Source organism: Nitrospirillum bahiense (genome assembly GCF_007828025.1).
Classification (GTDB): Bacteria; Pseudomonadota; Alphaproteobacteria; order Azospirillales; family Azospirillaceae; genus Nitrospirillum; species Nitrospirillum amazonense.
Map to the genome: position 1 here is coordinate 333,708 of NZ_VITO01000004.1, position 43,838 is coordinate 377,545.

The window sequence follows — 43,838 nt, forward strand, 5'->3', positions numbered from 1 at the left end:
AGTTCCGCTGTTTCCTGTCGGTGCCGGTGCATTTCGAGACGCTGGCCGGCATAGCCCGGCGGCGTGAATATCTGGCGGCCTTGCAGGCCATTCCGAAGGAACTGGTGGCGTTCCTGGCCTTCCATGTCGTGGGCTTCCCCCAAGGGGTGCCGGTCAGCCGGGCGACGGAGATGGTGGCGTTCCTGAAACAGTTCAGCCGGGTGGTCATCGCCGTGGTGGAGAGCGGCTGCCAGGATCTGCCGGCCCTGGCGGCGGCCGGCATCTACATCGTCACCATGCTGCTGCCGCCCGGCGCCTCGCCCAAGCGCTGGGGGCCGGAGCTGTCACGCTTCTCCCACGAGGCGTTGCGCCTGCGCGTGCACGCGGGCGTGGAGGGCGTGGACACCAGCCTGATGGCCTCTTACGCCGATGGCGCCGGCTTCCACTACATGGCCGGTGACTTCATCGGCCCGTGGTCGGAGGTGCCGGAGAACGCGCTGCGCTTCACCCACGCCGACCTGCGCGCCCGCATCGTCGCCGACTGATTGCGATCGTCGCGTGCTACACGGTTCAGGTGATGCCACCTGAACCGACCACGCTAGTCGTCCAGCCCTTTGCCGGCCAGGATCAGGGGCGCACATTTCTCGAGGCGCGCCAACCGGGTCTTGGCCTGCTTGGCGGAAGAAAGGTGCAGCAGATAGCCCCGCTGCCGGCCGGGCGTCAGCGCCTCGAACGCCGCCTTCAGCGCTGGATCGCTGTCCAGCCGGCTTTGGAGTTCCTCGGGCACGGCGAATTCCCTGGTCGGCTTGAAGTCCACCTTCAGGCCCGCCTTTTCCACGGCGATGGCTTCCAGGATGTAGGCCTTCAGCGTCGGCGCCAGCTGGGCGATCTCACCACTGTTGGTGAAGCGGATCTGGCGGCCGGCCTGCACGTTCTCCGTCTGCTGGATCAGGATGCCATTAGGATCTTTCATGAGCGCACCCTTGAAGAACAGCAGGGCGCAGTACTCCTTGAAGCCGTGGATCAGGACGATGTTGGCGCCGTCCGAGGTATAGCAGGGGTGGCCCCACTTGAAGTCCTCCACCAGCGGGCAATCCAGCGCGATGGCCCGCAGCTTGGCGATTTCCTCGCGCCATTTGCCGGCCTTCTCCACATAGGCGTCGACCTTGGGATGGGTCATGCGGTCCTCCCGACCGATTTTTTGATTGTCTTTATTGTACGGATCAGAGCGTCTGTGATTGGCTTTGGCCCTGGCCGTCCTGCATTTGCGCCTGCCGCACGGCGGGCGGTTCATCCCCCATCTCTTCAACGTCCACGCTGACATACAGGGCGTGGGTGTCACCGCCCAGGATGACGCCGCGCAGGGGGCAGACGTCGTCATAGTCGCGGCCATAGGCCAGGGTGATGTGGTTGCGGTCGATCAGCGTGTCGTTGGTGGGGTCCATATCGACCCAGCCGGCGTCGGGCCCGCACCATACTTGCACCCAGGCGTGGCTGGCGTCGGCCCCTTGCAGGCGCGGCTGGCCGGGGGGCGGCAAGGTGCGCAGATAGCCGCTGACGTAGCGGGCGGGCAGGCCCAGGGCGCGCAAGGCGCCGATCATGACATGGGCGAAGTCCTGGCAGACGCCGCGCTTGAGCGCCAGCGCCTCCAGCACGGGCGTAGTCACGCTGGTGGCGGCGGCATCGAAGGCGAAGCCGTCGTGGATGCGGCGTGCCAGATCGCGGGCGCCGGCGCCGACGGGCCTGCCGGCCGGGAAGCTGCCGGTGGCGAAGGCGGCCAGAGCCGGGCTGGGCTGGGGCAGGCGGGGGGACGCCTCGATGAACTCCGCCACCGCCAGCTGCCGGGGCGCCTCGGCCGCGATCGCCTCCCAAGCCGGTGTCGCCTCCAAGTCCGGGGCGGGCCGCGGCGACAGGATGACGTCCAGCTCCACCGTCATGGACAGGTCCAGGTGGGGCGTGTCGATGGCGACATAGCTGGTGGGGTTGCCCAGCCAATCCAGGCGGTCCGCCACCACGGCGGGCTCGGGCTCCACGGTCAGCGCCACCACCCGCGCCCGCTGGCCCGCTACGTCGCGCGGTCCCAGATGGGCGATCAGCTGGGAGGAGACGACCTGCACCGTGTAGCTGTAACGCGTGGTGTGGCGGCAGCGGTAGCGGACGGGCGCTGGGCGGGGCTGGTCAGGCGGCACGGGCGCGGACATGGCTGAAATAGGCTTGTGACAGCAGATTGGACATGTCGGGCAGCGCCCAGCCCAGCTGGAACAGAGTGGCGCTCAACAGCCCCATGTCCCGGGTCAGCGCCAGGTCCTGCACGCGATAGCTGGCTTGCGCCACCAGGTCCGCCAGGCGCATCAGCGGATCCGCGCCACCGGCGGCGCCGAAGGCGGGCAGGGAGGGCAGGCGGGAAACCTGGCGGCGTATGGTCTCCAGCTGGAACAGCAGGGAATGCGGATGTTCCGGATCGGTCAGCAGCAGGCTCAGCGCCGCCTCGCGCTGCACCCCCACCGGGAAACGCTCCCGGTAGGCAGGGCCCGCCTCCGCCAGTTCCAGCAGCACCTCCTGCGTGGCGGCGTCCGGCCGCTCATGGGCGATGCCGCTGGCTTGCAGCCGCTCCACCGCGTCGATGGCGCGCTCCAGCCGGCGGCCCAGCACCAGGAAGCGCCAGCCGGCGCCACGGGGCATGCTGTCCAGCTCCAGCCCCGTCTGCGCCGCCAGCACCTGGCTGAAGTCGCCCAGCAGCACGGCCAGCGCCGCGCGATCCGCCTTGGCCAGGCGTGTGCCAAGCACGTCCAGGCGGCCCAGGATCTGGCGGCTGTCCAGGGGCAGGCGATCGCGCACGCTGCCCATGGCGCGGCGCAGCCGGCCGGTCGTGGCCACCAGACTGCCCGGGTTGGCGGGATCGACCGCGATTTCCAGCGCCTGGCGCATGCCGCGCACGGCGTCGCTGTCGGGCAGCTGCGCGATTTCCTGCGGGATCAGGGTGGCGCGGCCCATCAGGCGCAACAGCGGCGACAATTCCTCCCGCGCGGCCGGCCGGCTGTCGTCGGACAGGCGCAGGGTGGCACCGCGCAGCAGGCGCACGGCCGATGCCGCGCGCTCGGCGTACCGGCCCACCCAGAACAGGTGGTCGGCCGCGCGGCTGGGAAGGTTGCCGGGCACGGGGCTGGGCTCGCGCGCGCCGTCGGGCGCGCTGATCAGGCGGCGGATCGTGCCCGGTGGTTCCGCCCCGACGATCCAGAGATCCTTGGAGCCGGCACCCTCCTGCAGCGACACGGCGGCATGGCGCGCATCGGCGCTGATGCGCACCAGGCCGCCCGGCATGACTGTCCAGCCGCCGTCGCCGCTGGCGCAGAGGAAGGCGCGCACGACCAGGGGGCGCGGTTCCACCCGGCCGTCCCGCCACAGCGGCGCGGTGGAGGGGGCGACCGGCAGCTGGCCCGCCCAGTCCTGCGGCCGGGCGCGGATGCGCGCGGCCAGATCCCCGCGCGCGGCCTCATCCAGGTCGGGCCCATTGACGACGTGGCCGGGCAGGCTGGAGAAGGCCGGCCGCATCACCATGCGGTCCAGCTGCGCCAGCAGCGCCTCGCGCTGTTCCGGGTCCCCGCCCCAATAGGTCGGCACGTTGGGCAGCAGCAGATCCTCGCCCAGCAGGCGCCGGCTCAGCGCCGGCATATGGGACAGCAACGCCATGCTTTCCGCCATGCCGGACCCCAGGGCGTTGACCACAGCGACGGACCCGGTGCGCACCGCCTGCAGCAGGCCGGGGACGCCCAGCGCGCTGTCCACGCGCAATTCCAGTGGGTCGCAGAAGGCGTCGTCCACGCGGTGCAGGATGACGTCCACCCGTTCCAAACCCGCCAGGGTCTTCAGGTAGACGGCCTGGTCGCGCACCACCATGTCCGCCCCTTCCGCCAGGGTCATGCGCAGATGGCGGGCGAGGTAGGCGTGCTCGAAATAGGCCTCGTTGAAGGGGCCGGGGGTCAGCAGCACGGCGCGGGGATGGCCATCCACCCCGGAGTGCTGGGGGGCGGCGCGGGCGACGGCCGCGCGCAGGGCCTCGAAGAAGGGCGACAGCCGCTCCACATTGCAGGCACGGAAGGGGTCGGCCAGGGTCTGGCTCAGCACCGCCCGGTTCTCCAGGGCATAGCCCACGCCGGTGGGCGCTTCCGTCCGGCAGGTCAGCACCCGCCACTGGCCGTCGCCGTCGCGCACCAGGTCGGCGGCGAACAGTACCAGGCGCCGGCCGCCCGGCACGTCCATGCCCTGGCAGGCGCGCAGATAGCCGGGATCGGCATAGAGCAGGCTGGGTGGAATGACGCCATCGGACAGCAGGGTCTGGGGACCATAAAAGTCCTCCAGCGCCTTTTCGGCCAGGGTGGCCCGCTGCACCAGCCCGGCGCTGATCGCCTGCCATTCCGGGGCCGAGAGCAGCAGGGGCACGGGATCCAGCGGCCAAGGCCGTTCCGTCCCCTGCGGATCACGGTAGGAGTTGAAGGTGACCCCGTTCAGGAACAGCCTTTGGCGCGCCGCCGCCCACCGCGCCGTCATCTGCTCCGGGGTGAACGGGCCATGGGCGGCGAAGAACTGCTGCCAGTGCGCGCGCAACTGCCCCGTGCCGGTCACCATCTCGTCAAAGATGGGACCGGTTCCATAACCGAGGTCGCCGGCGTCGCTGAACAGCGAAGGCTGCTCGGGCGGCTGTTGGGAAACGGGCTCCGCCAAATCCTGCTCAGCCAAGTCTCAGGTCTAGGGTCATGGGATAGTCTGGGTTCCGTGTTTCCGGCGGGATGGCCATGGGCCCCGGCGTATGCCCGAAGGGATGGAAGCGCGCCAGCCGGCGCCCCTCCGCTTCATTGGCATTGACCGGGAAGGTGGTGAAGTTGCGCCCTCCTGGATGGGCGACGTGATAGGTGCAGCCGCCGACGGACCGTTCCGTCCACAGATCCAAAATATCGAAGACCAGGGGCGTATGCACGGGGATAGTCGGGTGCAGGCATCCGGGCGGCTGCCAGGCGCGATAGCGGACGGCTGCCACGTACTCTCCCTCCGTGCCCGTGGGGTGCAGGGGCAGGCGGCGGCCGTTGCAGGTGACGGCGTAGCGGTCGCCCACCATGCCCGTCATGCGGACCTGAATGCGTTCCAGGCTGCTGTCGACATAGCGCACGGTGCCGCCGCCGCCCGGCTCCTCGCCCAGCACGTTCCAGGGTTCCAACGCCGTGCGCAGCTCCAGGGCCAGGCTGCGCTGGCTGACGCTGCCGATCTTTGGGAAGCGGAAGTTCAGGTGCGGGGCGAACCAAGACTCCTCGAAGGCGTAGCCGGCCTCGCGCAGCTCCGCCACCACGTCCTGGATGTCCTGGGTCACGAACTGCGGCAGCAGGAAACGGTCGTGCAGCTTGGTGCCCCAGCGCACCAGGCCGGCGCGATAGGGCTCCCGCCAGAACCAGGCGATCAGGGTGCGCAACAGCAACTGCTGCACCAGGCTCATTTGCGCGTGGGGCGGCATCTCGAAGCTGCGCAGTTCCACCAGGCCCAACCGGCCGGTGGAACTGTCGGGGCTGTACAGCTTGTCGATGCAGAATTCGGAGCGGTGGGTATTGCCCTGCACGTCCACCAGCAGGTGGCGCAGCGCCCGGTCCACCAGCCAGGGCGGCGGGTTGGGGCCGGCGCGGTCCAGCTCCTTGAAGGCGATCTCCAGCTCATACAGGCTTTCGTGCCGCGCCTCGTCCACCCGGGGGTGCTGGCTGGTGGGGCCGATGAACATGGTGCTGAACAGGTAGGACAGGCTGGGGTGGTTCTGGAAATAGGCCAGCAGGGAGCGCAGCACGTCCGGCCGGCGCAGGAAGGGGCTGTCCGCCGCCGTCGGGCCGCCCACCACCACATGGTTGCCGCCGCCGGTGCCGACGTGGCGGCCGTCCAGCGCGAACTTCTCCGTGCCCAGGCGGGTCTGGCGTGCGTCCTCGTACAGGGTGGTGGTGGTGTAGACCAGGTCCTGCCAGTTGGATGAGGGGTGGATGTTCACCTCGATGACGCCCGGGTCCGGCGTCACGGCCATGCTGTTCAGGCGCGGATCGCGGGGCGGGGGATAGCCCTCCAGGACGACGGCCAGGTCCAGGTCGACGCAGGTGGCCTCGATCTGGGTGACCAGCTCGATCCAGTCCTCCAGATAGCTGGTGGGCGGCAGGAAGATGTAGAGGCGGCCGTCGCGCGGCTGAATGCACAAGGCCGTGCGCACCAGCCACCAGGCGCTGGCGCCTTTTTCCGGCACCTGGTCGCGCACGTCGGCCATGGCGTGCTGGCGCAACGGTTCCGTCTGGCCCTTGCGCAAGACCATCTGCCGTTCCAGGTCCTCACGCGACGGCAGGTCCGGCCGGCTGTCGAAGGGATCCTGCTCGTAGGAATAGACGCGGTCGATGGTGTCGACCCAGGGCAGGGAGCCCAGGGGCAGGCGGTAGCCGATGGGGCTGTCGCCCGGGGCCAGCAGCAGCCTGTCGCTGCGCGTGGGCCAGGCGCTGGACAGCCAGACGGGGCCGCTGGCCTCATGCCGGCGGCTGATGGGCAGGGCGTAGCCGACGGCGGTGCCCAGGCCGGTGTCGAACACCTTGGCCAGGCGCGCCCGCTCCTCCGCGTTCTCCAGCTTGCTGTCGAACGGGTCGACGTTCACCGGCAGCTCGCGTTCCTTGCGGATGTAGTGCCAGGGATCCTCGAAGGCGCCCCGCGCGTAGTCGGGATTGATGCCCAGCCGTTCCGCCAGGCGGCGGATGAACCGCTCGGACTCGGCCAGGCCATAGCCGTAGTGGCGGCGCTCATCGGCCAGGTATTCGGCATGGGTCCACAGGGCGTCGCCGTCACGCCGCCAGAACAGCTGCAGCGCCCAGCGCGGCAGACTTTCCCCGGGATACCACTTGCCTTGGCCGAAATGCAGCAGGCCGCCCTGGGCGTAGCGGGCCTGCAGGCGGCGGATGAGGTCGCCGGACAGCAGGCGCTTGGTGGGGCCCAGCGCCGCCGTGTTCCACTCCGCCCCCTCCATATCGTCGATGGAGATGAAGGTGGGCTCGCCGCCCATGGTCAGGCGGATGTCGCCGTCCACGATCTCGCGGTCCACCTGCTGGCCCAGACGGTCGATGGCGCCCCACTGGTCGGGGGTGTAGGGCTTGGTGGTGCGCGGCTGCTCACGGATGCGGGTGACCGACATCGCGTGTTCGAACGTCACCTCGCACATGTCCAGGCCGCCGGTGACCGGGGCGGCGGAGAAGGGGTCGGGCGTGCAGGCCAGCGGGATGTGGCCCTCACCCGCGAACAGGCCGGAGGTGGGGTCAAGGCCAATCCAGCCGGCGCCGGGCAGGTAGACCTCCGTCCAGGCGTGCAGGTCCGTGAAGTCGGCCGTGGGGCCGTCCGGCCCCTCCAGCGGCTTCTGGTCGGCCACCAGCTGTACCAGGTAGCCGGAGGCGAAGCGGGCGGCCAGGCCCAGGTTGCGCAGGATCTGCACCAGCAGCCAGGCGGTGTCGCGGCAGGAGCCCGTGCCCAGCTGCAGCGTTTCCTCCGGCGTCTGCACGCCGGGTTCCAGGCGGATGACATAGCCGATGCGCTGCTGCAGCTTCAGGTTTACATCGGCCAGGAAGGCGACGGTGCCCGTGGGCGTGAGGTCGATATCGGCCAGCAGCGCCTTGACCAGGGGCCCGGGCTCGTCGGCTTCCAGGAAGGGCTTGAGGTCCTTGGCCAGCCACGGCTCATAGGTGAAGGGGAATTTCTCCGCCGCCGGCTCCAGGAAGAAGTCGAAGGGGTTGATGACCGCCATGTCGGCCACCAGGTCCACCTCCAACGTGAATTCCTCCGTCTTTTCGGGGAAGACCAGGCGTGCCAGCCAGTTGGACTGGGGGTCCTGCTGCCAGTTCAGGAAGTGCTGCTTGGGCGTGACCTTCAGCGAATACGACAGGATGGGTGTGCGGCAATGCGGCGCCGGCCGCAAGCGCACCAGCTGCGCCCCCAGATTGATAAGCCGGTCGTAGCGGTAGCTGGTCTTGTGATTGATGGCGACGTGGATGCTCATGACTTCCCCTGTTCGCGGAAGCGATGGCGACCCATAGCCCCCGGTGCCCTGACCCGGTCACGGTACCATCAATGCCAGCAGGCGTTAAAGTGCATTGCAGCATGTTTTTTGGGCAGCGCAAAAAATAGGCAATGCGCCGCCCAATCGCGCCGATTAGGTCCGGCCGCCGATATCAAACGCAACGGTCGTGCGTGTTTGCTCGCTGTGGAAGGGGATGGTGCCGTGCCACATGTAGCTGGGGAACAGCACCAGCAGGCCGGGGCGCGGCTGGATGACCCGTTCCCACGGCAGGGTGGCGCCGGTCCCCTGGGCGAAGGCGCCGAAGGTGATCCAGCCCTGCTTGCCCTCGGCATCCTTCACCACGTCGGGCATGTCCACATAGTAGCAGCCGCTGATCCAGCCCTCGGGATGGATGTGGTTGGTGTGATAGCCCTGGTCGCGCAGGCGGGCGGACCATGATCCTGCCCAGACCAGGGACTGGCCCTTGCGCCGCAGGAAGGGATGGTCGGGATCGTCCGGCAAGGCCGCGATATAGCGGTGGGTGGCGGCCAGGATGCTGTCGCGCAGCGCCTGGATGGCGGGGGCCACGCCCACGCGCGTGAACAAATTCTCCCGCGTCTGCGTGCCGTTGCGCAGCGTCTGCTCGATGGGTTCGTGCGTGGCCACGTGCTGGGCGTCCAGCGCCGTCATCAGGTCGGCGTGGAAGGCCGCCAAATCGGCGTAGCCTGCCGGCGGCGCCAGGTCGGTGGATTGGATGAAGCGGTCGTAATCGTATAGGCCGCGCGGGTCCGGCTGGCTCAGCAGTCGGTAGGCGGTGGCCTGGAAGGCGGCGGCGAACTGGCTGTCCCGCACCACGGCGTCCAGGCGTTGGGCGGCTTCCAGCGCCTCGGCCGGCCGGTTCAGGCGCAGGGCGGACTCGGCCACCCGATGTAGCAGCAGCTGGTCGTCCGGCGCGGCGGCCAGGCCCTGGCGGGCGGCCTCCAGCGCCTCCTCCACCCGCTGCTGGGCCAGCAGCAGGGTGGTGCGCAGGCGGGGAAGGGCGGGGGCGTCGGGCTCCAGGGCGGCGACGGCGGCGATGTTGACCTCCGCCTCCTCATGCCGGCCGAACAGGATGTAGGCCTCCGCCGCCATCTTCAGCAGTTCAGGGTCGTTGGGCTTGCGTTCCTTGGCCCATTCGTAGGAATTCAGCAACTGGGTGTGCTGGCCTGTTTCCCACAGCGCCTGGTTCAGGGCGCTTTGCGCGGCGTAGTTGGCGGGATCCAGCACCACCACCTTCTTGAAGCAGACGATGGCGTCGTCCATCTGGCCCAGGGCCAGGAAGGTGTTGCCCAGGTTCAGCCAGATCTGCCAGCGGTCCGGAGCCCGCTCGGCCGCGCGCTTCAGGTAGGGCGCGGCTTCCTCGAACCGCTGCTGGCGGCGCAGCGCCGTGCCCAGGCTGTTGTTCAGGTAGAAGTCGTTGGGCAACCGGGTCAGGCCGGCGCGCAGCACCTCTTCCGCGTGCTGCGGCTCACCCAGCTGCAGGTAGGCCTCGGCCATGCCCACGCGCGCCGGCACGAAGTCGGGCTGCAGTTGCAAGGCGCGGCGGTAGAGCGGCAGGGCCGTTTCCAGCAGCGTGCGGGCATTGCCCGCTTCCGTCTCGGCAAGCGCGGCCAGGCATTCGGCGCGGTTGGTGTAGGCCTCGACATAGTCGGCCTTGTACAGGATGGCCTTTTCATAGAAGGGCAGCGCCTCGGCCGGGCGGCCGGTGTCCTTCAGCAGGTTGCCCAGGTTGTAGTTCACATGCGGCTGGCGGCTGTTCACGACCAGCGAGCGGCGCAGCAGCTGTTCCGCCTGGTCCAGCTTGCCGTTGCGCTTGGCGATCAGGCCCATGAGCTGCAGCGCGTCCGGCTCCGAGGCATCCACCGCCAGCACCTGCAGCAGGATCTGTTCCGCTTCATGCAGCTGGCCCCGCGTCTGGAAGGTCAAGGCCTGCTGGATGAGCGCCTGGATGCGCTGTCGCTGGGGCGCCGAAACGGACGGGGTGACGGGGATGGAGAAGGGGGACTGGCCGTTGGTCATGAGGCGTGCGCCGATGCGTCGTGAACGGGAGCGAGAAACGGCGGGCCCCTGGGGTAGGGACCCGCCGCGTGTCGAGATTATACGATAAGCCGCTCCGGGAGTCGGCGATTAGAAATCGGCGGTGATGCCCCCCGCCGATCAGAAATCGGCGGTGATGCCTAGAAAGAACGTCCGCCCCAGCGTGTCGTAGATGCCGGGGTAGGTGTTGCCGTTGCCATAGGTGCCCAGCACGCTGACATAGTCGTCGTTGGCGGACTGGATGGGCGGGTCCTTGTCGAACAGGTTGTTGACGCCGAACCGCAGCGTGTAGTGGTCCATCAGGTTGATGGTCCCGGCAAGGTCGAAGTAATTGTAGGCGGCGATCTTGCCGTCGATGTTGTTGTAGATGCCGGAACCGGCGTTCAGGCTGGGATCGGTGCTGTTGTTGTCCAGGCTGGTGCCGCCGATGTAGCGCCAGTTGACCGACAGGTCGGCGTTCCACGGCGTGTTCCAGGTGACGCGGACCTGATGGCGCCAATGGGGCGTGGGCTGGCCGCAGGTACTGCCGTAGAGGCCGGCGCAGTCATACTTGGCCTCGTGCAACAGCGGCTGGTAGCGGTTGAACTGCGTCCAGGAACCGATGAACTTCAGGGTCACGCCACCCAGGTCCTTGATCCCCAGATCCTCCAGGTCCTGGCGGTAGGTGCCGGAGATGTCGATGCCCGCCTGCTGGCGGTAGCCGGCGTTGATGTCGGTGGTGATGAAGTAACCGTCACTGGAGTTCAGGCTGCCCGCGGCGCCGCGGTGGATCAGGTCGCAATAATAGGAATTACCGGTGTTCAGGCATTGCGACATGATCTGCGAGGTCGGCACCGTGCCGATCAGGTCCTGGATCTTGATGTTGTAGTAATCGACCGTGGCCGCGAAGTTGGGCATGAAGGTCGGCGTGAAGACGAAGCCGGCGGTGTAGGTGTCCGCCGTTTCCGGCTTCAGCGCCTTGTTGCCGCCGCTCAGCGTGTTGCAGCCGTCGACGGAGGTGCATTCGGAGATGTTGCCGTACTGCGCGGCCGTGACGCCGGTGCGGCCGCACTGGGCCAGCGAGGCCGACGGGCTGGAGCCGGAGCAGGGGTCCAGCGCGCCGCCGATGCCCGAGGTGCTGGTCTGGAACAGCTCGATGATGTTGGGCGCGCGGACGGCGTGGTTGTAGCCGCCGCGGAAGGCCACGTCGCTGATGGGGGCGTAGTTCAAGCTGGCCTTGTAGGTGTTGGCCTTGCCCGCCAGGTTGTAGTCCGACCAGCGGTAGCCGGCGTCGATGGACAGGTCCTTGATGAAGGGCTGGTCCGACACCAGCGGCAGGCGCAGTTCGCCGAAGATGTCCTTCACCTCGGTGGCGCCCACGGCCGGCTGGGTGGTGCCGGCGCCGGAGCCCGACAGGTCGCCGGACAGCACGTTCTCGCTGTACTTCAGGTCGATGGCGTCGCGCCGCCACTCGCTGCCCAAGGCGACGGCCACGGCATCCTTGGCGAAGGGGCTTTTCAAGCCCCAGGCGCCGAAGTCGCCGGAGACGGTGCCGCTGACGATGTCCTGGGTGGTGCTGCCTTCCTTGAAGCTGGTGGTGTAGACGTAGTTGTAGGCGGCGCTGCTGATCTTCCCCAACTGGAAGATGTTGATGGGCACGCAGGCCGTATCCGTGCCGCTGATGACGGATTCGCAGGTGGCGACGCCGTTGACGTTCTTCGCCAGCAGCGCGTTCTGCAGCTTGGCGATGGAAACGTCGTTCTGGTAGGTCTCGTTGTAGATCACCGCCGAATGCTGGGCGTAAACGTCGTAGGACCAGCCGCCGCCCAGATCGCCCCTGGTGCCGATGACGTAGCGGTAGTCGGTGTGCCGCAGGTCATCGTAGCGGGGCGCGTTGTTGTCGGTGAAGCGGTAGGCGACATAGCCTTTCCAGGTGGTGCTGGCGCTGCCGGCGTTGGCCCCGCACAGGGTCGTCGCTTCGGATGCCGACATCAGCGGGTTGTCGCAGTTGATGGAATAGGTGGTGCCGCTGAAGAAGCCCGACGGCGCGATCTGCGCCTTGGTGTGGTCGGACATGAACATGAAGTCGGTGTAGACGTCGAACGCCGGGCTGATCTCATAGTGCGCGAAGGCGCCGCCCGTATACCGCTCATCCTGGCGCTGGATGTAGTTGTAGGGGCCGTAGTTGAAGGCAAGCGCGCTGTTGTATTTCACGAAGGACGCGGAGCCGTCCGGGTTCAGCGAATAGCCGGTGCCCGAGCCGTTGGTGCGCAGGCGGGCATAGGCGCTGTTGGACGAGCCCGAGCAATAGCGCTGGTTGTCCTGGGTCGCGAGGGCGCTCTCGTCGCTGCTGGTGGTGGCCATGGTGCACGCCGACCAGTCGCGGGTCGCCTGCGTCACCGGTTCGGTCCAGCGGTAGGTCGCGTAGGCGGTGACGTTGCCCTTGTTGTTGGGTGAGTTGACACCCATCACGAAGGAGCTGTCGCGGACGAAGCCGTCGAAGCGGTCCCCGGGGATGCTCACCGGATAGGCGCTTTTCTTGAGGACGCCTTGCGCGTCACCATTCTCGTTGCTGTGCTGCGCGGCGGAGAACTGGTAGTCGATCTTCACCCCTTCGAAGTCGCGCTTCATCTTGAAATTCACGACACCGGCCACAGCGTCCGAGCCGTAGACGGCCGAGGCGCCGCCGGTGACCACGTCCACGCTTTCCACCAGCGCGCCGGGGATGAAATTGACGTCCGCGTACGGGTAGGTCGGGTCGCCCAGCGGCATGCGGCGTCCGTCGATTAACACCAGGGTGCGTGCTTCGCCCAGGTTGCGCAGGTTGATGGTGGCGGTGCCGGTGGCGCCGTTGGACTGGGCGTTGGTCTGGGCCGCCGTGATGCCGGGCAGGTTGTTCAGCATCGTTTCGACGTTGGTCGTGCCCTGCAGCTTCATCTCGATGCTGTCGACCGTCGTCAGCGGACTGTCGCTGGTCAGGTTGGCGGCCTGTTTGATGCGTGAGCCCGTGACGACGATTTCCTGCATGTCGGTGCTGGCGTTGGCCGACTGTTGCGCCGCAGCATCCGTCGCCGCCGCCAAGGCGCCGACAAGCATGGTCGAGGACAGCAGCAATGCGCGCCGCCCGAATTTTGGCATGCCCATGGATTTCCCCGCTGTTCTGGAGATTGTTGATATTGCTGGCCCCAACCAGACAAATCTCTTCTGAAACGTGTCCCCTTGTGATCGGGGCCAACGGGGAAAGGCTATTTTGGATAATTTATGCCCGTCAATGCTGCGTCGCAAAATTGACGGCTTTAGCAACCGGTTTCACGCCGGAGTGTAACTGCTGTGTAACAGTCGTGCGCATCTCTGAAACGATTCGGAAACATAATTACCGGCAGTTCTGCTTAGATCGAACGGAATAGACAAAAGCAGTACCGACTCGCGCCACTTTTCGAATGGTCTAGGCCCTTGCGGGTAATCTTCGAAAAAGAGGGCGGGGCCGCCCGCGAGGGCTGCGGGGCGACTCAGGGAGCCCCGCAGGCGGCTGTGGGACGGGCGGTCAGCGGGCCAGGCGCTGCGACAGGATGATGGAGGAGTTGGTGCGCTCCACCCCCTCCACCGCGCCGATGTCGTCGATCACCCTATTCATCTCGGCGATGGATTCGGTGGAGACGACGGCGATCATGTCGAAGGGGCCGCTGACGGCATAGAGCTGGCGCACCTGGGGCATGGCCTTCAGCCGCGTTTCCACCTGTCGCGCCGCCTTGGGCAGCAGGGTGATGGCGACATGGCCCTGGATGCGCCGCGCCAGGTAATCCTCATCCAGGCGGATGGTGAAGGCGGTGATGACGCCGCGCGACACCAGCCGCTCCAGCCGGGCCTGCACCGTGGTGCGGGACACGCCCAGGCGCTTGGCCAGCGTCACGGTGGGCAGGCGGCTGTCCGCCTCCAGCAGGCGCAGCAGGGCGATGTCCAGGTCGTCAGGTTGAAAATTGTCTGTCTGACTGATCATTCTGCCCACCATTTTCCGTCAGATTGGTCGCATTGATTGTTCATTCCGTCAAGGGTTTGCCCGACAGTCGTTCCAACAGGGAACTTTTGACCGGGAGAGCACACATGCGTCGCATCGTCGTCGTCGGGGCAGGCAAGATCGGGTCCATCATCGCGGAGAACCTGGCGGGGTCGGGTGATTTCCTGGTGACGGTGCTGGACCGGTCGGCCAAGGCGCTGGACGGCGTCTCCAAACGCCTGCCCATCGAGCGGCGCGAGGTCGACATCAGCGATGTGGCCGCCCTGACCGAGGCGCTGACCGGCGCCTACGCCGTGCTGAGCGCCGCGCCCTATCACCTGACCATCAAGGTGGCGGAGGCCGCGGCCATCGCCCGCTGCCATTACCTGGACCTGACGGAGGATGTGGCCACCACCCGCCGGGTGAAGGAACTGGCGGCCAACGCCCCCAACGCCTTCATCCCCCAGTGCGGCTTGGCGCCGGGCTTCATCTCCATCGTCGCCGGCAGCCTGGCCAAGAAGTTCGACACGCTGGAGGCCGTGCGCCTGCGCGTCGGCGCCCTGCCGCGCTACGCCAGCAATTCCCTGGGCTATAACCTGACCTGGAGCACCGACGGCGTCATCAACGAGTATTGCGAGCCCTGCGAGGCTATCGTCGAGGGCGCGCTGCGCGAGGTGCCGGCCCTGGAGGAGCGGGAGGAGTTCTGGCTGGATGGCGTGCCGTATGAGGCGTTCAACACCTCCGGCGGCCTGGGCAGCCTGGCGGAGGTGCTGAAGGGCCGGGTGCGCACCCTGAACTACAAGACCATCCGCTATCCCGGCCACTGCCAGCTGATGAAGACCCTGCTGAACGATCTGCGCCTGCGCGACCGGCGCGACCTGTTCAAGACGGTGCTGGAGGGGGCCTTGCCCGCCACCATGCAGGACGTGGTGGTCATCTTCGTCACCGTCAGCGGCATGCTGGACGGCCAGCTGACCCAGGAAAGCTATTCCAGCCGCGTCTTCGGCGACTATGCCCATGGCCGGCAGCGCACCGCCATCCAGACCACCACCGCCGCCGGCATCTGCGCCGTGCTGGATATGCTGGCCGATGGCCGCCTGCCGTCGCACGGCTTCATCCGCCAGGAAGACATCGCCCTGGATGATTTCCTGGCCAATCGCTTCGGCCGCGCCTATCAGGGGGCGAACCCGGTGGACCAGGTGGTGGCGCGCGTCGCCTGATCCATTGTCGCCCCCCGTCCTGTTTCCTGGGCTGCGACGGCAGCCGCCGGAGTTTTTCGGGGAGCGGAGCGGACTGAAAAACGAGGATAAGCCAAGGTCGCGGATGCGGCCGCCCGGCGCCTGAGGGAACGGAAGATGAATCAGACCAAAGATGATGTCCTGGCGGTGCTGGACCGCCTGGGCGTGGACCGGGCCGTGCTGGCGGGTGGCGATATCGTGGCCCGCAGCCCCATCGATGGCGGCGAAGCGGGGCGGGTGACGGCCCTGTCGGCCGCCGATATCGACGCGCTGGTGCGCAAGGCGCATGCGGCGCACCTGGCTTGGCGCGTGGTGCCGGCCCCCCGCCGGGGTGAACTGGTCCGCCTGCTGGGCGAGGAGCTGCGCGCGGTGCGCACCGACCTGGGCCTGCTGGTGACGCTGGAAGCCGGCAAGATCCTGTCGGAAGGCCTGGGCGAAGTGCAGGAGATGATCGACATCTGCGACTTCGCGGTTGGCCTGTCCCGCCAGCTCTACGGCCTGACCATCGCCACGGAGCGGCCGGGCCACCGTCTGATGGAAACCTGGCACCCGCTGGGCGTCTGCGGCGTCATCAGCGCCTTCAACTTCCCGGTGGCGGTCTGGTCGTGGAACGCCGCCCTGGCCCTGGTCTGCGGCAACAGCGTCATCTGGAAGCCCTCGGAAAAGACGCCCCTGACCGCCATCGCCGTGCAGGCGGCCTTCGACCGCGCCGCCGCCAAGTTCGGTTCCGCTCCGGACGGCTTGTCCATCCTGGCCCAGGGGCATGCCGACGTGGGCCAGGCGCTGGTGGACCATCCGCTGGTGCCGCTGGTCTCCGCCACCGGCTCCACCCGCATGGGCCGCGCCGTGGCGCCCCGCCTGGCGGCGCGCTTCGCCCGCGCCATCCTGGAACTGGGCGGCAACAACGCCGCCATCGTGGCGCCGTCGGCCGACCTGGAACTGGCGGTGCGCGGCATCGCCTTCGCCGCCATGGGCACGGCTGGCCAGCGCTGCACCACCCTGCGCCGCCTGATCGTGCACGAGGCCGTGGCCGACCGCCTGCTGGACCGGCTGGCCGCCGCCTATCGCAGCGTCAAGGTGGGCGACCCGCGCGAGGCCGGCACCCTGGTGGGCCCGCTGATCGACAAGGCCTCGTACGACGGCATGGTCCAGGCGCTGGCCGCCGCCAAGGCCGCCGGCGGCACCGTCATCGGCGGCGACCGGGTGGATGTGGGCTCGGGCGACGCCTATTACGTGCGCCCGGCGCTGGTGGTCATGCCGGACCAGGCCGGCCCCATGCTGGAAGAAACCTTCGCCCCCATCCTTTATGTCGTGCGCTACCGTGATCTGGACCAGGCCATTGCCCTGCAGAACGGCGTGCCGCAGGGGCTGGCCTCCAGCATCTTCACCACCGACATGCGCGAGGCCGAAACCTTCATGAGCCCGGCCGGGTCCGACTGCGGCATCGCCAACGTCAACCTGGGCCCGTCGGGGGCCGAGATCGGCGGCGCCTTCGGCGGCGAGAAGGAGACGGGCGGCGGGCGCGAGGCCGGGTCGGATAGCTGGAAGGCCTATATGCGGCGGGCCACCAACACCATCAATTACTCAAGATCACTGCCGCTGGCCCAGGGCGTGCAGTTCGACATCGGTTGAGGAGGGACCGTCCCATGAAGACGCCCACCGTCCAGAAGATCACCCAGGGGCTGGTCGGTTCGGAGGAGGCCGGCCGGCTGATGGAGATGCTGGCCCTGCATCCCGATTTCCTGACGGACCATGGCGACGCGGTGCCGCGCGCCGCGGTGGCCCAGGCCCTGAACATGCTGCTGTTCCGGGGCCTGCTGCGCGAGGTGCCGGAGGGCGCCCGCTATGTGCGGGAGCAGGGCGGGCGCATGGTGTTCGACCATGGCGCCCTGCGCACGGTGAACGCTCCCGGGCTGGGGGCGCTGCCGCCCGGGCACGCCGCTTTCGCCCGCGTGCTGGAGCCGTTGGGTTATCATGTCGGCGGGACCTACCCGTTGGAACGGCTGCGCATGATGGGCTACGCCTACACCCATCGCGATTATCCCGACGACATCGCCCAGTTCTTCGTCAGTGAAATCTTTCCCGACCGCTTCTCGCCCGAAGTGCAGGCGGCGGCGCAGCAGGTGTTCCAGGTGAAGGTGGATCCGTTGGCCGCCGAGGCCCAGGGCCTGCTGGACCGTCTGGCCGCCGGCGGCACGCTGAGCCTGGACGAGGCGACGGGCCTGGTGGGCGAGCTGGTGCGCCTGTTCGACCGCCACCACCCGGTGCCCACCCTGGCGCAGTATGAGACGCTGCTGGCGGAATCGGCGGAACTCGCCTGGATCGCCACCGAAGGCAACCGCTTCAACCACGCCACCGACCGGGTGCCAGATGTGGAGGCGCTGGCGGAGGAGCTGAAGGCCCGAGGCTATGAGATGAAGCCCAAGGTGGAGGTGTCGCGCAACGGCACGGTACGCCAGACGGCGCTGCGGGCGGCGATGGTGGAACGGCCGTTCATCGACGCCCGAGGCGCCACGGTCAGCCGCGTGGTACCGGGGTCGTTTTATGAGTTCATTTCGCGCGACCTTATCGACACCGAAGCGGGCCGCCGGCTGGACCTGCGATTCGACAGCGGCAATGCCCAGGGCATCTTCAAGATGACGGCGGCGGCCTCTGGCTGCTGACCATTTGTGACGGTCCGCGCGCCCGGTCCCATCCTTATGAACAGGGTAGGGCCGGGGGGACGCGACATAGGGCGGTCGAGCCCATCGCCGGGTGGAGCGAGAGGTTGACCGGATACCGGCTTCTCCCCACAATCCCTGCGTCTGATCGTTGTCGCCCCGGGGGCTGGGGCACCCGGGCCCGGGCGGTATCGCGTCCTAAACGGAAAAAAGCATATCCATGACCAATAAAGAGGACCCCGCGCCCGCCACCACATCCGCCGGCGGTTCGCGCACCCCCCTCATCGTGATCGGCCTGCTGCTGCTGCTGGGGCTGCTGACCGTGGGCGGCATCATGCTGTATCAGCATCACAAGGCGAGCGTCGCCAAGTCCACCACGGCCGAGGCGCAGAAGGCGGCGGGACCGCCCTGGGCCAAGAATTGCGCCAAGGACGCCAATGGCGGCGACGTCTGCTATGTCGAGCAGTTCGCCATCGCCAACCCGGGCAACGCCATCGTGCTGCACGTCCAGATCGGCTACATGTCGGCCGACGGCAAGCCGGTTCTGGTCATCACCGTGCCGCTGGGCACGCCGGTGCAGCCGGGCCTGCAACTGACGCTGGACGGCGCCAAGCCCATCCCCCTGCCGCTGACCCTGTGCCAGCAGGGCGGTTGCATCGCCTCCGCGAACCTGGACCAGGATGTGCTGAAGCAGTTCACCACCGGCAAGGTGCTGATGGTGCGTTATGCCAAGCCGGACAAGACGCCCATGGACGTGCCGGTGCAGCTGGGCGGCCTCGCGCCCGCGCTGCAGAGCCTGGGGCCGCCGCCGGCCCCGAAGCCGGCCGACGCGGCCAAGCCGGCCGACAAGCCGGCGGAACAGCCGAAGAAGTAAGCCGGTTTCCGGTCAAAGAAAAAGGGCGGCGTCTCCCAGGGGCGCCGCCCTTTGTCGTTTTGGACGCCCCCTGCGTCAGGTACCCCGGGCCTTGGACTTGGCGTCCAGCGCCGTGGCGGTGCGCGGGGTCATGTCATCCAGGTTCCAGTCGGCCGGGTTGAAGGGCCGGGTGCTGGGCTTCTCGTTGGGATAGCCGTGGATGTCGTCCTGGCTGTTGATGATCTCACCCCGGCCCTCGGCCACGTCGGCCAGCAGGCGCACGTCGTCATAGTCGCGGTCCCAGGGGCGGGCGCCGGCGTTGTGCAGCACGGATTTCTGCACCTCTGCCGCCGGCAGGGGCGTCAGGCCTTCCGGCCACAGCGGCGGCTTGTCCATCTCGATCACCTTGGCGGGCGAGGTGGTGTAGCGGCCCATCAGGGGCAGGGGCTCGCCCGCCCGGTCCACGGCGATGTTGTCCTTGCCGTAGTACTCCAGGTCGCCATAGCCGCCGATCTCCAGGAACGCCAGCGGCGTGGGGGTGGAGGGGCCGGCCCGCAGCACGTTGCCCACCGCCGCCATCTGGCCCACCTGGTAGGGGTGGTCGCCCCACTCTTCGGCCTGCAGGTTGTAGTGCACCGCCCGCTGGCCGGGATCGTAGATCAGGTTGTTGACGATGACGCCGTGGACACCGCCCTTGAACAGGGGGCTGCGCTCCACATTGTGGGCGTACAGGTTGCCGACGATCAGGATGTCGGTGATGTTGTCGTGGATGAGCGAGCCCTTGGAGTGTTCGATCTTCAGGTGGGTGGCGCGGGCCAGCCCTTCGGCGATGATGTTGTTGGAATAGGTGATGCGGTGCGAAGTGTGCTCGCGCCATTCCTCCGGTGTGTTGCCGTTGAAGCGGGGGCCGGAGGCGGACAGGTTCTCGTCCGTGGCCCAGGTCAGGCTGCAATGGTCGACGATGACGTTGTAGGCGGCCTTCATCGTGCTGAAGGCATCCTCTTCCCAGCCACTTTTCTTGGGCGCACCGGCGTCGCCCACGCGGATGCGGATGTGCTGCATCACCACGTCGTGGGCGCTGACGTCCATGCCGCCGCGGATCAGGGTGATGCCGGGGGAGGGGGCGGTCTGCCCGGCGATGGTGACGAAGGGCTCATCCAGCTTGAGGGTTTTCTGGTTCAGGTCGATGACGCCGCCGACCTCGAACACGATGATGCGCGGGCCCTTGGTCTCGATCGCTTCGCGGAAGGAACCGGGACCCTCATTGTTCAGGTTGGTCACCTTGATGATCTTGCCGCCGCGCCCGCCGGGCGTGTGCGCCGCCCAGCCCACGGCGCCGGGGAAGGCCAGCTGGTCCGCCTTCTCGGCGGCGCCGGCGTTGCTGACAGCCACGCCACCGGCGGCCAGCAGCGTGGCCATGGCGGTGGTGGCCAGAATACGTCTGATCAACGGTCTATCCTCCCAGATGTTTGTTATGGCGATGGCGGGCCGCGACACGTCAAGCGTGCTGGACCCCGCTCTCGGCGTCAATAAATGACACCGGTTTCCTAATGGGGCAAGGGTGCAATTCCAAGGGTGCGGCGGAATGACGCCCGGGAAGCCGGCGGTGCGGAGGCCGGCGACGGGCGGGGGCCACAAATCCCTTTTGCGGCGGCGCGCGGGACGCGGCATGTTAGGAAGCCTGAGCGGGCACTTCAAAAAGAAGCCCTGGAAAAGAAGAACGAGAAGAAGACGAGCATGACCCAGGATGCCGCGCCGCGTAAGGGGCGCCCCCGGCGGGGACGCGCCGCCGCCATCCAGACCGTGGCCGTGGAGGCCGTGACCTGGACCCTGGACCGGCCGCCCACCATCAACGACGTGGCCCGTCTGGCGCACGTGTCCAAGAAGACGGTGTCGCGCGTCATCAACCAGTCTCCCTTCGTGAATGAAGAGACGCGCACCATCATCAACGGCATCATCGAGCAGATCGGCTACGTGCCCAGCCCCCAGGCGCGTGGGCTGGCTTTTCAGCGGTCCTTCCTGCTGGGCCTGGTCTACGACAACCCCAACGCCCAGTTCATCGTGAACATCCAGGAAGGCGTGCTGGCCGCCTGCCGTCTGGCGGGGTTCGAGTTGGTGGTGCATCCCTGCGACCAGAAAAGCCCGCATTTCCTGAACGACGCCAAGCAGTTCGTGCAGCGCCAGAACCTGGACGGCGTCATCGTCGTGCCGCCCGCGTCGGAAAACCCGCAGCTGGTCGAGGTGCTGCGCGACCTGGGCTGCCGCTATGTCCGCCTGTCCGCCGTGTCGCTGGACGAGGCCGCCAACATGGTGGTCTACAACGACCGGCAAGGGGCGGCGGAGGTGGCGGAGCATCTGGCCGCCCTGGGCCATCGCGATATCGGTTTCATCGCCGGCCCGTCGCGTCACCGCTCCGCCCACGAACGCCGGGAGAGCTTCGTCGGCGCGCTGAAAAGCCACGGCATCACCCTGCGTCCCGAGATGGTGGAGGAGGGGGCCTACACCTTTGAGTCGGGCGAGGTCTGCGCCACCCGCCTGCTGACGCGGGAGCCACGGCCCACCGCCATTTTCGCCAGCAACGACGAGATGGCGGCCGGTGTCTACAAGACGGCGCAGCGCCTGGGCATCAGCATTCCCCGGGACCTGACCATCGTAGGCTTCGACGACAGCCCCATCGCCACCCGGCTGTGGCCGTCACTGACCACCGTGCGCCTGCCGGCCAAGGATCTGGGGCGGCTGGCGGCGGAAAAGCTGATCATCCGCATCTCCAGCGATGAGGAGGAAGGGCACACCGCCACCGGCGTTGTCAGCCGCATGGTGGTGCGCGAGTCCTCCGTGCCGCCCCGGGGCTGATCCCAACCTTGCGCCTGTTTTGGCGCCGGATGAGTGATGCGAAATTGACACCGGTTACCAAGACCGTTACCAAATGGGGTGGGAGGAGAGCGGCCCACCGGACATCCGGGCGCCGTTCCTGCAACAACGTTTGCCGCATCTTGGCGGATAGTGAAGGAAGGCCCGGATGGCCCAGAACCTGACTCTGCACGACGATCGCCTGTTTCCCGCCGATCCGGCGGTTCGCGCCATCGCCCGACGCCTGTACGCCCTGGTGAAGGGGCTGCCCATCATCAGCCCGCATGGCCACACCGATCCGTCGTGGTTCGCCGGCAACGAGGCGTTTCCCAACGCCACCGCCCTGCTGCTGCAGCCCGACCACTACCTCTACCGCATGCTCTACAGCCAGGGCGTGACCTTGGAGCAGCTGGGCATTTCGGCCGCCGGCCAGCCGGCCCCCGATGTGGACCCGCGCGAGGCATGGCGCCTGCTGGCCAGGAATTTCCACCTGTTCCGCGGCACGCCGTCCTCCACCTGGCTGAACCATGTCTTCACCCAGGTCTTCGGGTTGGATGTGAAGCTCAGCGCCGAAACAGCCGACCTGTACTTCGACACCATCACCGCCAAGCTGGCGACGGAGGAATTCCGCCCCCGCGCCCTGTTCGAGCGCTTCAATATCGAGGTCATCGCCACCACGGAAAGCCCGGTGGACACGCTGGCCCATCATGAGGCCATCCGCGACAGCGGCTGGAAGGGCAAGGTCATCACCGCCTATCGCCCGGACGCGGTCATCGATCCGGAGCATGAGAACTTCCGCCCGGCCATGGAGCAATTCGCCGCCATCACGGGCGAGGACGTGTACAGCTGGCGGGGTTATTTGAACGCTCACGCCAAGCGCCGCATCGACTTCAAGGCCGTGGGCGCCACCAGCAGCGACCATGGCCACGTCACCGCCGCCACCGCCGACCTGTCGCCGGCCGAGGCCGAGGCCCTGTTCGCCCGCGTGGTCAAGGGTACCTTCACGGCGGCGGATGCCGAGCTGTTCCGGGCGCAGATGCTGACCGAGATGGCGGGCATGAGCCTGGAGGACGGGCTGGTCATGCAGATCCACCCCGGTTCCTTCCGCAATCACAACCACCAGATCTTTCAGCGCTATGGCCGCGACAAGGGCGCCGACATCCCGCTGCGCACCGAATATGTCCATGCGCTGAAGCCGCTGCTGGACCGCTACGGCAACGATCCGCGCCTGTCCGTCATCCTGTTCACCCTGGATGAGACGGTCTATGCGCGTGAGCTGGCGCCGCTGGCCGGCCATTACCCGGTGCTGAAGCTGGGCCCCGCCTGGTGGTTCCACGACAGCCCGGAAGGGATGATGCGCTTCCGCGAGCAGACGACGGAAACGGCGGGATTCTACAACACCGTGGGCTTCAACGACGACACCCGCGCCTTCCTGTCCATCCCCGCCCGGCACGACGTGGCCCGTCGGGTGGATTGCGCCTTCCTGGCGCGCCTGGTGGCGGAACACCGCATCGATGAGGACGACGCGGCGGAGGTGGCGGTGGACCTGGCCTACCACCTGCCCAAGCGCGCCTACAAGCTGGACTGATGCCGGGGCGGCGCCGGGTGTTGAGGCCCGGCACCGCCTCCTTCCCCTTCCGGGGAGAACCACAAACAAACGGGGAGAATGGCCATGTTCAAGAAGGTTTATCAGGCGACCCATCCCGATATGATGGATGGCGCCCGCAACCAGCAGCTGCGCGACCGCTATCTCATCACCGACCTGTTCGTGGCCGGTGAGGTCAGCCTTAACTACTCCCACAACGAACGCTTCATCATCGGCGGTGCCGCCCCGGTGGACGCCCCCATAAACTTGCCCCTGCAGACGGAACCGGCCTCGGCCGCCGGCAAGCCCTTCCTGGAGCGGCGGGAGCTGGGCATCGTCAATGTCGGTGGCGCCGGCACGGTGACGGTGGATGGCACGGCCTACGAGCTGGCGCCGCGCGACGGCCTGTATGTGCCCATGGGGACGGAGACGGTGGTGTTCGCCTCGGCCGATGCCGCCCATCCGGCCAAGTTCTACCTGGCCAGCACGCCCGCCCACGCCCGTTTCAAGACGGTGAAGATCTCCATCGACCAGGCCGTGCCGCTGGAGCGCGGGGCGCTGGAGACCAGCAATGAGCGCACAATCTACCAGTACATCGTGCCCCAGACCTGCCAGTCGGCGCAGCTGTTGCTGGGCCTGACCATGCTGAAGCCGGGCAGCGTGTGGAACACCATGCCGCCCCATCTGCACGACCGCCGATCCGAGGTCTATTTCTATTTCGATATCAAGGATGACCAGCGCGTCTTTCATTTCATGGGTGAGCCGGAGTTGGCCCGTCACATCGTGGTCGCCAACGAGGAGGCCGTGGTGTCGCCGCCCTGGTCCATCCACATGGGCTCCGGCACCGCCAACTATTCCTTCATCTGGGCCATGGGCGGGGAGAACCTCGACTACACCGACATGAAGGTCCTGGACATCTGCCAGCTGCGCTGAGGGAGGGCGATCCCATGGCTTACAACCCGTTCGACCTGACCGGCCGCGTGGCCCTGGTCACCGGCGCCAACACCGGCCTGGGGCAGGGCCTGGCCGTGGCGCTGGCCCGGGCCGGCGCCGACATCGTGGCCGCCGGCCGCAGCACGCCCACGGAGACCGAGGCGGCGATCAAGGAGGTGGGCGCCCGCTTCCACTTCGTCCATGCCGATCTCGACAGTGTCGGCGTGGTGCAGCAGGTGGTGGACCAGGCCGTCGCCGCCTTCGGCCACATCGACATCCTGATCAACAACGCCGGCACCATCCGCCGGGCCGACGCCCTGGAATTCTCCGAGGACGATTGGGACCTGGTGATGAACGTGAACCTGAAGACGCCCTTCTTCCTGGCCCAGGCCGTGGCGCGCCGCATGGTGGCGCAGGGAGGCGGGGGCCATGGGGGCGGCAAGGTCATCAACATCGCGTCGATGCTGTCCTTCCAGGGCGGCATCCGCGTGGCGTCCTACACCGCCAGCAAGAGCGGCATCGCGGGCTTGACCAAGCTGTTGGCCAACGAGTGGGCGGCCAAGGGCATCAACGTCAACGCCATCGCCCCCGGTTACTTCGCCACCAACAATACCGAGGCGCTGCGCAACGACGAGACGCGCAACCGCGATATTCTGGCCCGCATCCCCGCCGGCCGCTGGGGGCGTCCGGAGGATTTGGGCGGGGCGGCGGTGTTCCTGTCCTCCGCTGCCGCTGACTATGTGCACGGCACCGTCCTGGCGGTCGATGGGGGGTGGCTGGCCCGCTGATCTCCGCACGCAGGAGACCGGGGCCGCCGGCGAGGGCGCCCATCGGAAATTCTGGCCGAAAAAGTTCTATGGCACCGGCTGATGCGGTAGATATGGTCGATTGCAGGTCGCGACAGCGATACCGTTAAATGAGCCTCGACCGTGACCGACACGCCTCTTCCGCTGATCAGCCGACCGACCGTCGGGCGGCATCTGGCCGGTTCCATCGTCGTCAAGATCCTGGCCATCGTTGTCCTGTCCGCGTTGCTGGTCAGTCGTGACGCGGATTGGGTGATGCATCCGACCCTGTGGGCGGAGGATGGCGTCATCTGGTTCCAGAACGCCTATACCAAGGGCCTGAGGGTGCTGGTCATGCCCAGCGCCGGGTACATCAACCTGTTCCCTTATGCCATGGCCCTGGCCGCCCAGGCCCTGCCGCTGGGATGGCTGCCGGGTTGGATGATGGCCGGCGGCTTCATCGCCCAGGTGGCGCCCGCTGTTCTGTTGCTTCTGCGGGGGGCGCCGCTTGTTCCCTCCCTCTGGGCGCGCGGGGCGCTCGCGCTCTTTTATCTGGGCGTTCCCAATTCCTACGAAATCCATTTGAACCTGACCAATGCCCAATGGCACTTGATGCTCCTGTCCTTCCTGATGCTGGTGCTGCCGGCGCCGCAGGGGCGGGGCTGGCTGGGGCTTCAATATGGCGTGTTGCTGGTCAGCGGGCTTACGGGGCCATTCTGCCTGTTCCTGGCCCCTGCCGCCCTGTGGCAATGGCTGGGGGCTGCCCCCGATCAACGGCGCCATGCCTTCATTCAGGCGGCGATCGTCGGATCCGCCGCCTTGATCCAGGTCCTTTGCCTGCTCACCCTCGGTGCGGGGGAGCGCCAGAGCCTGGTGCTGGGCGCCAGCGCCACGCGGCTGGCGCAGATGCTGACGGATCAGGTGTTCCTCAGCGGCGTGTTGGGCACCGCCAACGTCGGCGTCCTGAAGCAGGGCGCGCTATGGCAGGGGCCCGCGACGGCATGGGGTATCGCCCTGGCGGGCCTGTCCATCATTGCCTTCGCGCTGGTGAAGGGGCCGTCGAGCTTCCGGAAATTCTGCCTTGCCGGGCTTATCCTGCTGGCCTGCGCCCTGGTAAGCCCAGCCGGCTCGCCGGTGGGCGACCAATGGGCCCTGCTGGGCATGCTGGGATACGGTGGCCGCTATTTCGTCATTCCCATCCTGATCTTCTTCATCGCCTGCCTGATCCTGGCGTCCAAGGCGCCGGCCAAGTTCCGCATTCCCGCTTGCGCCCTGCTGTGCGTCTTCATGGTCGGGGTGTGGGCGGATTGGCTCTACCCGACGCGCAGCGGCACGTTCGAGGCTTATCACCAGGCGGTGGAGGCCTTCGAAGAGGCGCCGCCGGGAACCCAGGTTTCCTTCCCAGAGGCCAGCCCCGGTTGGAACATGGTGCTGACCAAGCGCTGAGGCCGGCGGGTGGTCTTAACCCTCAAATCTCCGCATGGAACCGGAGGCCCAGCACATTCGCCGGACCCCGGTCGCGGTTGTAGGCGGGGTTGGTCATGAACTGGTAGTCCAGCGTCAGGTTGATGCCGGTCCACAGGGCGGCGCTGTAGTACGCCTCCATGATGCGCTCGCTGCTGTAGCTGAGGCGGCCATCGCCCACCAGGATGCCCAGGCCGCCGGCCGCCAGGTAGTCGCGGGCGTCGGCGTTCAGCATGTTCACGACACCCGCCAGGCCGGCGGTGTCCTTGTCGCGGCCCCAGGAGGCGCCCGTGACCGAGGCGCCGACGGACAGCGACTTGTTCACGTCGGTGAACTCATAGGCCTCCTTGCTGCCGTCATTGGCGCTGGCACGCAGGAACAGGCCCCAGTCGTCGCCCATCTGCTGTTCCGCATTCAGGGCGAAACCGGCGCGGGTGGCGTAGCGGCGGACGTCACCCGTGTCGGGCACCCCGCCGGTCAGCGCGGCCGCCCGCACGGCATCGCCGTAGCTGCCCATGTTGGCGTGGTTCTGAAAGACCAGCAGCTTCACCTTGCCGTCGCGGCCCATCAGCTGATGCCGCTCCTCCGCCTCCACCACCAGTTCATACTGGCCGAAACCGCGCACCAGGGCCTTGTCGTTGGGCTTGCGCGACAGGTCGAAGACCCCGGCGCGCAGGGTCCACCAGCTCTGCGTCCACTCCGCCGCCGCGCCATAGCTGTAGCCCCAGGCGTCGGCGGCATAGTCGAAGGCACCGCTGTCCACCACCGTCCAGTTCAGGAAGTCCTTACGCGGGTCGTGGGCATAGGTGTTGGCGTCGAAGATATCGGTGACGGAGAATTTGCCGGCGGTGATGACGATATTGTCGGCCGTGCGGCTGCCGCCCAGCTGGTTGGCGGCGGCCTCCAGCGGCTGCGCCTCCCCACCCAGATTGAAGGTCTGGCGGAAAAAGGCACGGTCCAGGCGGATGTAGGGCTCGCTCTCGCCCACCTTGTAGGCCTCGGCACTGGGGAAGCCCGCCACGCCCAGCGTGTTGCTGAGGCCGAAGCCCTGGTCGATTTCCGGGTTGGCGTAGAACTCCATGCCCGGCCACAGGCGCACGCCGGCATAGAGCGTGGCGTCCGTCGTCTCGTTGCCGCGTGCGCCCGGATCCAGGCTGTTGGCACCCCGGTAGGGGGAGCTGAAGCTGGGGTGGTACTGCTCCACCAAAGTGAACTGTCCGTGCAGGCTCCAGCTTTCCGCCTCTGGTATGTCCGCCTCGGCGGCCAGTGCCGCGCCGCAGGTCAAGGCAAGGATAGGCGTGATTGTGAGAAGCGTTTTCATTTAAATAACTCGCCCGCCGGAGCATGAATTCAACAACCGCGTTCCTTTGGCAAAGTTCCGTTACGGATTTGCGATGGGAAGCGCGGTCGTTATACGGTTTCGGCGGGCGGTATGCGCCCATACGAAGGTTTGGGCAAGTCGGGCGTTTTGTCGCAGTGCCTCTCAATTGTTCTGTTATTTCATAACGTTAGTGACGTTATTTCATAGCATTGGGCAGCCAGAGCGACAGGAAGGGTATGTAGGAGACGAGCATCAGCACCACGCCCGCCGCCAAGTAAAACGGCCAGATGGACCGCATAAGCTGGCCCACCGGCACCTTGCCGATGGCGCTGCCCACGAACAGGACGGAACCGATGGGCGGGGTGATCAGGCCGATGCCACCGTTCAGCATCATGATGACGCCGAACTGCACCGGGTCGATGCCGAAGGCCTTGGCCACCGGCAGGAAGATGGGGGTGCAGATGATGATCTTGGGGCCCATGTCCATGAAGGTGCTGAGCGCCAGCAGGATCACGTTCATGATCAGCAGCACCATCACCTTGGTGCCGGCCATGGCCTTCAGTGCGTCCACCGCCGCCGCCGGCACCTGCAGGTAGGACATCAGCCAGCCGAAGGCGCTGGCCGCCCCGATCATGAATAGGATGATGCCGGTGGTGTGGGCGGACCCGGCGCAGCACTCCTTGAAGTCGGCCCAGCCCAGGCGGCGGTAGACCGCGACCGTGACGATGACGGCGTAGACCACGGCGATGGCGGCACTCTCCACTGCCGTGAAGATGCCGGCGCGCACGCCGCCGAACACCAGCACCACCAGCAACAGGCCGGGGCTGGCGGAGATCAGGCGCCGCACCACCGCCGTCATGCCGGGGAAGGGCTCGACCGCATACCCGCGCTTGGCCGCGATCAGGTAGGCCGTGACCATCAGGGCGATCGCCATCACCACGGCGGGCAGGATACCGGCGGCGAACAGGTCGGCGATGGAGATGCCGCCGCCGCCCGCCGCGGAATAGAGGATCATGTTGTGCGAGGGCGGCACCATCAGCGCCACCAGGGCGGAGGTGATGGTGACGTTGACGGCGTAGTCGCGGTCGAAACCGCGCGCCACCATCTGCGGGATCATGGTGCCGCCGATAGCCGAGGCGTCGGCGATGGCGGAGCCGGAGACGCCGCCGAAGAAGGCGGAAGCCAAGACGTTCACCTGGCCCAGGCCGCCCCGCAGATGCCCCACCAGGGCGGCGGCGAGGCCGATCAGCCGTTCGGAAATACCGCCGCGCATCATCAGCTCACCCGCGAAGATGAACAGCGGGATGGCGATCATGGCGGTTGAACTGATGCCCGAGGTCATCTGCTGCACCAGCACCATCGGCGGCAGGCCCAGGGTGGCGATGGCGGCGACGGACGCGGCGGCGAGCGAGAAACCGACCGGCACACCCAGCAGCAACAGGACGGCGAAGGCGCCGAAGAGGACGGCGATATCCATGGCGCTCAATCCTCCACAACCAAATGATCGGGGGTGGGCAGCGGCACCACCAGCCGCTCCGCCGCGAACAGGGCGATCAGCGCCCCGCCCAGCGACAAGGGCAGGTAGTTCAGTCCCTCCGGCAATTCCGTGCCGGGCATGGCGATGGACCAGTTGTCGGCCATCAGCTCCCAGCCCCAGATGGCCAAGGCGACGCCAATGGCCAGCACCACCAGGCGGGCGAAGGCGTTGAGCGCCGCCTGCACCCGGGGCGGCGCCACCTGGGCCAGCGCGATGAAGCGGAAGTGCATCTCCCGCCGCACGGCCACGGCCGCCCCCATCAAGGCGGTGGTGGTCATGAACAGCAGGGTCAGGGGTTCGGTCCAGCCGGGGCTGTCGTTCAGGACATAGCGGGCGAAGACCTGCCAGCCTTCGGCCAGGCTCATCCCCACCATGCCGATGGCGGCCAGTACGGTGGCGGCATGGGACAGGCCAGTGAGAAGGGTGCCGGCGAGGCCCGTTGGGGCAGGTACGGCTTGGGTCGCGTGCATGGTTCAGGCCTCCTGCCGGATGCGGCGATAGAACCGGTTGCGGTCGGGGTCGGCCAGGTAGGTCTTGAGCACCGGTTCCGTGGCGCGACGGAAAGCATCCTTGTCCACCTCCGTCACCTGGACGCCATTGGCGATGCAGTGGGCCCTAGCGGCGGCCTCGTCCTTGTCCCACAGCGTGCGCATCATGGTGACGGAACGGGTGGCCAGATCTAGCACCAGGTCGCGGTCGGCGGGGGTCAGGGCGCGCAGGCTGCGTTCGGAGATGAACAGCAGTTCGGGCGACATGGAATGATGGGTTTCCGCCCAGTGGCGCGCCACCTCGAACTGGCGGGTTGAGTCCAGGCTGGGCCAGTTGTTCTCCGCCCCGTCGATCAGGTGGGTCTGCAGGGCGGTGAACACCTCGCCGAAGGACAGCGGCGTGGGGTTGGCTCCCATGGCCTGGGCCATGGACATGAAGATGTCGGACAGGGGCACCCGGATCTTCATGCCGCGCAGGTCGCCCGGTTCATGCACCGGCCGGCGGCCGTTGTAGATGCATCGCGCGCCGCTGTCATAGAAGCAGGCGGCCACCAGGCCGCGCTGGCTCAGGGCCGCCAGCAAATCCTTGCCCACCGCGCCGTCCAGCGCCCGGCGCATGTGTCCCACGTCGTCGAACACGTAGGGCAGCGTCAGCACGCCGGAGACGGGGAAGATGTTGGTCAGCGCCGCGAAGTTCACGCGGGTGAAGTCCAGCGCGCCGTAGCGGGTCAGGTCTATGGTGTCGTTCTCGCGCCCGATCTGGCCGGAGTGGTAGACGCGCATGGACAGGCGCCCGCCCGTCTCCTTGGACAGTTGCTCCCCGATCCACTGGATGGCCTGGACGGTGGGGTAGTCCTGCACGTGCACGTCGGACGCGGTGAAGGTGCCGGGCGGCGGGGCGCCGGCCCGGGCCTTGCCGCCGGCGAGCGCGACGGTAGCACCGGCGGCCATGCCCTCCAGCAGTTGTCGGCGCTTGATCAATCCATCCTCCCGTTCGCTTATTTCTTGTAACCCTGGCGGTGTCGTTGCGCCGTCAGGGGGGGCCATCGAGGGGCGTCGCCGGTATTGCCCTGCAGTGCAGGACACCATCGGGGCCGAAGTCCACCTTGGCCGTTTGGCCGGCCACGATATCGTGGATGCCGGTGGTGGCGCCGGTGGACACCAGGTCGCCGCTTTTCAGCGGGCGCCCGCGCGCCGCCAGATGGCTGGCGAGGAAGCGCAAGGCCGACAAGGGGCCGCCGGGGATGGACGGCGCGCCACCCACGCCCACGCGGACATCGTCGATGACAGTCTCGCAGCGCATGCTGTCCCAGCCGCGTGCGCGCCAATCAGCGATCTCCGGGCCCAGGATCAGGCCGGCATTGTTGCCGAAGTCCGATACCACCACGGGCGGCCCCAGATCGTTGATGGTGGCGAGCGGGCTGCCCGCCGGCTCAATGCCGATGTGCAAGGCCGCCACCAGATCCGCCGCCTCATCCTCCGTCCACACGGTCTTCCCAGCAGGCGCGTCGGCACCAAGGCGGAAAACGTATTCGGCCTCCACGGCAGCGAAGCCGCCAACGAAGGTGGGGAAGGGTGTCACGGCGCCGTCCTCGGCCGGCCAGACGTTGCGGGCGAAGATGGGGCCGGCCAGGCGTGGCTCGCCCAGCGTCTCCTCCCAATCGGGGGGAATGCGGCCGATCTTCCAGCCGGCGATGCGGTCGGGCCATAGGCCGATGGCCACCTCCTGCGCGGCATAGCCCTGGGCCAGGTCTATGGGCGCGGGCCCCGGATAGCCGGCCAGGAAACGCGCCGCCCGGCGGGCCGCGACGAAAGCGGCGGCGGCTTCGGCGGGGGAATAGGCGGCGGTCATGGCCGCACCCCTCGCAGGCAATTCTTACCCTGCCAAATCCTGTTCCGGACGATGGCTGCCGCAGCGGCAGGCACGGCACGCCGAGCCATGGTCGACCCTCCCTGGGATCCCGTCATTTCTTGTCCATCGTGTCTAAAGGAAACCGGTGTCATTTACAAGCCAACTCTGAGGCCGGGTGGAACTCACCCGGCCTCAGCTTGTCATTGCAGGCTTACAGGGCCGCGACGGCGGCCAGCACCGCGTCACGCCCACCATCGCCCAGGCGGGCATAGGCGTCGGTCAGCGCGGCGCGGAAACGGGTGTCGGTGGCCAGCGCCGGCGCGAACATCACCTCCAGCGCCAGGAAGTGGTCCACGTCGGCGCGCGTGCCGTCGCAGCGGCCGCCGATGTCCAGCAGGGTGGGGGCCAGCGGGTCGGTCAGGCCGGCGCCCTCGGCCGCGCGGCGGCGGACGAAGTGCATCCAGCCGGCGACCACCAGGGCGGGGCGGGATATCGACAGGCCCTGGGCCAGCCGTTCCTCGATCACGCCGAACAGGCGGTAGGGCAGCTTCTGCGACCCGTCCCAGGCGATCTGGGCCAGCAGGTGGCGGATGGCGGGGTTGCGGAAGCGCTCTAGGATTTGCCCGGCGTACACGGTCAGGTCGTAACCGGCCGGCGGCGTCACCGTGGGTAGCACGTCCTGCAGCATCAGCCGCTCCAGGAAGCCCGCCAGTTCCGGCGTGGTCATGGCGTCGGCCACGGTTTCCAGGCCCGCCAAGCCGCCGAGGTAGGCCAGGGCGGAGTGTGGGCCGTTCAGCAGGCGCAACTTGGCCCGGCCGAAGGCGCCGACATCGCTGGTCAGGATCACACCCGCCTTGTCCCAGGCCGGGCGGCCGTTGCAGAAGCGATCCTCGATCACCCACTGGGTGAAGGCCTCGCGCTGTATGGGCCAGGCGTCGGCCACGCCGGTCACGTCCAGCACCCGCTGGCGCAGGGCGTCGTCGGTGGCCGGGGTGATGCTGTCCACCATGGTGCTGGGGAAGGCGACATACTCCCGCACCCAGGCGCCCAGCTCGGCGTCCAGGGCGGCTGCGTATTGCGTCGTGGCATGGCCCAGGCGGCGCCCATTGTCCGTCATGTTGTCGCAGCTGATGACGGTGTAGGGCGGCAGGCCGGCGGCGCGGCGGCGGCGCAGGCCGGCGACGATATAGCCAATGACGCTGACCGGCGTTTCCGGGTGGGCCAGGTCATGCACGATGTCGGGGTGCGTGGTATCCAGCTCCCCCGCCGCCGTCAGGCAATAGCCCTTTTCCGTCACGGTGATGGTGACGATACGGGTGGCGGGGGCCGCCAGGCGGGCCAGGACGTGGCTTTGCGCCTCCGGCGCGCACAGCACCTCACGGATCGATCCGATGACCCGGTGGCCGATGGCGCGGTCCAGCGTCACCAGGGTGTACAACCCATCCTGCGGCACCAGGGCGTCACGCACGCCCGGGCTTTTCAGTGAAACGGCGCTGATGGTCCAATCGCCCCCTTCTAGTGCCAGGGCGTCATCCGTGTAGACGGCCTGGTGGGCGCGGTGGAAGGCGCCCGGGCCGAAATGGACGATGCCGATGCCGCACACCGCCCGGTCATAGCCGGGCCGGGCCACGGTCTCGGGCAAGGTCGGCAGGGTGGTGTTGGACAGGGATGCGGTCATCAGGCGTGGGCTCCGGAAGGCGGGTATCAGCGGCGGACGTCCAGCCCGGCGGCGTCCTGGGCCGCCAGGATGTCGGCCTCGGGCAGGGGCAGGGCGTCGCCGGGAATGGAATGTTTCAGCGCGGCGGCGGCCACGGCGAAGGACAGGGCCTGATCCGGTTCCCATCCGCGTATCAGGCCATGGAGCAGGCCCGCGGCATAGGCATCGCCACTGCCGATGCGATCGACGATGCCGGCCAGCGCGTGGGTGCGGCTCTGGTGCAGGCTGTGCCGGGTGGCGAGCTTGCCGTAGAAGTCCTGTTGGTCCACGCCGTGGTGGCTGCGCACCGTGGTGGCGATGGTCTGCAGGCGGGGGCAGGCGTCGAACAGGGCCCGGGCCGCGGCGGGGAAGCGCGCCGCCTCCTCCAGCTTGTCCACATCCAGGTCCAGCAGCAGGGCGGCGTCGCGCTCGTTGGCGAACAGCAGGTCGCACTGCTCGATGAAGCCGCGCAGGATGGCGGGGGCGTTGCCGCCGCGCGCCGTCCACAGCTTCTGCCGATAGTTGCAGTCGAAGGAGATCTTGAGGCCCAGGGCATGGGCGGCCTGCAAGGCGGCGCGGGCCGCCGTCTCAGCCTGGGGGCTGACGGCGGGGGTGATGCCGCAGATGTGCAGCCAGTCAGCCCCGGCCAGCAGCGCCTGCCAGTCATAGGCGGCTGGGTCCGTCTCAGCGAAGGCGGAGCGGGCGCGGTCGTAGATGACGTCGGACGGGCGGGTCACGGCGCCGGCGGACAGGAAGTACAGCCCCATGCGGCCATCGGCGTAGCGGATGCCGTCGGTGCCCACGCCGTGGCGGCGCAGCTCACCGGCGCAGGCGCGGCCGATGGCGTTGTCGGGCAGGGTGCTGACGGCGCGGACGGTGTGGCCCAGGTGGGCCAAGCCCACGCCGACATTGGCCTCCGCCCCGCCGAACAGGGCCGTCAGGCTGGGGCTCTGCAGCAGCAGCTCATGACCGGGGGCGGCCAGGCGCAGGAGCAATTCCCCGAACACCACGACATGACCACGCATCACAGGCCCGCTCATTCTCGTTCATCCATCCTGGTCGCTGCCGTGGGGGACCAAGGCCGTCCCACGCGTCCTCCCGGGCCCGTCTGTCACGCGGGCTTGCGCCACGCACTGTGCCAGCGGGGCCCGGCCGGATCAATGACCAATTGACACCGGTGACAATAAAGGTGGCCTTCCAGCGCGGAAGGACCATCACGGCATCATCCCTAGGCCACGCACCCAGGCGATGTAAAGGTCCGGCCACGCCGCGGCCGGCAACCCCGTGACGCCGCGGATGCCGAAACCGTGGCCGCCCTTCTGGAAAATGTGCAGTTCGGCCGGGACCTTGGCGGCATGCAGGGCGGCATAGAAGCGCAGGCTGTTCTCCACCGGCACCGCCGGGTCGTCGTCGGCGTGCAGCAGGAAGGTGGGCGGGGTCTGGGCGGTGACCGCGCGCTCAGTGGAGTAGGCGGCGTCCTGCGCCGGGGTGGGATCGTCGCCCAGCAGTCGGGCGCGCGATCCCTTGTGCGCGATGGCCGGATCCATGCTGGCCACCGGGTAGACCAGGGCCAGGAAGTCGGGCCGGGCGCTCTGCCGGTCCACCGCGTCCTGAGGGGCGTAGACGGGCGCGTCGAACCGCGTGCCCAGGCCGGCCGCCACATGGCCACCCGCCGACAGGCCCATGGCGCCTACCTTGCGCGGGTCCACCCCCCATTCCGCTGCCCGGGCGCGGATCAGGCGCAGGGCGCGCTGCGCGTCCTGCAGGGGCACGTCGGCGGCATGGACATGGCCGTCACCGGGCAGGCGGTAGGTCAGGACGAAGACGGTGATCCCAGCGGCGCTCAGGCGCCGGCCGATCTCATCGCCCTCCTTGTCCACCACCACCCGGAGGTAGCCGCCGCCCGGCATCACCAGCAGGGCGGTGCCGTTGGGGTGGGCCGGGCGGTAGAGCGACAGGTGCGGCCGGGTGATGCCCGTGGTGTAGCGGTCGTGCAGGGTGGCGGGATCGGCGCTACGCTCCACCACCGTCTCCTGTACCGTCACCCCCTCCGATCCCGGGCCCACGCCGGCGGGCCAGATGGGGAAGGGGGTGGGCAGATCATCGGCCAGGGCGGCACCCTGAAGCACGGTCACCAGGACAGCCCAAACGACACCCGCCGCAAAAGTCCTCTTCACAAGAGCATGGAAACCGGTGTCATATATCGGTCCGAGGTCTGGACGGGTGGCATCCATGGTGTCCTCCCTATTCTTGATCTTCGGCTATAAAAGGACGTGGGAGGAAGCATGAACCCGGGTCGACCGTTCCGCCAAGCGGAAAGTCGCGTTTCCTTGTCATCATTCGATCGCCGAGAGGCGCTGGGATTGGGTATGGCCGCCGCCGCGGCGCTGACCCTGCCGGCGCGGGCCTGGGCCGCTTCCGATCCGGTGGTGACCACCGCCTACGGCCGGGTGCGCGGCACCCGCTACGATGGCGTCCAGGTATTCAAGGGCATCCGCTACGGCGCCGACACCGGCCCCCGCCGTTTCCAGGCGCCGCAGCCGCCGGCCCCCTGGCGTGAGGTCAAGGACGCCCTGGCCTACGGCGCCGCGTGTCCCCAGACGCGGTTCGATGAACCGCAGTCCGAGGACTGCCTGTTCCTGAACGTCTGGACGCCGGAGGCCAAGGCCGGCGGCAACCGGCCGGTCATGGTCTATATCCACGGTGGCGCCTATTCCCACGGCTCCGGCAGCGACGCGCTGTATGATGGCACGCGCCTGGCTCACCGGGGCGACGTGGTGGTGGTGACCTTGAACCACCGTCTGAACGCCTTCGGCCATTTGTATTTGGGCCGCCTGGCCGGGCCGGCCTACGCCCAGTCTGGCAATGTCGGCATCCTGGATCTGGTGTTGGCGCTGCACTGGGTGCGCGACAACATCGCCGCGTTCGGCGGCGATCCCGGCCGCGTCATGCTGTTCGGCCAGTCCGGCGGCGGCGCCAAGATCGCCACCCTGATGGGCACGCCGGCGGCCCAGGGCCTGTTCCATCGCGCCGCCACCATGAGCGGCCAGCAGGTCACCGCCTCGGGACCGTTAAACGCGACCGCCCGCGCCAGGACCTATCTGGAAGCCCTGGGCCTGACGCCGGAGCGCGCGGCCGAGGCAGCCACCCTGCCGGTGGAAAAGCTGCTGGCTGCCCTGAACGCCGCCGATCCCATCCATGGCGTGGCCGGCCAAGGCATGGGCGGCTTGTACTGGGGGCCCGTGCTGGATGACCAGGTGCTGGCCCGCCATCCCTTCTATCCGGACGCCCCGGCGCAGTCGGCCGGCATCCCCATGATCATCGGCAACACCCATGACGAGACGCGGCTGCTGATCGGTGGGAGCGATCCGTCCACCTTCACGCTGGCCTGGGACCAGGTGCCGGCCCTATTGGCCAAGCATATGCGGGTGGACATCAACCCCGACCTGGTGGTGGCGGAGTATCGCCGCCTATACCCGGACTACAGCCCTAGCGACGTCTTCTTCTCCGCCACCACGGCAGGCCGCTCCTGGCGCGCCGCGGTGATGGAGGCTGAGGCGCGCGCCATCCAGGCGCAAGCGTTAGGCCAAGGGGCGGGGGGAAAGGGCGCGGCGCCGACCTACGCCTATCAACTGAACTGGGGCTCGCCCAAGGATGGCGGCAAATGGCGGGCGCCGCATACGCTGGACATTCCCCTGGTGTTCGACAACACCGGGGTGCCCGACTCGCTGTCGACCGACAATGCCGATGCCCGACTCATGGCGGAGCGGATGAGCAACGCCTTCATCGCCTTTGCCCGCACGGGCGATCCCAATGCCGGTGGTGCGCCGCGCTGGACGCCTTATACCCTGTCGGGTCGCGAGACCATGGTGTTTGATCTGGACTGGCGCCTGGAACAGGACCCGCGCGGGGCCGAGCGGCGGCTTTTCGCCCGGGTGCCTTTCACCCAGCAGGGGACCTGAGCGTCGGTAAGATAGTGCATTCCCTGACAGTTCGCCGGGGATGGCCTTACCAGGAACAAGACGGCGCCTGCGGACAACTCTTGGTGCTTGCATCGGCCGGTAACCGGTGTCATTTTAGGAACAACGGCGATGGCCAAACAGGCTTCAAAGACGCCGACATAATGGGAGGGTGTGGGAATGCCATCACGCAGGGGCATGGGCTGGGGCGCCGTTGGCGGCTGCCGCGCCCGATCGACTTTTCAAAACGCACGATCTGGATATCCGGGGGCCCGGCGGCCGCTGGCGCGCCACTGACACCGCCTGACAGCGCTCGTTCATGGCGGGCCTGCGGCCGGCTGTTACCTGCGCATTAAAAATGACACCGGTCCCAATAATGGGCCGGACGGGACGGGGAGGTCGGACGGGTGACATGACCAGGCGACAACGTCTGGTTTTTCTGGGAACACTCCGGGCCGGGGGAACAACCGGCCGGTGCTTCCCCGGGCACACGGGCCGGCAAAGCAAAACAACAAGGTTGAACGGAGGATTACGTCAAATGCTCAAGAGCGTGAGCCGGACGCGGCGCCACACACTGTCCACCCGCGTGTCCCAGGTGGCGTTGCTGCTGGCCTTGGCAGCGGGGGGAACTGGTGCTGCCCATGCCGCCGACCAGGCGGCGGGGCAACCCGCGGCGCCGGCCGAACAGGCGACCCAGGCGCCGCAGTCGGCGCCCCAAGGCGAAACGGCAGCCCCGGGCGGCGGCGATGGGCTGGAGGAAATCATCGTCTCGGGCTTCCGCCGCAGCCTGAACGTGGCCCTGCAGGCCAAGCGTGAAAGCTCCGGTGTGGTCGACAGCATCGTGGCGGAAGACATCGCCAAGTTCCCCGACAAGAACCTGGCTGAATCCCTGCAGCGCATCCCCGGCATCGCCATCACCCGCGACGCGGGCGAAGGGCGGCAGATTTCGGTGCGCGGCCTGGGGCCGGCCTTCACCCGCGTGCGCATCAACGGCATGGACGCCATCGCCACCACCGGCAGCTCCGACGCCCAGGGCGGCAACAACCGCTCCCGCGCCTTCGACTTCAACGTCTTCGGTTCCGACCTGTTCAGCAACCTGACCGTCCATAAGACGCAGTCGGCGGACCAGGAGGAGGGTTCGCTGGGCGCCGGCGTCGATCTGTCCAGCCCCCATCCGTTGGACTTTGGCGGCTTCAAGCTGGCCATCAACGGCAAGGCCACCTACAACGATCAGAACAAGAGCAAGGAGCCCAACGGCGCCGTGCTGGTCAGCGACACCTTCGCCGACGGCAAGCTGGGATTCCTGGTGGGCCTGTCCTATTCCAGACGCGACACGCAGCAGCTCAGCTCCGAGACCACGCGCTGGGCGTCCAACGCCTCCAACGCCTCGGGCAGCTACAATGGCGGTGTCACGGCGCCGTCCTCGCTGTCCGCCGTCAACGCCCCCAACGTCTTCATGCCGCGCATCCCGCGCTACAGCGTCTATGACTACAACCAGAGCCGCGCTGGCCTGGTGACCTCGCTGCAGTGGAAGCCGGACGAGGATACCGAGATCAGCCTGGACGGCGTGTTCTCCGACCTGTGGGGCACCCGCTCGGAAAACGACTTGGAGGCCATCAGCTTCAGCCAGGCGCGCACCACGGTGGGCAGCATCGTCACCGGCAAGCCGGTCATGCAGATCGCCTCCGGCACCCTGGACGCCAACGGCAACCTGATCGCCGGCACCTTTAACAATGTCGGCATCCGGTCGGAGGCGCGCTACGACGTGCTCAGCACGCAGTTCGGCCAGGAAACGCTGAACATCAAGCACAGCTTCTCCCCCAGCTTCCGTATGAACGCGTTGGGCGGCTATTCCGTCTCCGCCTTCAACAACCCGGTGCAGACGACCATCACCCTGGATCGCACTGGCAGCAACGGCTACTCCTACGACTACCGCGCCAACAGCCGGCTGCCGGTCTTGTCCTATGGCTTCGACGTCACCAACCCGGCGAACTGGAGCCTGGTGAACGGCCTGTCCAACATCCGCCTGCGACCCAACGGCACGCAGAACACCTACGGCAACGGCGACCTGGATTTCGAATACGACATCAGCAACGAGCTGACGCTGAAGGCCGGTTTCCAGTTCAAGGACTTCACCTTCTCCACCTACAACAAGACCCGCGCCTCGGAAATCGCCGTTCCCAACCTGCCGGCGGGCGTCAGCCTGGCCAGCCTGACCAAGATCGGCGGCGGCGTCGGTGGTTTCGCCCCGGCGGGGACGCCCACCAACTGGCTGGTGGCCGACATCGACGCCTTCGCCAACGCGCTGAACATCTACAGCAAGACCGGCACCTTCTCCGTCAGCCAGACGGGCACCGGCTCGCTGGGCAGCAATTACGCGGTGGAGGAAAAGGACTACGGTGGCTACGCCCAGGCCAACTTCAAGACCGACCGTCTGGGCCTGCCCATCCGCGGCGACATCGGCGTGCGCTTTGTCACCACCGACCAGAACTCATCCGGCTATCAGGCGGTGGGCAGCACGCCCACATGGGTGACCGTGGGCACGGACTATCATGATGTGTTGCCGTCCATGAACCTGGTGGGCGACGTCACGGACGACTTCCTGGTGCGCCTGGGCTTGGCCAAGGTGATGGTGCGCAACGACCTCAGTGGCCTGAACCCCGGCGGCAGCGTCAATGTGGCCGGCACCAACCGCACGGTGACCTCGGGCAACCCCTATCTGAAGCCCATCCGCGCCAACACCGCCGACGTGTCCTTCGAATACTACTACCAGCCCGGCGCCCTGATCTCGCTGGGCCTGTTCTACAAGGACATCAACAGCTATGTGCAGACCTTGAGCGAAAACAAGGTCTACAACAGCTCAGGGCTGCCGCTCAGCCTGCTGAACGGCACCGGCCTGACCGGCAGCGAGGTGTTCACCTTCAGCACGCCCGTGAACACCAAGGGCGGCGACCTGAAGGGCCTGGAGGTGAACTTCCAGCAGCCGTTCAGCTTCCTGCCGGACTTCTGGAGCAATTTCGGCATCCTGCTGAACTACACCTATGTGCAAAGCCGCATCAATTACCTGCTGGCGGCGACCTCGACCACCACCACCCTGGCCGACCTGGTGGGCCTGTCGAAGAACGCCTACAACGGCACGCTCTATTACGACGACAAGGTGTTCAGCGCCCGCATCTCCGCCGCCTACCGCAGCGGCTACCTGACACAGGTGCCGGGCCGCAATGGCAACGACGTGGAAGGCACCAACTCCACCATGAACGTGGACTTCGCGTCCTCCTACGCCGTCAATGAGCGCCTGACCTTTATGTTCAATGCCATCAACCTTACGAACGAGTGTAATGACCAGTACGTCGGCTCGGTCAACCGCCTGAACTACTACAACTGCACCGGCCGCATCTATGAGGCCGGCTTCTCCTTCAAATACTGAGCGCTTTTTAAAAGCCGGGACGCGGGTGAGGCGGCGCCCCGGTTCTTTCCAGCCTCATGAGACCCTTCATTTGTGCTCCACCTCCCTGACGCGCGCCGGCACCCGTTCGGCGCGCGTTTTCTTTTCGGTGAAAGCGCGGATGGTTGTGCGGCCCCGGTCGGCATGGTTCACTGACCACAGGAATGGGCAGTGGATGGGGCGTGGCATGCGGCGTGCGCGGTGGCGGTATTTTGTGGGTGTCTTACTGCTGTTCGTGGCTGACTCCGTCCTGGCGCAATCCCCGACGTCAACGCCTCCACTTGCACCCCCGTCCGTACCCCCGCCGCAGATCACCTTGGCGCCCGCAGTGCCCAAGGCCGACCCGCAACCGGCGCCGGCCCCCAGGCCCCCCGAACCATCCACCCCCGAAATCATCATCCAGGCGCCGCATTTCATCCTACCTGATCCCCTGGAACAGGAGCAGTTCCTGCGGGAGGAGGCGGAGACCTGGCGTTTCAATCACCTGGAAACGTATCTGGGCGCGGATAAGGAGGACAAATACCTGCGCCTGCCGGAGATGAACACCGGCACGACACTGGACCAGCGCTACCTGGGCACCCTGCTCCATCCCTGTAAAATCAACAAAGACCACGTCCTCACGTGCCGGTGACGGCCGTCCAGATGGCCCCCCCCGCTGGCGCTCAGCTTGACGGTCCCGCTGACGCTCAGCGGCCGCTGATCTGATGGGCGCCCAGGCGGGCCAGCGCCTCCGCCGCCAGCGCCCGCGTCAGGTCGCCGGCGGGCAGGGCGCGGCCCAGGCGCGCCGCTTGGCCGGCCCATTGGTTGGTGAAATCGCCGGATCCGACCGCCTCGGCCTTGGCGCGCAGGGGGGCGAGGGCCCCGCCGGCGGTGGGGAAGGCGGTGGGCGCGTCGGACAGGGGGCCGACCTCGCGCATCAGACGGTTGATGAGGCCACGCGCGGGGCGGCCGGTGAACAGGTTGGTCAGGGCGGTGCCGTCATCCGTGGCGCTCTCCAGCGCCTGGCGGTGCACCTCGGGAATCTTGATCTCCGGACAGAACAGGTAGGCGGTGCCGATCTGCACGGCGGAGGCGCCCAGAGCCAGGGCGGCCACGATGCCACGCGCATCCGCGATGCCGCCGGCGGCGATGACGGGGACCGAGACGGCGTCCGCCACCTGAGGCACCAGGGCGAAGGTGCCGACTTGCGTCGCCATGTCGTCCGACAGGAAGTTGCCCCGGTGGCCGCCGGCCTCCAGCCCCATGGCGATGACGGCGTCGACGCCGTGATGTTCCAACCAGCGCGCCTCCGCCACCGTGGTGGCGGAGGCGATGACCTTGGCGCCGGTGGCCTTCACCCGCTCGACCAGCAACTTGCCGGGCAGGCCGAAATGGAAGCTGACCACCGCCGGCTTCACCTCCTCGACCAGGGCGCAGAAATCGGCGTCGAAGGGCGTGCGGCCGCCGACCGGAGGCGTGTCGGCGGGATCGAGGCCCAACTCGACATAATAGGGCGCCAGCCGGGCGCGCCATGCCATCAGGCGGGCCGGGTCCGGCACCGGCGGGGTGTGGCAGAAGAAGTTGAGGTTGAAGGGCCGGCTGGTGCCGTGCCGCACCTCGGCTACCGCGGCCTTCAGGCCGTCCAGGGTGTATTGGGCACCGGGCAGGGCGCCCAGCCCGCCCGCCGCGCTGACCGCCACCGCCATCGCCGGCGTGCTGGCGTTGGCCATGGGGGCCTGCAGGATGGGATGATCGATGCCGAACAGGTCCAGGATGCGGCGGTTGGGCCAGGCGGTCATGGGGCACGCTCCCTCGGTCGGTGGCGACATGCCCGGGATGTCGGCCTCGAGCATGTCCCCAAGCATGTATGGATTCCGCCGTCAGCTTGCCACGGATGACGTGGACGCTGGCGGCGAAATCGGTGGGATATCCTCAAGACAATGGCGCGAAGACGCGGCGGATGTGGCTGGTGATTCCAGTAAAGCGTCTTAGTAATGCGGCGGCGGCTTTTCGTCCTGGGGGGAGGGGCGCCAGCCTCCCTCCGCCTCCTGCAGGCGGGCCAGCAGCCGGCGCACGCGGGCGGTCAGCATGTCGATCATCTGGCCCTGGTCCGCCACCACCTGCGACAGTTCCTCCGCCATGCGCTCATGGTGGGTGATGCGCATCTCCAGGTCGATAAGGCGCTGTTCGACGGAATCCATGGGGGTGGTCCTAAAGGGATGATGGCGCCTCTATAGCACCACGGGCCCTCGGACCTCTCGAGATTATTTTGCCGGTGCCGGATGGGCCGATCAGGCGGCCTGCGGTTCGCCGGTGGCCGTCGCGTCGGCTCGCGGATCAGGGCGCTGATCGGGGGATTCCTGCTGCACGCGACGCCGCCAGGCTGCCGGCGTCACCCCCATGGTCTGCCGGAACAGCCGTGTCAGGTGCGCCTGGTCGGCCAAGCCACAGGTCAGCGCGATGTGGGAGAGCGGTTCCGCCGTGCTCGTCATCAGGTGCTTGGCTTGTTCCATGCGCCGATGGATGACGTATTGGGTGAAGGGCACGCCGAAGGTGATGCGGAAGGCGCGCGAGAAATAGCTGGTGCTGAGGCGGACCAGCACCGCCACGTCACGGATACGGATGGGCGCGGCCAAATGGTCATGGATGTACGTTTCGACCCGGCGCATCTGCCAAGGCACCAAGCTGCCGGCGAGCGGCGGCGCATCGACCGTCAGGTCGCGCAGCATATCCGCCGCCCGCTGCAGGCAGGTGGCCGCGGCGGCGCTGTCATTGTCCAGGAGAGTCAGGGCGTTGCGCAGCAAGGTGGTAATCTCATCCCGGCGCCGCGCGCAAGCGGTGGCGGGCCCCGGTACGACGGTCAGCATGATTTCATCCCCGGATTGATCCCGGGCCATTGTCGGCACTTTTGCCGACCGCTGTCGAATAAATGAGTGCAAATCGATGCAAGCCGGCGGCCGGCCGAACACCATGGCACGACATCCACATCCTGGAGAATTCAGTTATTAATTTCCATAATCTTACTTATCGGTTTTTGGTATGTAGGCGGGTGGACTCAAAAACGAAGTGCGACTTTCCAACGTTCTCAGTGAGTTGGACAGGAGGTCGCAGATGGGGT

32 protein-coding genes (1 of these 32 only partly in view) are annotated in these 43,838 nt (G+C 67.6%); 13 read left to right on the forward strand and 19 right to left on the reverse strand.

Annotated elements, in window-relative coordinates:
- On the forward strand, positions 1-524 hold the final stretch of the coding sequence (locus FBZ88_RS08370; protein ID WP_145616366.1) for a hypothetical protein. Its footprint begins 739 nt before the window's first position; only the last 524 of its 1,263 coding nucleotides appear in the window; the start codon falls outside the window, past its left edge; the stop codon is at positions 522-524.
- Between the two features lie 53 nt (positions 525-577).
- Here FBZ88_RS08370 and FBZ88_RS08375 read toward each other — a convergent pair whose 3' ends face one another.
- The 7 genes from FBZ88_RS08375 to FBZ88_RS08405 form a co-directional block, all read right to left on the reverse strand.
- Complete coding sequence (locus tag FBZ88_RS08375; protein WP_145616368.1) at positions 578-1,159, reverse strand: YdeI/OmpD-associated family protein; 582 nt, start codon at positions 1,157-1,159, stop codon at positions 578-580.
- Positions 1,160-1,202: 43 nt separating this feature from the next.
- On the reverse strand, positions 1,203-2,180 hold the full coding sequence (locus tag FBZ88_RS08380) for a transglutaminase family protein (RefSeq protein WP_145616370.1): 978 nt from the start codon (positions 2,178-2,180) through the stop codon (positions 1,203-1,205).
- A complete protein-coding gene (locus FBZ88_RS08385) occupies positions 2,158-4,716 on the reverse strand; it encodes a circularly permuted type 2 ATP-grasp protein (RefSeq protein ID WP_246138563.1) in 2,559 nt (852 codons plus the stop codon). The genes FBZ88_RS08380 and FBZ88_RS08385 overlap by 23 nt, the downstream gene beginning before the upstream one ends.
- Positions 4,709-8,026 carry a transglutaminase family protein gene (locus FBZ88_RS08390; protein WP_145616371.1) on the reverse strand — a complete coding sequence of 1,106 codons (3,318 nt, stop codon included), beginning with the start codon at positions 8,024-8,026 and terminating at the stop codon, positions 4,709-4,711. Before FBZ88_RS08390 ends, FBZ88_RS08385 begins: the two co-directional genes overlap by 8 nt.
- Positions 8,027-8,179: 153 nt before the next feature.
- Positions 8,180-10,084: a tetratricopeptide repeat protein gene (locus FBZ88_RS08395; RefSeq protein ID WP_145616373.1), complete on the reverse strand. Its 1,905-nt coding sequence runs from the start codon at positions 10,082-10,084 to the stop codon at positions 8,180-8,182.
- 138 nt (positions 10,085-10,222) lie between these two features.
- A complete protein-coding gene (locus tag FBZ88_RS08400) occupies positions 10,223-13,225 on the reverse strand; it encodes a TonB-dependent receptor domain-containing protein (protein WP_145616375.1) in 3,003 nt (1,000 codons plus the stop codon).
- A 400-nt stretch (positions 13,226-13,625) separates the two neighbouring features.
- Positions 13,626-14,078, reverse strand: a complete 453-nt coding sequence (locus FBZ88_RS08405) for an Lrp/AsnC family transcriptional regulator (protein WP_145616376.1) — start codon at positions 14,076-14,078, stop codon at positions 13,626-13,628.
- A 104-nt stretch (positions 14,079-14,182) separates the two neighbouring features.
- On the opposite strand from FBZ88_RS08405, the gene FBZ88_RS08410 reads away from it, so the two are divergent.
- The 4 genes from FBZ88_RS08410 (at position 14,183) to FBZ88_RS08425 (ending at position 18,847) form a co-directional block, all read left to right on the forward strand.
- Positions 14,183-15,295 carry a saccharopine dehydrogenase family protein gene (locus FBZ88_RS08410; RefSeq protein WP_145616377.1) on the forward strand — a complete coding sequence of 371 codons (1,113 nt, stop codon included), beginning with the start codon at positions 14,183-14,185 and terminating at the stop codon, positions 15,293-15,295.
- A 135-nt stretch (positions 15,296-15,430) separates the two neighbouring features.
- Positions 15,431-16,945 (forward strand): L-piperidine-6-carboxylate dehydrogenase, encoded by a 1,515-nt coding sequence (gene amaB / locus FBZ88_RS08415; protein WP_145616379.1) that lies wholly within the window; start codon positions 15,431-15,433, stop codon positions 16,943-16,945.
- Between the two features lie 14 nt (positions 16,946-16,959).
- Positions 16,960-17,976 (forward strand): 2-oxoadipate dioxygenase/decarboxylase family protein, encoded by a 1,017-nt coding sequence (locus FBZ88_RS08420; RefSeq protein WP_145616381.1) that lies wholly within the window; start codon positions 16,960-16,962, stop codon positions 17,974-17,976.
- Between the two features lie 217 nt (positions 17,977-18,193).
- Positions 18,194-18,847 carry an invasion associated locus B family protein gene (locus tag FBZ88_RS08425; protein WP_145616383.1) on the forward strand — a complete coding sequence of 218 codons (654 nt, stop codon included), beginning with the start codon at positions 18,194-18,196 and terminating at the stop codon, positions 18,845-18,847.
- 75 nt (positions 18,848-18,922) lie between these two features.
- On the opposite strand, the gene FBZ88_RS08430 is transcribed toward FBZ88_RS08425, so the two are convergent.
- Entirely contained in the window at positions 18,923-20,275 is a 1,353-nt protein-coding gene (locus tag FBZ88_RS08430; protein ID WP_145616384.1) for a pectate lyase family protein, read from the reverse strand.
- Between the two features lie 288 nt (positions 20,276-20,563).
- Between FBZ88_RS08430 and FBZ88_RS08435 the strand changes: the two genes are divergently transcribed.
- The 5 genes from FBZ88_RS08435 to FBZ88_RS08455 all read left to right on the forward strand — a co-directional run bounded on the left by FBZ88_RS08435 (position 20,564) and on the right by FBZ88_RS08455 (position 26,425).
- Positions 20,564-21,679 (forward strand): LacI family DNA-binding transcriptional regulator, encoded by a 1,116-nt coding sequence (locus FBZ88_RS08435; protein ID WP_246134250.1) that lies wholly within the window; start codon positions 20,564-20,566, stop codon positions 21,677-21,679.
- Positions 21,680-21,845: 166 nt separating this feature from the next.
- The gene (gene uxaC / locus FBZ88_RS08440; protein ID WP_145616386.1) at positions 21,846-23,264 is read left to right on the forward strand and encodes a glucuronate isomerase; all 1,419 of its coding nucleotides are present in this window, start codon (positions 21,846-21,848) and stop codon (positions 23,262-23,264) included.
- A gap of 84 nt (positions 23,265-23,348) precedes the next feature.
- The gene (kduI, locus tag FBZ88_RS08445) at positions 23,349-24,194 is read left to right on the forward strand and encodes a 5-dehydro-4-deoxy-D-glucuronate isomerase (RefSeq protein ID WP_145616388.1); all 846 of its coding nucleotides are present in this window, start codon (positions 23,349-23,351) and stop codon (positions 24,192-24,194) included.
- A gap of 14 nt (positions 24,195-24,208) precedes the next feature.
- Positions 24,209-24,982, forward strand: a complete 774-nt coding sequence (gene kduD, locus FBZ88_RS08450; RefSeq protein ID WP_145616390.1) for a 2-dehydro-3-deoxy-D-gluconate 5-dehydrogenase KduD — start codon at positions 24,209-24,211, stop codon at positions 24,980-24,982.
- Between the two features lie 141 nt (positions 24,983-25,123).
- Positions 25,124-26,425, forward strand: coding sequence for a hypothetical protein (locus FBZ88_RS08455; protein WP_145616391.1), 1,302 nt, complete (start codon positions 25,124-25,126; stop codon positions 26,423-26,425).
- 22 nt (positions 26,426-26,447) lie between these two features.
- Here FBZ88_RS08455 and FBZ88_RS08460 read toward each other — a convergent pair whose 3' ends face one another.
- The 8 genes from FBZ88_RS08460 to FBZ88_RS08495 all read right to left on the reverse strand — a co-directional run bounded on the left by FBZ88_RS08460 (position 26,448) and on the right by FBZ88_RS08495 (position 35,472).
- Positions 26,448-27,764 carry a carbohydrate porin gene (locus FBZ88_RS08460; protein WP_145616393.1) on the reverse strand — a complete coding sequence of 439 codons (1,317 nt, stop codon included), beginning with the start codon at positions 27,762-27,764 and terminating at the stop codon, positions 26,448-26,450.
- Positions 27,765-27,960: 196 nt separating this feature from the next.
- Positions 27,961-29,241, reverse strand: a complete 1,281-nt coding sequence (locus FBZ88_RS08465) for a TRAP transporter large permease (protein WP_145616394.1) — start codon at positions 29,239-29,241, stop codon at positions 27,961-27,963.
- Between the two features lie 5 nt (positions 29,242-29,246).
- The gene (locus FBZ88_RS08470; RefSeq protein WP_246138564.1) at positions 29,247-29,771 is read right to left on the reverse strand and encodes a TRAP transporter small permease; all 525 of its coding nucleotides are present in this window, start codon (positions 29,769-29,771) and stop codon (positions 29,247-29,249) included.
- A 3-nt stretch (positions 29,772-29,774) separates the two neighbouring features.
- The gene (locus tag FBZ88_RS08475) at positions 29,775-30,770 is read right to left on the reverse strand and encodes a TRAP transporter substrate-binding protein (protein ID WP_145616396.1); all 996 of its coding nucleotides are present in this window, start codon (positions 30,768-30,770) and stop codon (positions 29,775-29,777) included.
- A gap of 52 nt (positions 30,771-30,822) precedes the next feature.
- A complete protein-coding gene (locus FBZ88_RS08480) occupies positions 30,823-31,641 on the reverse strand; it encodes a 2-keto-4-pentenoate hydratase (protein WP_145616397.1) in 819 nt (272 codons plus the stop codon).
- A 211-nt stretch (positions 31,642-31,852) separates the two neighbouring features.
- A complete protein-coding gene (locus tag FBZ88_RS08485) occupies positions 31,853-33,319 on the reverse strand; it encodes a mannitol dehydrogenase family protein (RefSeq protein ID WP_145616398.1) in 1,467 nt (488 codons plus the stop codon).
- Positions 33,320-33,345: 26 nt separating this feature from the next.
- Complete coding sequence (locus tag FBZ88_RS08490) at positions 33,346-34,362, reverse strand: sugar kinase (protein WP_145616399.1); 1,017 nt, start codon at positions 34,360-34,362, stop codon at positions 33,346-33,348.
- A 189-nt stretch (positions 34,363-34,551) separates the two neighbouring features.
- Entirely contained in the window at positions 34,552-35,472 is a 921-nt protein-coding gene (locus FBZ88_RS08495; protein WP_211102569.1) for an alpha/beta hydrolase, read from the reverse strand.
- Between the two features lie 234 nt (positions 35,473-35,706).
- Between FBZ88_RS08495 and FBZ88_RS08500 the strand changes: the two genes are divergently transcribed.
- The 3 genes from FBZ88_RS08500 to FBZ88_RS08510 all read left to right on the forward strand — a co-directional run bounded on the left by FBZ88_RS08500 (position 35,707) and on the right by FBZ88_RS08510 (position 41,372).
- Positions 35,707-37,299: a carboxylesterase/lipase family protein gene (locus FBZ88_RS08500; protein ID WP_145616401.1), complete on the forward strand. Its 1,593-nt coding sequence runs from the start codon at positions 35,707-35,709 to the stop codon at positions 37,297-37,299.
- Positions 37,300-37,834: 535 nt separating this feature from the next.
- Positions 37,835-40,723 carry a TonB-dependent receptor gene (locus tag FBZ88_RS08505; RefSeq protein ID WP_186464280.1) on the forward strand — a complete coding sequence of 963 codons (2,889 nt, stop codon included), beginning with the start codon at positions 37,835-37,837 and terminating at the stop codon, positions 40,721-40,723.
- Positions 40,724-40,928: 205 nt separating this feature from the next.
- A complete protein-coding gene (locus FBZ88_RS08510; RefSeq protein ID WP_145616403.1) occupies positions 40,929-41,372 on the forward strand; it encodes a hypothetical protein in 444 nt (147 codons plus the stop codon).
- Positions 41,373-41,427: 55 nt separating this feature from the next.
- Here FBZ88_RS08510 and FBZ88_RS08515 read toward each other — a convergent pair whose 3' ends face one another.
- The 3 genes from FBZ88_RS08515 to FBZ88_RS08525 form a co-directional block, all read right to left on the reverse strand.
- On the reverse strand, positions 41,428-42,519 hold the full coding sequence (locus FBZ88_RS08515) for an NAD(P)H-dependent flavin oxidoreductase (RefSeq protein WP_145616404.1): 1,092 nt from the start codon (positions 42,517-42,519) through the stop codon (positions 41,428-41,430).
- Between the two features lie 189 nt (positions 42,520-42,708).
- The gene (locus FBZ88_RS08520; RefSeq protein ID WP_004274585.1) at positions 42,709-42,921 is read right to left on the reverse strand and encodes a SlyX family protein; all 213 of its coding nucleotides are present in this window, start codon (positions 42,919-42,921) and stop codon (positions 42,709-42,711) included.
- A gap of 90 nt (positions 42,922-43,011) precedes the next feature.
- Positions 43,012-43,587: a helix-turn-helix transcriptional regulator gene (locus tag FBZ88_RS08525; RefSeq protein ID WP_186464281.1), complete on the reverse strand. Its 576-nt coding sequence runs from the start codon at positions 43,585-43,587 to the stop codon at positions 43,012-43,014.
- Positions 43,588-43,838 lie beyond the last annotated feature (251 nt).

Excerpts from the sequence above, each read along its gene's own strand:
- FBZ88_RS08435 (WP_246134250.1), top strand. The coding sequence starts at position 20,564 with ATGACCCAGGATGCCGCGCCGCGTAAGGGGCGCCCCCGGCGGGGACGC.
- kduD (WP_145616390.1), top strand. The coding sequence starts at position 24,209 with ATGGCTTACAACCCGTTCGACCTGACCGGCCGCGTGGCCCTGGTCACC.
- FBZ88_RS08505 (WP_186464280.1), top strand. The coding sequence starts at position 37,835 with ATGCTCAAGAGCGTGAGCCGGACGCGGCGCCACACACTGTCCACCCGC.
- FBZ88_RS08400 (WP_145616375.1), bottom strand. The coding sequence starts at position 13,225 with ATGGGCATGCCAAAATTCGGGCGGCGCGCATTGCTGCTGTCCTCGACC.
- FBZ88_RS08465 (WP_145616394.1), bottom strand. The coding sequence starts at position 29,241 with ATGGATATCGCCGTCCTCTTCGGCGCCTTCGCCGTCCTGTTGCTGCTG.
- uxaC (WP_145616386.1), top strand. The coding sequence starts at position 21,846 with ATGGCCCAGAACCTGACTCTGCACGACGATCGCCTGTTTCCCGCCGAT.
- amaB (WP_145616379.1), top strand. The coding sequence starts at position 15,431 with ATGAATCAGACCAAAGATGATGTCCTGGCGGTGCTGGACCGCCTGGGC.
- FBZ88_RS08390 (WP_145616371.1), bottom strand. The coding sequence starts at position 8,026 with ATGAGCATCCACGTCGCCATCAATCACAAGACCAGCTACCGCTACGAC.
- FBZ88_RS08490 (WP_145616399.1), bottom strand. The coding sequence starts at position 34,362 with ATGCGTGGTCATGTCGTGGTGTTCGGGGAATTGCTCCTGCGCCTGGCC.
- FBZ88_RS08410 (WP_145616377.1), top strand. The coding sequence starts at position 14,183 with ATGCGTCGCATCGTCGTCGTCGGGGCAGGCAAGATCGGGTCCATCATC.
- FBZ88_RS08470 (WP_246138564.1), bottom strand. The coding sequence starts at position 29,771 with ATGCACGCGACCCAAGCCGTACCTGCCCCAACGGGCCTCGCCGGCACC.
- FBZ88_RS08520 (WP_004274585.1), bottom strand. The coding sequence starts at position 42,921 with ATGGATTCCGTCGAACAGCGCCTTATCGACCTGGAGATGCGCATCACC.
- FBZ88_RS08425 (WP_145616383.1), top strand. The coding sequence starts at position 18,194 with ATGACCAATAAAGAGGACCCCGCGCCCGCCACCACATCCGCCGGCGGT.
- FBZ88_RS08485 (WP_145616398.1), bottom strand. The coding sequence starts at position 33,319 with ATGACCGCATCCCTGTCCAACACCACCCTGCCGACCTTGCCCGAGACC.
- FBZ88_RS08375 (WP_145616368.1), bottom strand. The coding sequence starts at position 1,159 with ATGACCCATCCCAAGGTCGACGCCTATGTGGAGAAGGCCGGCAAATGG.
- FBZ88_RS08515 (WP_145616404.1), bottom strand. The coding sequence starts at position 42,519 with ATGACCGCCTGGCCCAACCGCCGCATCCTGGACCTGTTCGGCATCGAT.
- FBZ88_RS08500 (WP_145616401.1), top strand. The coding sequence starts at position 35,707 with ATGGCCGCCGCCGCGGCGCTGACCCTGCCGGCGCGGGCCTGGGCCGCT.
- FBZ88_RS08480 (WP_145616397.1), bottom strand. The coding sequence starts at position 31,641 with ATGACCGCCGCCTATTCCCCCGCCGAAGCCGCCGCCGCTTTCGTCGCG.
- FBZ88_RS08380 (WP_145616370.1), bottom strand. The coding sequence starts at position 2,180 with ATGTCCGCGCCCGTGCCGCCTGACCAGCCCCGCCCAGCGCCCGTCCGC.
- FBZ88_RS08525 (WP_186464281.1), bottom strand. The coding sequence starts at position 43,587 with ATGCTGACCGTCGTACCGGGGCCCGCCACCGCTTGCGCGCGGCGCCGG.
- kduI (WP_145616388.1), top strand. The coding sequence starts at position 23,349 with ATGTTCAAGAAGGTTTATCAGGCGACCCATCCCGATATGATGGATGGC.
- FBZ88_RS08405 (WP_145616376.1), bottom strand. The coding sequence starts at position 14,078 with ATGATCAGTCAGACAGACAATTTTCAACCTGACGACCTGGACATCGCC.
- FBZ88_RS08460 (WP_145616393.1), bottom strand. The coding sequence starts at position 27,764 with ATGAAAACGCTTCTCACAATCACGCCTATCCTTGCCTTGACCTGCGGC.
- FBZ88_RS08395 (WP_145616373.1), bottom strand. The coding sequence starts at position 10,084 with ATGACCAACGGCCAGTCCCCCTTCTCCATCCCCGTCACCCCGTCCGTT.
- FBZ88_RS08420 (WP_145616381.1), top strand. The coding sequence starts at position 16,960 with ATGAAGACGCCCACCGTCCAGAAGATCACCCAGGGGCTGGTCGGTTCG.
- FBZ88_RS08510 (WP_145616403.1), top strand. The coding sequence starts at position 40,929 with ATGCGGCGTGCGCGGTGGCGGTATTTTGTGGGTGTCTTACTGCTGTTC.